The organism is Virgibacillus ainsalahensis (genome assembly GCF_055380755.1).
Window position 1 is genome coordinate 922,742 of the sequence record NZ_AP043943.1, and the last position, 57,671, is coordinate 980,412.

The window sequence follows — 57,671 nt, forward strand, 5'->3', positions numbered from 1 at the left end:
TCTCCAGTGTAAACAGATCTTCGGGAATGACAAAGAGACCAAGGATGACGAACAGACCGATCTGGGCAATCCAACTGAATCCTTCATTAAATCTGAGGATGGCATTTCGCTGTTTCAAACCGGTATTTCCGATTACTAGCGCCGATACATACACTGCTAGCAGTCCACTTGCATTTGCTAGGGAAGCACCGCTGTATGCTAGGAACGCGAAGGCAAAAGCAAGCAGTGGATACAGACCACTTGATTCAAGGTTAATGCGGTGTAGCGCCTTACTTGCCAGCCAGCCGATGAATAAGCCAACAAGAAGGCCACCACCCATTTGCCAGAAAAATTGCCCAATCAAGCCCCAGAACCCGGCATTTTCCCCGGTGACAAATGAAATAAGTGTAACTGTAAGAAATACCGCCATTGGGTCATTGGCTCCGGATTCCCCTTCAAGCGTAGCTTCGAGGCGCTTTGTAATATTTTTACCGGCAAGCATTGCAAAAACGGCCGCAGCATCGGTTGATCCCACAAGTGCCCCAATTAAAAAGGATTCCGCCCAACTTAAGCCGAAAATGAATTTGGCTGCAATCCCTAAAATGAAAGAGGTAATGACAACACCAAAAGTTGCGAGGGAAAGAGCGGGTACTTTAACAGGCCGGATAGTTCCCCAATTGGTTTTAATCCCACCGTCGAAAAGAATCACCACCAGTGCCATCATTCCGATCAACTGGGCAATTTCCGGGTTATTGAAATCAACGATACCTAGCATATCCCCGCCGACAATCATCCCGAGGGAAATGAAAAAGATGAGGGAGGGGGCATTTACCTTCGCAGTAAATTGAACGCCAAGTATAGCAACGATCAGGATAAGAGAAATGGCTAGTATGAATAAGTTTGAATCGAGTAGTTCAGGTAACATGGAAGGCCCTCCGGTTATATCGTATCTGTTTGATTACCAATACTATACCCGGCGTAGGGAATATCGACACTTGTTTAGGAAGTGTGAAGGAGTCGTGTGGGAGGGGTTAGGGCTGCTTGTCCGGGGTTCGGGACTGGTAGTCCTGCGCTCGTGGCAGCTGATTCGGCGCTTGTGCTGGTATGTCCTGCGCTAATAGCTAGCAGTCTTGCGATTAGAGCAGAAAATCCTGCGCTCGTGGCTAGAAGTCCTGCGTTCAAAGCAGAAGATCCTGCGCTCAAGGCCGGAAGTCCTGCGTTCAAAAGAGAAGGTTCAATGCTCGTGTCCGAAAGCCCGCATTCATGGCAGAAGGTTTCGTGTTTAAGGCCGGAAGTTTTGTGCACACGATAGATGGTCCTGCTCGTTTTTTATTTAAATTGTTCTTCTATATCACCCTGATCGTAATCTGTGCCAAAGAGCTTTTTCATCTGTTGATGTGCCTGTTGTTTTGTTGTGACATCAATATGCTGGATGATTTGATAGACTGCATAAATAATGACTGTCGCATCGTCGGTAAAACCGACAACTGGAATGAAATCAGGAATAAGGTCAACCGGAAGAATCAAATACCCAAGCGCGCCGGCAATAGTTAGTTTTGCAGATTTTGGCGTTTCCGGGTCTTTGAATGCATAAAATAATAATAAACTGTAGTAGGCTATCTTACTGCCGATTTTTTTTGCATATTTAAATAGTTTTTCCCTGTATTTTTTTTCGGTGAATTTCTTCTGTTTGCCTTCGATTGCTTTTTCCGGATTAATTGGTACCAACCCGGTTTCTTGTTGTTTATCTTCTGACATGATTATTCCACCTCGAGTAAGTTTAGGTTATTATCCACCCATTATAATGAAATAGATACGAAATATCCAGTATTCCAATGACGAAGTAACTCGTTACTTACAGCTTTTGCCGATTTGCAAGTAGGTATACTTTAAAATTGTTTGGGGAATTTAGCAAATGAGAGGGTGATGATGTTTGAGGATACTTTTGGTTATATTATGTGTGGTAACGCTTTGTTTTGGTATGAATTCACAAGTTACAGTCGCTGCAGACATTGAGGATGAGACAGGTGAAAGACATAATTGGAAGGAATCGAGTACGTCTTTCGAAACAATTCCTGTGGATACGCATGAATATACTTATTGGAAAAATTTCCTAAGAGTGACGCGAACCTGCGAGATTTCTCATAAAGTTAAAACGGTTGTATATTACTGTGACCTGCACGATCATACAAAATCACAGACACAAATGGAAGAAATTATACACAGCGGAAAGCACAACTAAAAGGCTGTTTGACATGGGGCTGATCCTTTATATCGGGTCAACCCTTTTTATGTTCCATTACGATAGCATTATTCCCAATATTTGCTGTATAATTAATCCATGGAATCTTAAATTTTGGCTCTTTTCGAAAATTTTGTTGTGTTCTTTAACCTTCGCAGATGATATAAACTGCGACTTAATTTAACAGTGACTTCCTCTCATCCTTTACAAAAGGAGTGCTAGTCCAGCGCTGCTTAAAAATACTCGCTTTCCACGGGGAACGCTTCAGCCTCCTCGCGGAAGACCACCGCTGCGGGGTCTTCAGACTGTTCCTTTTCCCGTTGGAGTCTCGCATTTTTTAAGCAGCTTAGAATAGCTTTCTTTTTCAGGGAGAAAATGTCCATGAAACATAGATTTCATGAGCCTTATCCTTTCTATAATCAGAACATTCCAAGCGTAGGCAGAATGCGTAGATTCCTGTGGGAATAGCACGAGTCTGAAGACCCCGGAAGAAGCGTTCTTTGCTTCTGAGGAGGCTGAAGCCGTGCCCACTAAAAAGCGAAGTATTCTGCCGAAGCGATTGTATAGCACTTGCTTCAAAAGGAATGGAAGAAAGCAAAACCACGATAAAGTTACGTCGCACTTTATCGTTATTGTGTCAAAAGCAACAATATTTTCGGTGGGAAGCGTAATCGCAGTCCCAAATCTTTTAGAAAATAGCCTGAATTTTTATGGAGACAATTGTTTGTTACGGAGGGCGACAGCATGAAAAAGGGGAGCGTAGGTATCGTAATTATCCTGAGCTTGTTTTTAAGCGGGTGTATGAACCAGGCCTCCGCAAAAGTTGTGGAAGATATGTATAATGCGGCATTGGTGGAAAATGAGGAATATATTCGCGGGATCTATGCGGAACATTATGAGGATATTGATGAAAATCTGGACGAGGTTATGGGGAAACTCACCACTCAGGTTCGCAGTATGCAGGGTGTGAAAAATATGAGTATCACAGAATTACGTCATCGACAATTACAACCTGAAGTAATTAAAAACCTGGATGAGAGATACGATAAAAACTGGTATCTGGTCGTTGCCAGACTGGATGATAACAGTGTGATGCTATGGATATTGCAGGCAGATGGTTATTATTTTATCGCAGATGGACAAAAACTTTCCAATGAAGAATATAATAATGAAATTCTGGATTGATATCGATTTTTTTATTTTTCCAAAGAAACATGAGATAATAGGAAAAGACTAATACAGACTGGAGGCAATTCTATGAAAGTAAAAATTAACCGCAATGCAGCAAAAGAATTGAAAAAGATGCTGGAAACCAAAGAAGCTGAAGAACAGATGATTCGCGTATTTGTCACGGTAGATCATGGTGATCATGCCCATTTTGATATAAAATTGGATACGCCGACCGAGAATGATGAAATAGTAAAAACAGATAAGGACATTGATATCCTAATGGAAAAGGATGTAAATTTCCTTGATGATATCTGGATTCAATATTATTATGTGGACAACCGAGGGTTCGAAATCAGTAACCTGAAAACCGGTGCCCATCATCATTAATTAGGAATCTTTATCCTTTCTTACGTTATAAAAAAGAGTAAAACCCTCGAATAATGGGTTTTACTCTTTTTTTATTTAAATCATATCTGCTTTTATTTGCTTGCCTGTAGGGTGGAGTCAATAAAAGATGTATCGACAAGTCCTTCTAAATCCGGTTGTTCTTTCAAGAATTCCAGATCATATGAAGAATTAGAAAACTCCTGAAGAATTTCTGCATCTACTTCGTACGTGAAGTTGATCCGCTCCCATGCATTATCGATGGCTGAGGCAGAAAGTTCTTGATCTGTAATTTCCTTGATTTTATCGATTGCAATGGTTTTTGCTTCTTCCGGATTATCCTGAATAAACTCGGTTGCTTTTTTATGCCCATCAACGATACTTTGGACCATATCCGGATTGTTTTCAGTCAAGTCCTGGGAGGTTACAAATACGGCTGCCGGCAATGTTTCACCATAGGCAACATCCGGTGTGTCTACAAGTACTTTTCCGCTTCCTTCTTCTTCAATAACAGACGCCCATGGCTCAGGAACAGTTGCTGCATCGATATTTCCAGATAGGAACATGCTGTGATAAGTAGCTGGTTTTCCGGTAACATGCTTCATTTCCCCGTTGATTCTATCAGACGTGATTCCATACTCTTCCTTCATCATCGTTTCGAATTGAACATCATGTGTGCAGCCGACATGTGGGGAGATAAACGTTTTGCCTGCCAAATCTTCCGGTGTTTCGATTCCGGCATCATTTCTTGCCATAATAACTGTCCCGCCTGTAGATCCTGCAGCAACAACATTAATTTTCGCACCACTTGTATAGTGATTCATGGCTGGACCTGGTCCGACGAGTCCGCCTTCAATTTCACCTGTTTCAATGGCAGTCATGAAGGTAGAGCCATCCGGAAAGTATTGATAATTGACTTTTGTTCCATCTGGCAGTGTTTCTGAATACATATCTTTTGCTTCTGCTACCATCCCAGCAACATGGTTAATGTTCGGGAAATACCCAATTGTAATTTCTTCTCCTTCACCACTTGCCTCTGTACCTGCCCCTTCTTCATTACCTCCACATGCAGCTAATAAGATACTGACAGTCGCAAAGGTAATGATCAATAAGAATTTCTTCATCTACGTTCCATCCTTTCTTTTATTTAGCTAAACCCCATCGTTTCATTACGTTTTTCTCTAATTTTGAAAATACAAGATGATCAACAACTGCACCGATGACACCGATAATGATGATGATTGCGATGACTTGATCCATACGTGCATAATCCTGCGCGTACTTTAATGAATAACCAAGCCCTGGTCCGTTACTGAGCAGTTCACCTGCCATCAATGCCCGCCAACTGAATGCCCATGCGAGACGGATGCCTGACATGAAGTAGGGTATACTTGCAGGTACTTCAACACGGTAAAATAATGGTAAACCATTCGTCCCCATCGTTCGCGCTGCACGAATGAGCTGTGGAGGAACATTATGGATGGCTGATCGGACATTTAACCCCATTACGAACGTACCACCCAATACAACAACGAAAATGACGGCAGTTTCACTGAATCCGAATAGCATAATTGCCAGTGGTACCCATACAATACTTGGAATACTCTGCATAGCAATTAAATACATCCCTGCTGTTTCATCAGCCTGTTTGGATTTGCCAAGAATGACACCTAAGATCGTTCCAAATATGATGGCGATTGATAAGCCAATGAACAGGTGTCTGAAGCTTGCTCCAAGTGCTGTGATGAAATCTCCGCTTGCAAAACCTTCAAATAATGCTGTTGCAACCTTCAATGGTGACGGGAAAATGATATCTTCAAAAATATTTAATGAAAAGATTAATTGCCATACCCCGATAACTGCCACTAAAAAGAGGATCCGTTTAACGACTATATTCAATTTCATTTGTCAGCTCTTCCTTTAACACTTTATTGATTTCATCTTCCAGTAGATTCATAATCTTTTTTTCATAGTCAATGACTGCCTGGCTTTCCCTTTTTCTTGGTCTGGGTGTATCAATTGTAAAATCGGCGATGATTCTGCCGGGACGTGTTCCCATTACCACAACACGATCCGATAATTTGATTGCTTCCTGAATACTGTGTGTTACAAAGAGAATCGTTTTTTGTGTTTCTTGCCAGATTTTTATTAACTCTTCATGAAGAATATTGCGCGTCTGTTCATCAAGCGCTCCGAAGGGTTCATCCATCAATAATACTTTTGGATCCATGGCAAGTGCACGTGCCAGTGCTACCCGTTGCTGCATCCCACCGGATAGTTCATAGATATAACTGTTTTTGAACCGGGTTAACTGAACCATTTTTAAAAAGTGATTCGCCCGATCGTTTGCTTCCTTTTTACGCATCCTGCCTTTTAATGGGAAGGTGATATTATCCCTGACATTGAGCCATGGGAACAATGAAGGCTGCTGGAAAACCATGCCGCGGTCAGGGCCGGCGTTCTTAATTTCTTTATCCTGCAGGGTGATGGTGCCTTCGGTGGAATTTTCAAGTCCGGCTACCATTGCAAGTAAGGTAGATTTCCCGCAGCCGGAAGGGCCGAGAATTGATACAAATTGATTTTCGGGAATGGTTAGGTCAATATCGGAAAAAACGTTAAACGTTGATTGCTGATTTTCTTTGGTAAAGCTTTTTCCCACTTGATTCATTTGCAGAAACAATAAGACACCTCCTTAATATTTTAATTCCTATAGGAAAAGTTAGTTTTAATATTGTATTATATTATAACGATTTGTTTCCTGATGGTCAACGATTTTTTCTGGCAGACTGAATACGCACATAATCCGAATTTCTTTTCTAATAAATTAACCTCTGATATAATGACATGAAAGTAGTACCTGGTACTAAAGGTGAGGATGATAGATATGGATAAACAGGATTTAATTGCGCCAAAGCAGTATAATATTGCGATGGAAATAGAAAAGCATGCGAAAGAATCTGGACGTACTGCGGTAATTTGGCAGGATGACCAGGGAAATCGTAAAGAAATTACATACAAAAGATTAGTAGAAAATGCGAATAAAATAGGAAATGTTTTTTTAGAGAATGGGCTGAAAAAAGGGGACAAACTGTTGGTAATGATCCCCCGGCTTATTGAAACGTATGAGGTATATATTGCCGCATTGAAAACCGGAATTATCCTTATTCCTAGTTCAGAAATGCTGCGAACAAAGGATCTCCAATATCGGATAACACATGGGGAAGTTCGTGGAATTGTCAGTTATTATGATTTTACCGATCAATTTAATGGAATTGAAGAATGGAACGAATTGAAAAAATTATCGGTTGGAGGTCAGGCAGAAGGATGGAATTCGCTTGACGATTTAAAGCAGACGGCATCTGATCAGTTGGACATTGCTGCGACAACAAGTGATGACCTCGCTTTTTTGCCATATACATCAGGAACAACCGGTAATCCGAAAGGCGTCATGCACACACATGGGTGGGGATATGCATATTTAAGGACTGCACCGGAAAATTGGCTCAGTATCAAAGAAGGAGATACTGTCTGGGCGACAGCTGCACCGGGCTGGCAGAAGTGGGTGTGGAGTCCGTTTCTTTCCGTTCTCGGTTCAGGTGCCACAGGATTTGTTTATCATGGGAAATTTGATCCGAATAAATATCTACAGTTGCTTGAAGCGAATGAAGTCAACGTTTTATGCTGCACTCCAACGGAATACCGACTGATGGCAAAGGTGGATAATCTACAAGACTATCAATTGAATGCGATGCATAGTGCTGTTTCAGCAGGGGAACCATTGAACAAAGAAGTAATTGACCGATTTAGGGAATGTTTTGATGTAACCGTTCGTGATGGATATGGCCAAACCGAAAACACACTATTGCTTGGGTTTTTAAAAGGGATGGAAGTAAAACCGGGATCGATGGGGAAACCGACACCTGGCAATAATGTGCAGCTAATTGATGAAGACGGAAAGCCTGTTGCTGCAGGAAAAGTTGGCGATATTGCTGTTCCGCTGGATACCCCGGCTTTATTCAATGCTTATTATAAAGATCCGGAACGAACGAAAAAATCACGACGTGGAAATTTCTATGTGACCGGTGACCAGGCCTCTATGGATGAAGATGGTTATTTTTGGTTTGAAGGCAGAAGTGATGACATCATTGTAAGTTCCGGTTATACGATCGGACCGTTTGAAGTGGAAGATGCATTGGTGAAACATCCCGCTGTAAAAGAATGTGCAGTGGTGGCAAGTCCGGATGAAGTCCGGGGGAATGTGGTAAAAGCATATGTGGTGCTGCAGAAGGGTGTCGAAACAGAATATTCGAACCTAATAAAAGAACTGCAAAACCATGCGAAAAAATCGACTGCACCATATAAATATCCAAGAAAAATTGAATTCACCGATGAACTGCCAAAAACCTCATCCGGAAAAATTCGTCGGATTGAATTGAGGCAGCGGGAGAGAACCATTGCGAAAGCTTAGGTGATATGTAATCAAAGATCGGTTCGCACTTGATGCCTTTTCTCCCGCTAGAGTCTACGTGCTGCACTCTATAAAAGCTATTTAACTAGTTCACTGAAACCAATAACCTTTTATGATAGCCAATTGTAAAAACTGCTGACTCTCTTGCGTACTACGTTTTGTACGAATTAGGTCAGCAGTTTTTACATTTGGAAACTATAGATTTCTAAAATCAATAAGCATGTTCAAAACATTACAGTTTTTGCCCGTAATATTTGTCCAGGGAGAATCCCCGGCCTAAAATTTCGGAGGCGTTAATAAACACGACAAACGAAGCAGGTTCTTCTTTTTGCAGCATTTTTTTCAGTTGTACGGCTTCTGGTTGTTCGGTCACACAAAGAATCATCGTCTTATCTTGATTCGAATAGCCCCCTACGGAACGGATTTTTGTTAAGCCGCGATCAATTTTGTCACGGATTAAGCCCTGTATTTTTTCTTCGTCTTCGGTAATGATTAATATCAGTTTAGAAGCAGAGGTTCTTAGTTGTACCATATCAATTACTTTACTGGAAACATAGATTGCCATTAACGCAAATAGCGTAAGCTCCAGACTGAATACAATGACGGAAGAAATAACAACCAGACCGTCGACCATCAGCTGGGAATAGCCGCTGGAAATACCTGTGAATTTTTTTACAACCTGAGCTATAGCCGCAGTGCCCCCTGTGGAGCCATTCCCTTTATACACAATACCAAGTCCAATACCGAGAATAATACCGCCATAAATTGCGCCAAGTAGTGGATTTGTAATCGTAAACGGTATGTCGGCACTGAGGTAAATGATAAATGGCACCCAAAAGGTACCAACTAATGTTTTCCAGCTGAAATCTTTGCCCATGGCAAGCCAGCCGATAATGAAAATTGGGATATTAATTGCAAATTGAACCATAGCAGGGCTGAATTGATACATCTCAAATAAAATGGTACTGATCCCTGAAATGCCACCTGCTGCAAGTCTTGATGGCAGTAAAAACATGTTATAGGATAGCCCGACAAGTGTCGCACCGAAAATAATATACATGTATTCCAATAAAGACGGGTTTATTTTTTGTTGTATTTTATTCATATAAGCGTAATTCCTTTCACAAATACTGGATTGCCTGTTTCATTCTAACACATATAATCAAGTTGCGTTTATCTAACGCGAGTTCATGAGTGTGATACCGGAAGTTCGAGATTTTGTCGAACGGTTGCAGATACGTTAAAATAGTAGTTACGAAATAAACAGGTAGTTTTCTAAGATTTTGGGACTGCGATTACGCTTCCCATCGAAAAGATTTGGGACTGCGATTATGCTTTCCACCGAAACATTTGTTGCTTTTGGAAAGAGTCATTAAAAATGGTTGGGTAAGTGTAAAGCTTTGTTACTACTAAGATTTTGTTCAAACGTAAAGTTTTCATGAGGAGGAATAGTTATGATCAAGAATTTACAGGATACAGTGACACTCAACAATGGTGTCAAAATCCCCGGTTTTGGACTTGGAGTATTTAAAGTTGAGGATGGAGACGTTGTAATTCATGCTGTGAAATCAGCAATCAACCATGGCTACAGAAGTATTGATACAGCTCAATTCTATGATAATGAAAAAGGAGTTGGGCAGGCAATCAGGGAAAGTGGTGTATCAAGAGAAGAACTGTTTATCACCTCTAAAGTCTGGAATGATGATCAGGGGTATGAAAGCACGCTCCAGTCATTTGAGGCAAGTCTAAAAAAATTGGGTACAGACTATCTGGACCTTTACTTAATTCATTGGCCGGTTACAGGAATGTACAAAGATACTTGGAAAGCCATGGAAAAACTGTATCATGACGGAAAAGTGCGGGCAATTGGTTTGAGTAATTTCCATATCCAGCATTTGGAAGACCTTTTACCACATTGTGAGGTGAAGCCTGCAATCAATCAGGTGGAATATCATCCACATCTAACACAAGAGGAACTGCATGCGTATTGCAGAAGAGAAAAGATTCAGCTTGAAGCATGGTCACCACTGAAAAGAGGCGGACTATTTGAAGAACCGGTTTTGAATGAAATCGCCCAAAACCATGGAAAATCAGTGGCACAAATCATTTTGCGCTGGGATTTGCAAGCTGGGGTAATTACAATTCCTAAATCCATCAATGAACACCGTATCATTGAAAATGCGGCTATCTTTGATTTTGAATTAACAGCTGAGGAAATGACAAGAATCAATAAGCTAAATTGTAATGATCGTAGTGGAAGCAATCCGGATAAATTTGAAGTGGAATAGGGGAGAGAGCGATTTGAAAATAATTGATACACATTGTGATGCATTATTAAAGCTGCAGCTCGAAAAAAGAGGGGATTATTATGGTAGAAAACCGCTAAATTATCTGGATTCCGAAATGTTGGACACGAATCTGCAACGGTTAAAAGCAGGAGGTGTGAGCGTGCAGTTTTTTGCCATTTTCATTCATCCTGATGTGCCGTCTGATGAAAAATGGCAGCATGCGTTAGAACAGGTTGATCTTTTCTACACGGAAGTCCTTGGGAAAAACTCTGAAATGAAACACATAAAAAAATGGAATGACATCGATTCGCTTAAAGACGGAGAAATTGGTGCGGTACTCACCTTGGAGGGGGCTGACGCTATTGGTAATGATCTCGTTAAATTGCGCCATCTTTATCGTTTAGGTGTATTATCGCTTGGAATGACCTGGAATAATGCCAACCTTTGTGCAGATGGGGCAGAAGAGCCGCGTGGCGGGGGACTGACCTTACTTGGAAAAGAAGTGGTGAAATTGAATAACGAATTTCGCGTGTTCACAGACGTCTCCCATTCCACGGTGAAAGGATTCTGGGATATGATTGAACTAGCGGATTATCCAATCGCCAGCCATTCTAATGCCCGTACAATCTGTGATCATCCACGTAACCTCTATGATGATCAGGTAGAGGCGATGTTTGCTAAAAATGGACTTATTCATGTTGTTTTTAATCCACCATTCATTAAAGCGGATAGCGAGAAAGCAAGTATTCCTGATCTTATCAAGCATCTTGATCACCTGTGTGCGCTTGGCGGTGTGAAACATATTGGCTTTGGTTCTGACTTTGACGGTATCAGCAAGTTCGTTGATAACCTGGAAAATGCATCGAACTATCAAAATCTGGTGAATGAACTGCTTAAGTCTTATTCGGAAGAACAGGTTCGCGGTTTTGCATACCAAAACTTTCTCGATCTTAGACCGAGGTAGTAGCACAAAAAACTGCTGGCTTAACATGTACGCAATGTTATCCAGCAGTTTTCAAATGTTAAGGTCTGTTACAGATTTTCTTCTGATGATAGTTTCGTTTCATTTCCAGCTTCTGCCTCACAGATGTACTCTCACAGCTTGTTAATAGGATGTTGTAGTAACTTTTTCTAAATACATGCCACCTGAAAACCAGTTCAGTTACCATCATTTAGTGTTCATCCCCTTTATAAATTTTTGAGAGATTACTGTTAATTATAATACACAAGCTGTTCCTTATCAAGAACGTTATTTCGACATTATGTAAAGATGTACATGGAGGATAAAATATTATATTTACAGGGGAAATACGTGTGAACTGCCAGGCTGTGTAAAGCAGGGGAGTGTAAATTGTTAACCCTCTTACTTCCGATTCTTTGTAAGCGTGGGAAGTAGGAGGGCTTTTTTGTAACGCGGTGATAGTGAAATAATTATCAGTTTGGGGCTCTACAACTGCTGATTGTGGATATTGCGAAGTTTTTTCTCGTGTTGTACATTTTTGCTTGATAGAAAGTCAACGGTTTCCTGTGTTTCGGTTAATTCCACCCGAAGACTGTCAAACTTTGTTTCAAGTCTGTCGAATCTTTCGTCAACTTGATCGAAGCGCTCATCCATTCGATTTTCAAGTTGCTCCGACATACTATCCATTCGATTTTCAAGTTGTTCTTTCATATTATCCATCCGATTTTCAAGCTGTTCTTTCACATTATCCATCTGACTTTCAAGCTGATTTTTCATTTCATCCATCTTCTTGTCGATATCGCCGGAATAGGTTTTTAAAGCATTCAAAATTTCTTTTACTCCTGATTCTTCCATCTGTGTCACCTCCCTATTATATATCGCCATTATAATCTATATCGCATTTTTTGAAAAGCCTTCCTAGGCAGTTAAGAAAGGGTTTTTTAGCATTTTCTTTAAGTCAGCTGCTTCTTTCAAGCTATTTTTTTATAATAGAAACGAAATATATGTTATAGAAAAAACAGGTGATCTACGTTATCACCTGTTATCCATCGATTCCTATACCATTATCTATATCTATTTGGTAACCCCCAGGTTGGAAGAGGCCACTGATAATCTACAACGAATAAAGCCATATCTTCCATGGGGACTTCTCATTTTCAAAGGTTTCCTCATGTGTCAGCCCTAGTTCTTCATCATTCTCAATCGGTACTGCGGAAAGGATATAATCTCCTCCCAGATCAGCTAAAGCCTGTGTATTGATATCAAGCTCTTCAATTCGTTCATTGCGGTCTTTGGTGAGCAGGTAGTCTTTACCATGTTCTGCGACATACATGTACAACCTACCGCCCCATGTATCAAAGTAGTTTTCTAGCCCCGAATTTTTGTCAAGCTCGCCTGCGATAACTTCCCTGAATCTCTCTTTGTATTCGAGTGGGAAGCTGTTGTTGTACGTATCAAGTGTGTAAAAACCGTTGAATTGTGCGATGGTCGGATGCATGCCGATACTGACAACACGATAGTCGGATTGTTCCTCGCCTATGTACTCCTCGATATCGTCAAATAAATCCTCCGAATAAAATTCAGCGAATGTTGGTGTGTCTACCGAACTGTACTTCACTTCTTCCGTTAATCCAAACAAAAGAATCGATTGCAGAACAACAGCAACAACAACCAGCACACGTCCTAATTTTAAATGTTTCCATAATATCGCTAGTGCCAGGGCAAAACAGATATACCAGATGGCTGGATCAAGAAAATGAATTCGTGCAAAGTTGAAGGTGTTTGCGACCATCAGATTATCCTTAACAATGCGCCAGCCTTCCCAGTACCAGAAGGCATACCAGAAGGAAAGAGATAAATTAATCAGGAACAGTGAGAGCAGCAATCTTGGTTTTACTTTGCTGTAGACAGCTACAAGCAAAGCAATCAGAACTACCGGAATAATGATATACGCCTGATGTGCTTCATCATGGGTATGCCCATACAGGAAATTTTCCCATGCAAGCTCGTAGCTCCGTTCGAATGTATTATGACCAAGATTCAAATCTTCCCGATGTGACGTAAATCCACTATCGAAAAACATCGATGTAATCAGCAAATAATTTTTCACCACATAGATACTCGTCATCGCTGCAATTGCAGTAAAAAAAAGCCAGTTGGAATGCTTGAAACGTATCCAGTCAATCAGCCAGAAAACTCCCATTAATCCAAGGAAAAAGACGAAGCTTAATACGAAATTGGAAAGGAAAGGAATCAGCAGCAGGATGACCCAGATATACTTCGGCGTCTGCCATCCATATTTCCGAATCGTTAAAAATAAATACAGTGCCAGTGGTATCCCGGCAATTGACAATGCTCCCGACGGCCAGTATGGCAGCATTGCAAATCCCAAGGATGCACCAACCGTAATCCAGCTGGACTGTCTTTCCTTGAATACAAATCTTCTCAGCAGTAAATATATCCCGAAAAATGCCACAAACCGCATGATTGTCTGGCTGATTGCATAGGCGGTCATCGGTTCGAAAAGCACATACATCCAAACTACCGCATCAAACGGGGAAGGGAGGGTGCTGCGCGGCAGACCGTTGATGGCATTTGGGAGCGTTGTGTCTGTCAGTGTGAAAATCTGTCCGCTTTCCGCGAGCAATTTATACCAGACGATATTTGAATCGAGATTATCATGGATACGGATATGTGTATCCTCACCTAATATGTAGTACGGCATGAGGTAGCAGGTGAGGATAAGCAGTGCAACCCAGACCAATTTATTTTTTGTAAAAGCTTTTAATGCTTTCGATCCCATGAGTCACATCCTCTTCCTTTATTCCATAATAAAGTGGCAGCCGCAAAACCCGAGCACTTTCAATCGTTGTGAAATTATCCATTCCGATAAATTTCCCGAACTTTTTCCCTGCATCAGCAGAATGCAATGGAACGTAATGTGTGACGGCCATAATGTTATTTTCCTTCAAATGTCTGATAAGTTCCGAACGCTCCGCATTGTCACGTGTTTTTATATAAAACATATGTGCATTATGCTCACAATCTTCCGGGATAGAGGGGCCTGCAAGTTTGCCGGTTTCAAACAACGGCTTGAGTCCTTTTTGGTACTGCTCCCATGTATGCAGGCGGTTTGCATTTATCTGATGGGCATGTTCCAGTTGGACAGACAGATACGCCGCGTTCAATTCGCTTAATAAATAGGATGATCCTACATCGCGCCACGTGTATTTATCCACCATACCTTTTATAAATTGTGAACGGTCAGTTCCTTTTTCCTGCAGGATTTCTGCACGTTCAATTAGGGAAGAATCATTGATAATCAGTGCACCACCTTCACCGCATGTATAATTTTTCGTCTCATGAAAACTGAATGTTCCCATGTGACCGATGGTTCCAAGGCTATTACCTTTATAGTTGCTCATCAACCCCTGGGCAGCATCTTCAATCACCCATAATCCGTTCGATTGAGCGATTTCCATAATGCGTTCCATTTCACAGGAAACGCCGGCATAATGGACGACGATAATCGCTTTGGTCCGCTGTGTAATAGCCTCTGCAATTCGCTTTGGGTCCACATTCATTGTGTCAGGATCAATATCAACAAATCGGATCGATGCGCCCCTGAGCGCAAATGCATTAGCTGTTGAGACAAAGGTATAGGATGGCATAATGACTTCATCCCCCTCGCCAACCTCTGTCAACAATGCCGTCATTTCAAGTGCAGCAGTGCAGGAGGGGGTAAGGATCGCTTTTTTACAGTCCAGATTATCCTCAAACCAGGCTGTACATTGTTTCCCGAACGGTCCATTACCGGAAAGTTTATGCTGAGCAAGCGCTTCTTTCATTGCTTCTGTTTCTGTTCCGATTGTGCATGGTTTGTTGAATGGAATCAATTGTAATCACCTCATTATAATAATTCCCAGTATGATTAGAGAGAACCCGATAATTTTCTGTGTGCTGACAGGTTCCCCGAAAAGTACGGCTGAAAGAATAAATACAAGTACGAACGACAGACTCATAAATGGATAGGCATAGCTGATATCAAATTTTGACATTGCTGCCATCCAGCTGAGGGCCGCTAAAAATGCCGCAAAGAAGCCGGACAGAATCCACGGGTTCAATAACAGCTGTATCAGGAATACAAACTTTTCTCCCCACGCTTCAGGCAATCCCCCTTGACGATCCATTGTCCATTTGATGATTAGCTGGCCATACACCGTAAAGAATATGGTGCTGAAAATATATGCATACCCCATTGATTACCCTCCAACCGGAAGTGAACCATTTAATTTATGATACACATCAATCGCTCCATTCAAGCGAAAGCCAAGTGAAATAAAGACATTCAACGATGCCGGGTTGGACGGGGAAATGGAAGTTTTTAGGGTGTCATATCCGGTAATGTCAAATTGTTCCTGCACACAGGCACTGGTGAATGCTTTTGCCAGTCCCTGACCACGATAATCATGATGCATGCCGAGCAGGAGAATTTTATCATCATCGTAAGCGAAAAACCCCGCCGTTCTCCCTTTATAATGCAGAGCGAGGATCAGATTTTTATCTATCAAATCATTGACCCAGTTTCGGTAGCGCCTATTAGCCATATAGTCGGGTATATTGAAGTCACGGTGAAATCGTCCGCCACCGAAAGCTTCTTCTGCGATGTTGAGAATTTCGTCCCGGTCGTAATCACGGGAGAAAGTGATTCCTTCCTGATCGATCATCTCGAGTTTTTCTTTGTTGCAAACCGGCTCAATTAAGGTATCTACATAATAAAATCCGAATTTATTTAAGTTTTCCGTGTTATCAAAAGGATCGACTTTTAATGTAAAATGACCTTCTGTTTCATTCGATTCCTTCAGTGCTTCTTCCGTATAAGAAGTCAACTGGTATGTCTCCACATGAAAGTTTCGTTTATCCCATGGGGTTGGTTCCAAATAGTTATTCATTATATCAGCTCCGTTCATCTGTTTCGTTTATCTCGTCAGTTGTTTCCCGGATAAGATAGAGAGGTCTTCCTTTTGTTTCGTTGAAAATTTTTCCGATGTACAGGCCGAGGACACCAAAATTGAAAAAAATCAAGCCGCCAATAAAGAAAATCGATACCATGACGCTCGTCCATCCTGCAACTCTTTCATCAAGGAAGAAATATCGTCCGAATAAATAAACCGCATAAAGAAACGAGGCGAGTGCCACAAGAAATCCAAATTGAATCGATAGCCGAAGTGGTTTATTCGATTGGGAAATAATCGCGTCTGTCGCCAATGTAATCAATTTTGCAATATTATAGGAAGATTTTCCTTCCTTTCGTGCATTATGTTCCACAGGAATACTGGCAGTTCTGTAGCCCATCCACTGGATAAATAGTGGGAAAAAGCGGTTCTGCTCGCGCATCCTTCTAAACCCCAGCACTACTTTTTTGGCGTTGATGCTGAAATTGGCCACCGAATGATCAGAGGTATGGCCACTGAAATAATCGTATACCTTATAAAAGGCTTGAGAAGTTTTTCTCTTAAACCAGTTGTCCTGACGCTCCACTCGCTTGCCAAAGACAACTTCATATCCTTCCATTGCTTTCTCATATAATTTGGCGATTTCCTCTGGGCGATCCTGCAGGTCACAATCCATGACGACAATCCAGTCGCCATTCGTATGGTCAAGTCCTGCCGTTATTGCATGGTGCTGACCGAAATTACGGGCAAAATCAATACCTTTAATTTGTTCGTCCTGCTGGCTTAAATTTCTAATGGTCTCCCAGGCGTTGTCCGGGCTTGCGTCGTTTACTAAGATGATTTCATATTGGGCTGGTATGTTGATGATTGTATCTTTAATACGGCTGCAAAGCTCAATGAGACAGGTTTCGCAGCCATAGACAGGGACGACAACAGAAATCAGCGGTTTGGCTCGAGTTTCCATTGATTCACGTACCACTCTACTGTTTTTTGTAATCCAGCATCTAAGTTTTCCGACGGTTTCCAGCCCAATTCTTTTCTTAGCTTGCTATCATCTACTGCATATCTTCTGTCATGTCCTTTACGGTCTTCGGTGAATGTAATTAAATCATTGAAACTGTTGATCTCTGAACGTGATTTGATTTCAGGTACCAATTTATCGAGAATATCACAGATTGTTCCTGCAATATCAATATTTGTTTTTTCATTGCCGCCACCGATATTATAGGACTCAAGCGGCTTTCCTTGATGATAGATTGCATCAAGTGCAATGCAGTGATCAAAGACATAGAGCCAGTCACGGATATTTTTTCCATCTCCGTAAATTGGAATGAGCTCACCTTCCAGTGCTTTGGCAATGATTGTGGGTATCAGCTTTTCCTCATGCTGTCTCGGGCCGTAATTGTTTGAGCTTGATGAAATGATGATATTCATTCCATAGGTGTACCCAAAGCTTTTGACAAGAAAATTTGCACCAGCCTTGGAGGCGCTGTAAGGATTACGCGGGTCGTAGGGCGTGTTTTCCGAAAATTTCCCCTTTGAGCCAAGGGACCCGTATACTTCATCCGTTGAAATATGATGAAATCGTCTTGTTTCCAGCATGCCTTTCTTTTCCCAATCGTTTCTTGCAGCCTGGAGAAGATTCAATGTGCCTACAACATTCGATTGAACGAATGCTTTTGAGTCTTCAATCGATCTGTCCACATGAGATTCTGCAGCAAAATGAACGACTCCGGAAATGTCATGGTCTGCAAAAATCATCTGAACCAGCTCTTCATCTGCAATATCCCCTTGAAGGAATTTATAGTTCGGTAGATGCTCCACTTCGCTTAAGTTATCCGGTGACCCCGCATAGGTAAGCTTGTCGACATTAAGCACCTGTGTGTTGGGGTACTTTTCCATAAAATAATGAATGAAATTGGAGCCGATAAATCCGGCTCCTCCTGTGATAAGCATTGTTGGGTGCTGTTTATTCATTTTCCACCAGTCCTAACATTGGGTGATGATCAATGGAGTCCCAGTATTGCTGTGTATGCTTACGCTCGGCAATTTCCATCAGATACTGGCCATAATCATTTTTCTCCATAGATTTTCCTTTTTCAAACAGTGCTTCTTTCGTGATATAACCAAGATAAAAGGCGATTTCTTCCAGACAGGCGAGCTTGAATCCCTGTCGCTGCTGGGTAATTTTTACAAATTCAGCTGTGTCGAATAAAGCTTCATGTGTACCTGCGTCCATCCAGGCAAAGCCTCTTCCCAACAGTTCAACATCCAATTGATTTCGTTTCAGGTATTGTTTATTTAAATCGGTAATTTCCAATTCACCACGAGCAGATGGTTTTAGTTTTTTCGCTATTTGAACGGCATGATGATCATAAATATACAGTCCGGTTACAGCAAAGTCCGATTTTGGATCTTCCGGTTTCTCCTCAATAGAGATGACTTTTTGGTGGTGGTCGAATTGCACAACACCAAATCTGCGCGGATCTTTCACACGACAGCCGAAAACCGTTGCATGTTTATTGTTTTTAATCGCATTTCTAAGCAATGTTGTAAAGCCTTGCCCGTAAAAAATATTATCTGCAAGAATAAGTGTTACATTGTCTTGACCAATGAAATCCTCTGAAATCGTCAGTGCTTCCGGAATACCTTTAGGTTCAGGCTGTTCACGATATTTGAGAGTAATCCCAAGTTCAGAACCATCACCAAGAAGTTCCTCGAAACGCACGGTGTCCTGTGGTGTGCTGATGATCATAATTTCTTTGATTCCGCCGAGCATTAGAACGGACAACGGATAATAAATCATCGGCTTATCATAAACTGCCAACAAATGCTTATTCATACTGTCCGTACTAGGAGACAACCTCGTGCCACTGCCCCCGGCTAATATAATTCCTTTCACAATAGATCACCCCTTCTTGAGCGGTTTGCCCCACCCAAATTTCGTCGTTCCAGTTCATGTGTTTAGAATATAGTATATCTTATATACTATTACCTTTTTTATGTGGAATGTAATCTTACATTTGTGTTTCAAATTCATTTCAAAAGAAAAACGAAAAGAGGGAGAAAAGTCATGTCTGCCGGAGCATCGTTGCATAATAAGATTGGTTTATTTCCGAAGCTTAATTCTATTTATATAGGAAGAAAGTTTCACACTTTTTCATTTGCCAAAAACCCGAGCCATCCCAGCCCGGGTTTTCATTCACTTCTATTATTTCTGATCATCCACGCTTTTGGCAGCAAGCTGCATGATTGTCATATCGTCCATCGGAGGATTATGCAATCCGGCACGAACATCGCGGTAATAGCGCTGCAGCGGATTTTGTCTGGATAGACTTCTTGCGCCTGCTACTCGCATTGCCAAATCAACGACTTCCACGGCTTTGTTTACGACGGATAACTTGACTGCACCGAGTTCCGGCTTCAATTGGTTTCGTATTTCTGAATCAGCTGCGTCCCATTTTCTTGCAACCGAATAGAGGAAATGCTCACTCTCCATTAAAAGCAGTTCCATTTCCCCGAGCTTTTGTTTTACATTCGGAAGGTCGGAGATGGTACCTTCAATGCTGTTTGGTGAATAACTACTGGCAAAATCGACCGCATATTTTTGAGCAGCACGGGCGATGCCCAAATAACATGCAGGAATGTGCAAGAGCCAGCCGGCTGCAGGTTTATTACCAGGAGTAAGATATTCTACCAGATCATCTGCTGCTACATGTACATCCTCCAAAACCAGATCATGGCTGCTGGTCCCGCGCATGGCAATAGAATCCCATGTCTCATCAATTCGGACACCATTTCTTTCCCGTTTAATAAGGAAGTTTCCAACTTTATCACTGCCATCAATGGATGCGCTGACGACAAAATAATCCAGAATTGGGGCGAGGGTTGTAAAGGTCTTTCTTCCATTGATAACCCAACCATCTTCCACTTCACGGGCCACTGTCTCCGGCCTTCCGCCGCGTGTAGGGCTTCCCGTTGCCGGTTCGGATGCTGCATTATTCAACAATGCGCCCCTGGCAATGACATCACGGGCAAACGCTTCGTATTTTTCCTTTGTCCAAACCTGATTTTCACCCAAAAATTTGGTTAGTCCCATATGCCAGCCAATTCCAAGGGCTGTTGACCCATCCATTTTCGCGATGATTTCCTGGGATTTGAGCATTTCGTATAACGAGATACCAGTCCCTCCATACGCTTTCGGTACAGTTAAAGCCGGATACCCAATTTCCTTTAATTCTTTAAAATTTTCAAATGGGAATGCGTTGCTTTCATCATTTTCTTTCGCTCGCTCAGAAAATCGGGCTGCGGTTGCTTCCAGTGCTTTTAATCGATCCCCAACATCGTTAATTTCTGTTAATCTCATAATCAATTTCCTCCTATAGTATTACAATAAAAACAGTTGGATTAATGAGTGAATTATTTCACTTTCCATCAAAAAGTTCAAGAATTACAGATGTTTAACAAAGAAAATAATTGGGAATATCCATTTTCTTATATAACTGTAAAACCTTGTAAAATAAGGGTAGATGACCTTCGACTTACAAAAAACGACATTTAGTAGAAAAAAATGCCTATAAATATATTAAAAAAATATTGATTTTTCAATAACTTTCACCTATAATCCATAATATATTAAGCTGTATATTACAATATCACTTTTTAGATAGAAATTAGTGATTAGATGGGAAAATAATAGGATGCAATTTTGAGGTTTGCTATATCCACCTTGAAATTTAAAAGTAATTAGAAAGAACCGGTAATGATTTCGTAATGGCGAGAGGTACTGGAAAGAATTAATAATCTCGCAACTATATATTTTTACATAAAATGTCGGAAAATTCATCCGATAATTAATATTGAATGAAAATAGAGGTAGAGGAAAAGTTCGGTAAAAATCTAATTCTATCATTTTTCATGTATGGCATTTATCACTGTATACAATGATCTTCTGGCAACGGTGATTCCGGAGAGGAAAAAAGCTCTCTGGAAAGAAAGAAAAACGTTTCTTTAGGGGGATTATCTTGAACGAAAAATTATTGGAAGTTAATAATCTTAAAACATCATTCCGTATTGGGGATAATCATTATGCTGCAGTGGACGATGTGACACTGACACTTAATAAAAATGAAGTGCTCGGGATTGTAGGTGAGTCAGGATCAGGGAAAAGTGCGCTCGCTTTTTCCATTATGGGACTGCATAACCGGGCAAAAATTGAAGGAAATATTATGTTTAAGGATGAGGACATTGCACATACATCACCTTCCAAGCTAAACAAGCTTCGTGGTGATGATATGGCAATGATTTTCCAGGATCCGCTTACGGCATTAAATCCACTTATGGAGGTAGGCGACCAGATTGCGGAAACACTGGTTCTGCATCGATCGGAAATGTCACAGAAACAGCGTAAGGAGAGAGTCATCGAATTATTGAATATGGTTGAGATCCCACGTCCGGAACATGTGTATCAACAGTTCCCCCATGAATTATCTGGTGGGATGAGGCAACGAGTTATTATTGCGATTGCGATTGCCAACAAGCCAGAACTGCTGCTGGCAGATGAACCGACGACGGCGCTTGATGTTACGATTCAGGCACAGATACTCGATCTAATTAGACAGTTAAAAGACGATATGAATGCAGGCATTATTCTGATCACACATGATTTAGGTGTTGTGGCGGAAATGGCAGACCGGGTTGCTGTTATGTATGCCGGGCAGATTGTTGAAATTACGGATGTACACACCTTGTTCGATAATCCTTTACATCCATACACAAGATCATTATTAAAATCGGTACCGGCAGAAGGTCAGGATAAACTGCATGTGATACAGGGGATTGTACCTCCACTAAAAAGCCTGCCACGAGAAGGTTGTAGATTTGCTGCAAGAATTCCATGGATAGACGATTCCATGCACGAAGAAAATCCTGTTTTGCATGAGGTAAGCCCGGGACATTTCGTACGCTGTACTTGTTATGAACATTTTTACTTCCCAGCTGAGAACAAGGAGGCTAACCCACATGGGATTTCTTGATGTTAAAGATTTAAAAGTCTATTTTCCAATTAAAGGTGGAATATTGAATCGGACATTAGGTCATATCAAAGCGGTGGATGGTGTTTCATTTACCATAGAAGAAGGAAAAACCTATGGCCTTGTCGGCGAATCCGGTTCTGGTAAAACAACTACCGGAAGAGCAATTATTGGGTTGGAAAATATTACCTCAGGGCAGGTTACCTTAGAAGGAACAGATATAACGGACAAAAAAAGCAAGACACTTGATATAAGAAAAGATATTCAGATGATCTTTCAGGATCCATACTCCTCCTTGAATCCAAGAAAACGTGTGCTGGATATTGTAGCAGAGCCGATTCGGAATTTTGAAAAGCTATCCAGGCAACAGGAAAAGAAGCGGGTACAGGAATTGCTGGAAATGGTTGGACTCAGTCGTGAAAGCGCTTTAAAATATCCGCATGAATTTTCCGGTGGTCAAAGACAGCGTATTGGGGTTGCCCGGGCGATTGCTTTAAAACCAAAGCTGATAATTGCCGATGAGCCTGTTTCAGCACTTGATGTTTCCGTACAGGCCCAGGTGCTAAATTTCATGCAGGATATCCAAAAAGAATTGAATTTGACTTACCTTTTCATCAGTCATGACCTTGGTATCGTAAAACATATGTGTGATGACATTGCCATTATGTATAAAGGTCGATATGTTGAGCAGGGAACGAATATAGATATTTTTAATAATCCACAGCATATTTATACAAAACGCCTGATTGCGGCGATACCGGATGTTAATCCCGGTAATCGTACGGCACAATTTGAATACCGTCGGGAAGTTAAGAAGGAATATGAGCATTCCTATGACGATTATTTTGATAAAGAGGGCTTGGCTTACGGTTTGCAACCCATATCTGATACACATCTCGTAGCTTTGCCGCAGAAAGGTTGATAAATAGATGTGGAAATTCATAGTAAGACGGCTTTTAATAACCATGCCGCAAATTCTTATACTAAGTGTTCTCGTTTTTTTGATGGCACAAATGATGCCGGGGGATGCACTGACCGGTCTGGTAGATCCGAATGTGGATCGGGCTACAATTGAAGAACAGCGAGAAAGATTGGGGTTGAATGATCCATGGCATATTAAATATGCAGATTGGATAAGTGGCGCTGTTCAGGGGGATTTAGGGCAGTCATTCCGTTTTAAAATGCCGGTTACTGAATTAATTGGAGAGCGGATTATAAACTCATTTTGGCTGTCACTCCTAACATTAGTATTTACATATCTAATCGCATTACCACTTGGTATTTTAAGCGGACGCTACAATGATTCCTTGCTTGACCAGACAATTACAGGCTACACGTATTTAGGATTCGCTACACCGCTATTTATCTTCGCTCTATTGATGGTTTGGATTTTTGGATTTGGTTTGGGATGGTTTCCGACGAGTGGAAGTGTCGCCCCTGGACTCACGCCTGGGTCTTTCGATTATATTTTGAGCAAATTTTATCATTTACTACTGCCTGCACTCTCTTTGGCGCTGATAACAACAGTAAACACAGTACAATATTTACGTAGTGAAATTATTGACACGAAACAGAAAGATTTCATCATTACGGCAAGAGCAAAAGGAGCTTCTGAAACAAGGGTCTATAACAGACATATTTTCAGAAACTCGTTATTGCCGATCGCAGCATTTTTTGGTTGGGAGATAACGACACTAATTGGTGGCACGGTTTTTGTGGAACAGATTTTTGGTTATCCGGGAATGGGTCTTCTTTTCTTGGAGTCCATAACATTGCGTGATTACAGTGTTGTAACTTCTGTTGTGTTGTTGTTTGGAATTGCCTCTATTTTAGGAGCTTTACTTTCAGACATCATCTTAAGTCTCGTGGACCCGCGTATACGTATTAAATAAGTACTAAAGCAGACTCTGGGGTGGTTAAAAAATGAAATCAAATAATGTAGATATGGAGATGGAAGCAAAGGATTCATCAAAGAGTCCATCTGGTTTACGAATACTCTGGCGTGAACTTGTCAGAGACAAGCTGGCATTGATATCACTCATATTTTTAATTGTAATTTCAGCTTTTGTATATGGTATAGCTTTTATTCTTGATCAGGAAGAGATTGTAACGGTTGATTTGTTTGCAATACACGAGCCGCCGTCTGAAGAATTCTGGCTTGGTACAGATTATGGTGGCCGTGATATTTTTGGCCAGCTCATTATTGGTACAAGGAATTCTCTTACAATTGGAATTTTGGTTACATTGATGAGTGGGACTATCGGAGTTGTTTACGGACTTGTTTCCGGGTTTTATGGTGGTCATGTAGATAATGTATTGATGCGTATTCTTGATTTCTTCATGATTTTACCAATGCTGATGATTGTCATTGTATTTGTATCGATTGTACCGAGTTATAATACGTTGACATTCTCATTAATTATGACGGCATTTCTGTGGATGGGGATCGCCCGGCTGATCCGGTCGAAAGCATTACAGGAAAAAGAACTGGACTATGCGCAAGCCTCTAAAACACTGGGCTCATCTAATTTTAAAATTATGTTTACGCAAGTGTTGCCTAATATAACATCTTTAATCATTGTAACAATGACATTGAATCTGGCTGCAAATATTGGCCTGGAATCCGGGCTGTCATTCCTCGGCTTTGGTTTTCCTGAAAGTACACCTAGTCTTGGGACACTATTAAGTTATGCTACAAATCCACAAACGCTTGAATTCAGATGGTGGATCTGGCTGCCTGCAGCGATACTAATTCTAGTACTGATGCTTGCTGTAAGAAATGTCGGGGAAGCCTTGAAACGGGCAACCGACGCAAGACAAAGAAGAGGCTAATTTAAGTGAGGTAAACGCCTGGAGTTGAGATAAGTCATTTTCGTTACCTGCATCAATATGAAACTTCGTATTGATGTTGAGTATATATTGTCAGTCCGCTTAAAGCGTGTGATTGACGAAAAAGAAGTAAAAAGGGGAGGTTACAAGGATGAGAAAGACAGGTTTAAGTAAATGGCTATTGGCGCTCATGCTTCTACTGTTGCTGGTACTGGCAGCATGTAGCGATGGAGGGGACAGTGAAGAGGCTGAAGGTTCTTCTAATTCTGAAACAGAAGAAGGAACAGAGGAAGCAGAAGACTCTGAAGGAACAGCTTCAGAAGGTGGAACTTATTCCATTGAAGATTTCAGTCCTGCTACAACAGGGGAAGGAGAGGCAATCGAAGGTGGTAATCTTAACTTCGGATTAGTTTCTGATAGTGTATTTGCAGGTACATTGAACTGGAACTTCTATGAAGATGAGTTTGATAAAGAGATTATTCAATGGTTTGATGAACCTATGCTGTATACGGATAAAAACCATGCCTATACACAGGAGGGTCCTGCACAATTTGAAGTGAGTGACGATAACAAAACATTCACGTTTACAATCAGGGACAGTGTAAACTGGCACGATGGGGAACCAGTTAAGGCAGAAGACTGGGCTTATGCATTTGAAGTAATCGGCAGCCCAGATTATACAGGTATACGTTATGATTCATCGTTTATGAATATTGAAGGCATGGAAGCCTATCATAATGGAGATGCTGACACAATTTCAGGTATAGAAGTTGTGGATGAAAAAACATTGGAAATCACTTTCATAGAAGCGAATCCATCCCTGGTTGCAGGTGGAATATGGCCATATGCCATGCCGAAACATATCTTTGAAGATATTTCGATAGCGGAAATGGCTGAATCGGATGCTGTACGTAAAAATCCGATTGGTATGGGAGCATTTAAAGTGGATAGCATTGTTCCCGGTGAGTCTGTGTCAATGACTGCCAACGAAGACTACTGGCAAGGTGAGCCTAATATTGACAGTCTTAACGTCCAGGTCGTCAGTCCACAAACCGTTGTTCAGGCATTGGAGACAGGTGAAATTGATTTCGTTCACAGTTTTCCTACGGATCAATTTGCGGATGTTGAAGAAAGCTTAACAAATGTTGAATTTTTAGGGCAAATTGATATGGCATACACGTATATCGGGTTTAAATTAGGAAAATGGAACGCAGATGAAGGACAAGTGGAAATGGATCCGGAAGCGAAAATGGCAGATGTGGAATTGCGCCGTGCGATGTGGCATGCGGTAGATAATGATGCAGTTGGTGAACAGTTCTATAACGGACTTCGTTGGGCTGGTACTACTTTGATTCCACCATCCCACCCTGATTTCCATAATGAAACCGTTGAAGCTCCGACTTATGATCCAGAACAGGCGAAGCAGCTTCTTGAAGACGCTGGTTATGTAGATACGAATGATGATGGTTTCCGTGAAGATCCTGATGGAGAAGAATTAGTGATTAATTTTGCCTCCATGGCAGGTGGCGACATTGCAGAACCACTTGCAAATTATTACATCCAGGCATGGGAACAAGTTGGATTAAAAGTAGAGCTTGTAGATGGTCGCTTGCTTGAATTCAACTCTTTTTATGACAGAGTTGAAGCAGATGACCCTGCAATAGATATCTATCAAGGTGCTTGGGGTGTAGCTAGTGATGTTGATCCATCCGGTCTATACGGACGTGAAGCACAGTTCAACTACTCGCGTTATGCAAGTGAAGAAAATGACGAATTGTTGGCTGAAGGCGCATCTGAAGCATCTTTAGACACAGAGCATCGTCAGGAAGTATACAGCGAATGGCAGGAATTAATGGTTGAGGAAATTCCTGTATTCCCTACCTTGTACCGATCTGAATTAGTAGCGACTAACAATCGTATACAAAATTATTCCATTGCTTATGAATGGTGGGCTCCGCATGAAATAGCGGTAACTCAGGAAGAGCCGGAAACAGTTCAATGATAACACAGGAGAAAGAAGACTCGCTAATACGGGTCTTTTTTCGTTGTCCAGAAAATTTTAAAAAGTCATCAGTGAATTTTCTCAAACATGGCACATTGTATTTAGGTATTTTATAACTTATACTTATTCTGATTTTTTAGTAAGATTATAGTAAATAAATTGGAGGAGGAAGTTGATGACGCAAAAAATTGCGGTTGCAGTGATTCATGGTGCGGGTACACCTGATGAAAACTTTGCGGACGAAATGATTACACAAGTTTCCAATTCCTTTGCAGATAAACTTAACATTAAAAATGCGGAAGCAGAATTAATATTTGAACCTGTTTTTTGGTCATCTGTATTTGAACCGGACCAAATTGAATTATGGAACAGATTACAAACCGGCACAGATTTAAATTTCCATAGGCTACGTCGATTTGTGATTGAATTTCTGGCTGATGCGGTTGCCTACCAGCCAACTGCAATGGGGAAACAAAATTATGACAAGATTCATGCTATATTGGCCGAAGCAATTAACCGATTAAAGGATAGAGCAGGCCCTCGAGCCCCACTTTGTGTGATTAGCCATAGTCTTGGGTCTATTGTTGCAAGCAATTATTTCTATGATTTGCAGTTTAAAAGGAAAAACATAGGCAGAAAGACGATGCAATCTACCAGTGATTCTCCAATTGAACAGTGTCAGACATTAACACTCTTCTATACGATGGGGAGTCCAATGGCTTTGTGGTCATTGAGATATATTGACTTTGGTTCTCCAATTACTGTACCATCTCCTGTTATTCCCAAATTTTATCCGAATCTTAAAGGGGAATGGCTGAATTTTTATAATAAAAATGACATACTTGCTTTTCCGCTTAAAGGGATAAATGAGGCCTATGATAAGGTTGTTACGACAGATGTAGCGGTAAATGCCGGTGGGTTTCTGACAAGCTGGAACCCATTATCCCATTCGCATTATGATGATGAGAAAGATGTGATTAATCCGATTACAGATGGGTTACTGTTAGAGTAAAATGTTTATGGGAGAACATATACCTCGTTTTTGGTGTTGAAGTCGTAAGACTTCAACACCAAAAATGAGGCCAGCAAGCGGAGCGCGATAGTAGTTGAAAAGCATTTTGAATGAAAAAAAGGACCTTCTTTTATATAGTTAAGTCTTCGACAACAACAACTATAGAAAGAGGTCCTCAAATGAAAGATATCATATCTACGCTAACAATGAAAGAATTAGAACAAATTACATACCGTGCTTTACAGGAAAGTTTTTCTCAGCTGATGGCAAAAACCCTTAAGGAATTAGATGAGGCGATTGCTTTAGGAAGAGATAAGCAAAGATTTTATTTAAAGGATAAAAGAACATTAAAGTTCGAATCTGTTTTTGGTCAGGTGGAACTGAAAAGAAATTACTATAAGGATAAAAAAACTGGAAAGTACGTCTATTTACTGGACCAATATTTGGCTTTTGATGGTACGAAGGGTATGAGTCCAGTGGTGCAGGATTTAGCTATTGAACTAGCTGTGACAGGTGTTTCCTATCGACAGGCTGGTAAAGCCATGGAGAAGCTTTTGGGCTACCCTGTAATCAGTCATGAAGGTATACGCCAACAGCTTTTGAATACGGAGGTAGTTCCGGAAGAATCAGTACCACTTGAAAATGATGTTGTATTTGTGGAGGTTGACGGGCTTTACACAAAAAGTCAGGAGAAAAACAAAAAAGGTAGGGAAATCAAGATTGCCAGTGTGCACCAGGGCTGGGAAATGAATGGCAAGCGAGCAAAGCTAGTTGAAAAGCGCCATTTCATTCATGAAGGGAAACTCCCGTTTTGGGAGGAATTTGAACAGTATTTAATGACGACTTTCGAGTATGATCCAACCAAGCACCATCTCGTTATTAACGGTGATGGAGCGAAGTGGATTACAGCCTGCCGGGATTATTTCCAGCACAACGCAACTTTTGTCATTGATCGTTTTCATGTTGCCCGGGATGTGCAGCGTTTATTTCGGGATCATTCCAGGTATCGTTCCATCCGAAAGAAGCTAGCAAAATATGACTGGGAAGGTTTCATGGTGGAGTTAAATAGCGCTGTGGGGACGCTTGATAATGAAAAGAAAGAAGAGCGATTGGAAGCGTTAATAGCGCAGCTTTCCCAATATCCGGAAGCACTGGGAGATTACCGTGAAAAATTAAAAGGAAAAGGCATAGACACAACAGGATTCCGTCCAATGGGAAGTGCAGAAGGTACAATGAGTTTTTTCGCTAGACGGCTTAAAAATGGGCGTAGTTGGAGTAATAAAGGACTTGATAAATTCATTGATATCATGGTCGCTTTGAAAGATAAACTGGAGATTAAGACGCTACATGGAATACTTGATCAGACGCAGGAATTAACACAGGAAAACAAAGAAGAAAAGCCACCTAAACACTTTGTAGAGAAGCTGAAGGATAGCGCTGCAGAAGCAACTCGGAACAACTTGGGTTATTTAAAACAGGCTCTTGGAAAACCAGTTACAGCTGCTTTAAAAGGGTTGCGAGGAATTTAAAAAAGTAAAAAAGTGTTAACGGACGGAGAGATATAAAACTGAAATCGCTACCAAAATTGGAGCTAAAACCATATAAAATAAGGGACTTTAAAAATCTCCCACAAATACTTGACTCGATCTGGGTTACTGCGAACATGGAGATTCATAAATAAATAAGATATAATGATGAAAGAATGATGTTAAAGGGAGGATACATGAGATGAATGAGGTGGATCAGTTAAAGAAATTGGTCGGGGAAACGGCAGTGGAAGATATAGAGAATGGAATGACGATTGGGCTTGGGTCAGGGTCTACGGTGTACTGGATGGTTAAGAAACTGGGAGAGCAGGTGAAGCAGGGGCTGGATATCACTGGAGTGCCTACGTCAACCACCACAGCAAAATGGGCAGAGGAATTTGGTGTGCCACTAACGGACTTCTCAAAGGTTCAGGAGCTGGATTTAACAATCGATGGAGCGGATGAGGTGGATGAAAACCTGCATCTTATTAAGGGTGGAGGTGGCGCCCTGTTTCGGGAAAAAATCGTTGCAGCTGCTGCGAATAAGCTTATTATCATTGTGGACGAGTCCAAAATGGTCCAACAACTAGGCAAGTTCCATCTGCCGGTTGAAGTGCTGCCATTTGGCTGGGAAGTGACCACCGGAAACATTGCCAAACTAGGATGCGAACCACAATTAAGACAAAAAAATGGAGAAATTTATATAACAGATAATGGTAATTATATTCTGGACTGCCCTTTTGAAAAAATTCCTGATCCTGAAACATTACATAAGGAATTGAAATCCATCGTTGGGGTGGTAGAAACAGGCTTGTTTATCGAAATGACGGATAAGGTTATTGTTGGTAAAGGGGAAAAGGTAGAAATCATTTCTAAAATGTAGCGTGGATTACATTGTAAAAAATTGGTGTGTATTTTCAAGGAGTCTCACATTTTTTAAGCAGCTTCGAATAGCTTTCTGTTTAAGGGAGAAAACCTTCATGAAACATAGATCCCATGAACTTTTTCTTTCTATAATCAGAATACCACTGTCAGCGAAGTATTCTGCCGAAATGATTGTGATAGCACTCGGGTTCAAAAGGAATGGAAGGAAGCAAAACCACGATAAAGTTATGTCGCAGTTTATCGTTTTTTGTGTCAAAAGCACTGAAGTTTTTAAAGGAAGGGAAAATTACCCTTACTATATTTTCAATAGCAGGGAAAATGTCTGGAGGAGAGCCATTGCCCTATGAACTTTTTGGAATTATTCCCTGGGAAATGAAGCTGGATGGCGGGCGTGAAAACGTCTTGGAGGCATTTCTAAATCGTAGCAGCAATCAGACGAAATGAAGAGAAGGAATATATATCCCAATGACAGGGGAAGCTAATGCAAGATTTACATCACTGTCGAATCTGTTACTGCCTTTGATAATATGGTTTAAAGGAAGCGAAACAAGGTCTTGCCAACAATTAAGTGGGAAGACCTTTCTCATTCCCAACACTTGAAAGATGTTATTCTTTTGTACAGATTGCTTTTCATTTTTTCTTTTTGGGGGTATATTTTAAAAGAGGTGCTACGAAATAGGAGTGATTTCTTGGTATTTGTTATATTTATTTTAGCAGCTGCACTTACTGTGTACACGGCAATGAAATTATCGGAGTCTGCCGATGTCATTAGTGAAAAGACCGCAATGGGTGGAATGATTGTCGGTACGATTCTTTTAGCTGGTGCAACGTCATTGCCTGAGGTTACGACAAGTTTCTCAGCTGTAATTATCGGAAATGTAGATATTGCAATTGGAAATATGCTTGGATCCAATTTGTTTAATCTGTTGATTCTTGCTGGTTTCGATTTGTTTTTTAGAAGAAAACAGTTATATCATCTGGTGAGTAGAAGCCATCTATATTCCGCGATTTTAGGGCTATTCTTAATGCTGATGGTCACCCTTTCACTGGTTCTTAAAATTGATTATACGATTATTGGAATTGGTGTGGATTCCTTATCGGTGTTAGTTGTTTACATAATTGGAATGGTGATAATCAGTAAATTACCATCACCGCCTGAAGAAACAGAAGGGGACAGGGAACCGGTAGAGCCTGGGAAAAAGAAAAACATTACGGTTAAAAAAGCAACGATTGTTTTTATCATTGCTGCTATTGTAATAATGGTAGCAGGTTCTATACTTTCCATTACAGGTGATAAAATTGCTGTTATAACAGGGATGGGTTCTAGTTTTGTCGGTAGTTTCCTGATCGCAGCAACAACTTCATTGCCGGAAGCTGTCTCGGTTTATGCCGCACTTCGCTTGCGAAACATAAATCTTGCAGTCGGCTCGATTCTTGGAAGTAATATGTTCAATATGGTGATTTTGGCAATTTCTGATGCAGTGTATCAGGGTGGTTCGATTTTAGTTGATGTGTCACCATCTAATTTATATACAGCGATTGGTATTTCGGCGCTTTCCATTGTGCTTATCTGGGCACTGATGCGGAACCGTTCCATGTCACTGTGGTCATACAGTATACCATCAATTATCACGGTCATCGGTTATTTTGCCGTTTCATATTTGATTTTTATAAACTAATAAAAAGATATTTAGGGGAGTGTTGGGAAAAATGAAATATTTTGCTGTGTTTTCACCAATGAAGGATGAAGAAAAAAGCAAACAGTATCGTCCGCAGCATCTGGAGTATCTGGATGAGAAGGGGAAGGAAGGACATGTATTTGCAAAAGGCCGCTTCACTGACGGTGCAGGCGGATTGGTTATCTATAAGGCTGACAGCTATGAGGAAGTGGAAGAAATCGTGAAGCAGGATCCATACGTTGTAAGTGGTGCCAGAGGATATGAAATACACGAATGGGAAATGAGAACAGAGTAGAAACACCCCTTTTTTAATTTATTAACCAAAGTTCGAGAGTGACAGGCGAGCGTTGATGTTGTATAATGATTTATTGAAAACTGCAGAGGTTCTTAGCTTTAACCCTCTTAAAAAAACTAAGACAGATGATGCGATTATATTGCCATGTGCCTTAGGGGTACATGGCTTTTTGCTGTATTTGGAAAAAAACTGGCTATCAGTGTGACAAGGCCTGGAAATCTGCCAGGTTTAAAAAAGGGAGGTTATGCAGATGAACGAACAGGATCTTTCCAATCTGACTTTATTGGGAAATCAAGGTACGACCTATGATTTTGACTATAATCCGAAATTGCTGGAGACATTCGATAATAAACATACGAATCGGAATTACTTCGTTAAATTTAACTGCCCGGAATTCACGACGCTTTGTCCGATAACCGGTCAGCCTGATTTCGCAACCGTATATTTAAGCTATGTTCCGGATGTAAAGATGGTGGAGAGCAAGTCGTTAAAACTCTACTTGTTCAGCTTCCGCAATCATGGCGGCTTTCATGAGGATAGTATGAATATTATCATGAATGACCTGATTGAATTAATGGCTCCTCGCTATATTGAGGTGTGGGGGAAATTCACCCCTCGTGGCGGGATTTCAATTGATCCTTATTGTAATTACGGAAAACCTGGAACAGAATTTGAAAAAATGGCAAATCATCGTATGATGAACCATGATATGTATCCGGAAAATATAGATAATCGTTAAAGAGTCAAAAGAGGGCAGGCGAGGATTTTTCTCTGTACAGGAGAGGATCAGTTAGATGTTTATTTACTTAAATGCCTTATTTGTTGGATTACTAGTTGTATCCAATATTTTAGGTGTAAAATTATTCAATGTTGGCGAATTTATGTTGCCTGCAGCGGTAATTGTGTACGTCGTAACGTTTATAATTACAGATGTAATCGGTGAAGTTTATGGAAAAGATGCCGCACGAAAAACGGTGCAGGCGGGTTTTTTCACACAGGTTATTGTCATGATTTTTATTTTCATAGCAATTCAATTGCCTGCAGCACCAGCTTTTGGCTTTCAGGCAGAATTTGAAACAATTCTTGGAGGAAGCTTCCGTGTTATGTTGGCGAGTCTCTTGTCCTATTTGGCCAGTCAGCATTTGGATGTCAGCATTTTTCATCGCTTAAAAGCAAAACATGGAAAGAAAAAGTTGTGGTTACGTAATAATCTATCTACTATGACAGCACAGCTTGTGGATACAACGATATTCATTACGGTTGCATTCTGGGGAATCGTGCCTGTCAATGCTTTATTGGGCATGATAGTGACGCAATATGTATTTAAGGTCGTTGTCGCACTTGTTGATACACCAATTGTTTATTTGTTGGTGAGAATGGCCGGGAAGTCGAAAAGCATACAGATGGAAGCAGCAGAATTACGTCCTTCTTCATGAGGGGCGTATTTTCATTTGGCAGTTAAGAAAGGAAAAAACTTTCTTACTGCATAAGTTCAGGCTAAGGTTTTATCGTCATAAAAGCTTGGGCATTTAGCCAAGTTTAAAAAAAGTTCCTGACAGATTTATAGGTAAATAGTATAAATTTATGATTGAAAGCTTCAAACATATTGACAACGCTTACAGAATGATGTTAAATTATATGATACAAGTTAATGACGTGGTGGAGATATGGAGACCCATACAACAATAGAACTTCCCTTAGGGAAAGTATGTCTATTGGAGTATGGGTCTTTTTTGCGTGCTGCCAAAATCTACCGTTTTATCGTTGAATGGGTGACAAGCGAGTACGATCTACCATCTCAGCTTGTAATATCACTAGATTAATAATCTTAGAGGGAGTGATTGGATGCCTGAATTTTTAGCTGAATTGATTGGTACGATGATTTTGATTATTTTTGGCGGAGGCGTTGTTGCAGGAGTTGTTTTAAAAAAGTCAAAAGCGGAAGGGACAGGATGGGTGCTTATAACACTTGCATGGGGGCTGGGGGTGGCCATGGGTGTATATGCAGTTGGTAATTTCACAGGTGCACATATTAATCCTGCTGTGACGTTAGGGTTTGCCGTCGCCGGAGATCTTCCATGGACTAAAGTACCTATGTATATATCCGCTCAGGTTATTGGAGCTTTCATTGGCGGGACTATTGTCTTCCTGAATTATTTACCCCATTGGAGGGAAACAGAGGATAAAGAGGCGATCAGGGACGTGTTTTCAACAACGCCAGCCATTCGTAGTCCATTATCCAATCTGGTCAGTGAAATGATCGGCACCTTTGTTCTATTGATGGGTCTCATGTTTATTGGTGCTAATGAATTTACAGAGGGGTTAAATCCATTAATTGTTGGTGCTTTAATTGTTGGAATAGGGATGTCGTTAGGAGGAGCTACTGGTTATGCAATCAATCCAGCTCGTGACCTTGGACCGAGAATCGCGCATGCGCTGCTGCCAATCCCCGGAAAAGGAAGCTCTGATTGGAGTTATGCCTGGGTCCCTATAGTGGGTCCTTTACTAGGAGGCGCTTATGGAGCGGTATTTTATCAAGCGATGTTTTTAGGTGAATTTTCAGTGGTATTCTGGATATTAAGCGTAATAGTTGCTATCATCTTGCTAGGAGCAGCTGCCACGGAATTAAAAAAGGAAGAGACAAAAGTCAACGAAATCGAACGAAAATTGATGTAAGGAGATGTTCGCATGAGTGAAAAATATATATTATCAATTGATCAGGGTACAACAAGTTCACGGGCTATTCTTTTTAACCATGACGGTGAAATCGTAGAAACGGCGCAAAAAGAATTTGAACAATTTTTCCCGAAACCAGGCTGGGTGGAACATGATGCAAATGAAATCTGGACATCCGTTTTGGCCTGCATAGCGGATGTTATTCGAAAATCAGATATTGAACCAGATCAAATTGAGGGGATAGGGATAACGAATCAACGCGAAACAACTGTTGTCTGGGATAAGCATACGGGAAGACCGATTCACAAAGCGGTCGTCTGGCAATCCCGGCAAACTGAAGATATCTGTAGAGAACTAACAGAGCAAGGGTATCTGGACATGGTCAAGGAAAAAACCGGATTGCTGATAGATCCGTACTTCTCTGGTACAAAGGTAAAATGGATTCTTGATCATGTAGATGGTGCGAAGGAAAAAGCTGAAAACGGAGACCTGTTATTCGGTACGATGGATACATGGCTTGTATACAAACTTTCTGGTGGAAAAACGCATATAACAGACTATTCCAATGCTTCCAGGACATTGATGTTTAATATTTATGACTTGAAGTGGGATGATGAATTACTGGAGATGCTGGATGTCCCGAAAAGCATGCTGCCAGAAGTCAAACAATCCTCTGAAGTTTATGCGAAGACAGTGAATTATCATTTCTTTGGCCATGAGGTGCCAATCGCAGGGATTGCCGGCGATCAGCAAGCCGCATTATTCGGTCAGGCGTGTTTTGAAAAAGGAATGGCAAAAAACACCTATGGCACAGGAGGATTCATGCTCATGAATACAGGAGAAGAAGGAGTAGAATCTGAGCATGGCCTACTTACCACACTGGCTTGGGGGGTAGACGGAAAAGTGGAATATGCACTGGAAGGAAGCATATTTGTATCTGGATCGGCGATTCAATGGCTTCGTGACGGATTGAAAATCATTGATGATTCCAAACAGAGTGAAGCTTACGCCACGAGTGTCGATTCAACAGATGGCGTCTATATGGTACCGGCATTTGTCGGGCTTGGAACACCTTACTGGGACAGTGAGGCACGCGGATCCTTTTTTGGTATTACACGGGGCACAACGCGCGAACATATTGTACGTGCAACATTGGAGTCACTGGCTTACCAGTCAAAGGATGTTCTTGACGCGATGGTGGAAGACTCGGGAATTGATTTAAAAGCATTGCGAGTGGATGGTGGAGCAGTTAAAAATGAATTTCTGATGCAATTCCAAAGTGACATGGTAGGAGTACCTGTGGAGAGACCGGGTATACAAGAAACAACAGCATTGGGCTCCGCCTATTTAGCAGGATTGGCTGTTGGCTTTTGGAAAGATAAAGATGAAATTGCCAAACAATGGAAGAATGAGAAGACGTTTAACCACAATATGGAAGAAGAACAGCGTAATGAACTGTATGCCGGCTGGAAAAAAGCAGTAGAGGCTGCGAGAGTATTTAAATAATAATACAGATAAAGCCAGACGTGAAACCGTCTGGCTTTATCTGTTCGCCATCCGAATTGAGAAACAATCCGTCATAAATGTTTTAAAGAATCTAAAAATAATTCTACACATGTTGCAAATAATATGATAGAATAATAAAATTATTAGAATTTTAATAGTATACTCCACTATTAAAAAATAAAGTGACATAGTGAGACCGGATTTCCATACGTTAAACAATCCTTTTAAATTTCTAATAAAAATAAATTCATTGAACTCTATGAAAATTAGTCTTATAATAATTCGAAAGAAAGGTGGTAATCTTGATGGAAAAGGATTTACGTATAAAAAGTCATGTATTTGATGGTGTAATGAGATCGCCAAACCGTGCGATGCTACGTGCAGTTGGCTTAACAGATGATGATTTTAAAAAACCAATGATTGGTGTTGCCAGTACATGGAGCGAGGTCACTCCTTGTAATATACATATTGACGATTTGGCAATCAATGCAAAAGAAGGAGTGACAAAGGCTGGAGGAGCTCCGTTAATTTTTAATACAATTACGGTTTCTGATGGAATTTCCATGGGAACGCAAGGGATGCGCTATTCTCTCCCAAGCCGTGACGTCATTGCAGATTCAATCGAGACGGTAGTAGGTGCGGAGAATTTGGATGCTTTTGTAACGATTGGTGCATGTGATAAAAACATTCCGGGCTGTATGATTGCAATTGCAAATGCGGACGTACCAGCTGTTTTTGTCTATGGTGGGACAATTGCCCCGGGTAAGCATAGAGGTAAAGATATTGATCTTGTATCGGTATTTGAAGGGGTAGGAAAACATAATAATGGCGATATCGATGATCAGGAATTAAAGAATATCGAATGCAGCGCATGCCCTGGTGCTGGTGCATGTGGCGGGATGTATACTGCAAACACAATGGCTTCTGCTGTAGAAGCAATGGGGATGAGTCTGCCGGGCAGTGCTTCAAACCCAGCTGAATCTAAAGAAAAGGCAGCAGATGTTGGACAAGCAGGACAAGCGGTTTACAATTTGCTGGAAAAAGGCATTTATCCAAAAGATATCATGACCAAAGAGGCATTTGAAAATGCGATTACTGTTGTTATGGCACTTGGTGGTTCAACAAATGCTATCTTGCATTTGCTTGCAATGGCTCATGCAGCGGAAGTAGATTTAACTATTGAAGATTTCAACCGCATGCAGGAAAAAGTCCCACATCTTGCGGACTTGAAACCGAGCGGTAAATATGTCATGCAGGACCTCCATCGTGTAGGTGGTGTTCAAGCAGTTATGAAACTACTTTATGAAAATGGTTACTTGCATGGAGATTGTCTGACTGTTACGGGTAAAACCGTTGCCGAGAATCTTGCGGATGCTCCAGCACTTGAAGAGGGTCAGGATGTCATTATGCCATTTGACAATCCAAAACGAGCAGACGGTCCGTTAATTGTGCTAAAAGGAAACTTATCACCAACCGGAGCAGTAGCCAAAGTTTCTGGTGTAGAAGTAAAACGACATACAGGTCCTGCGCGTGTATTTGACACGGAGAGGGAAGCAACAGAAGCTGTTATGGATAATAAAATAAACGAGGGGGATGTACTGGTCATTCGTCACGTAGGTCCAAAAGGCGGACCAGGCATGCCGGAAATGCTGTCCATTTCCTCCATCCTGGTCGGAAAAGGCCTTGGTGAAAAAGTTGCTTTATTAACGGACGGCAGATTTTCCGGTGGTACTCATGGACTTGTAGTTGGGCATATTACACCAGAAGCACAAGATGGTGGCCCAATCGCGTTTCTTAAAGAAGGGGATGTCGTAACGATAGACTCCGAGAAAAAGGAAATTTCCATGGAGGTTTCCGATGAGGAACTGAAAAGTCGTCGTGATGATTGGGTAGCACCGCCATTATACAGAAAAGGTGTATTAGGAAAATATGCACATAATGTTTCCTCTGCAGCTCAGGGTGCTGTAACGGATTTTCTGAATAAAGAATAATAACTAAAAAAACTCCAGTCAAACTGGAGTTTTTTTATGATATAGCAAGTATATATTTTTCGTATAAGCTTGTACCGGAGTGATGAAGCCTTTCTTAGTATTTTTAGCGAATTCTGAATTTGTAACATACTTGTAACAAAAATCACGTTGCAAGGCTGTCGAGGGTGTAAACGCATTCATTTTTTTCAATTCATTAAAAGTACTGAAAAACTTTTAAAAAGCTGTTGACCGTTTGCTAAAAACGTTATATGATTATCGACAATATCAATTATTTAAATATTTCAATACGCAAGAAAAATAGTACTGATTTATTAAGTTGAATTTTCGAAATCTTGTATAAAACTTAAGAAAGATTAACTCGACGACGAGAAAAAAAGAACATGAACCTTGTATTTACAGAGATCTGGGGTTGCTGGAAGCCCAGAAATACAAATTGTTCTGACATCATCTCTGAGTGCCAGGTTGAACAGATTGAGGTCTAATTATTCCTGGCCGGGTGCAAGTGCACCTGTTATCAAAATCGGCTGTTAGCAGCCGGTGAGATAGTATTCGTGAGAGTACTGTAAACCTGGGTGGTACCGTGAAAAGAAAGCTCTTTTCTCCCCAATAATTCTGATATTATGCAGATTTATAGGGAGGGAAGGGCTTTTTCTATAAATTTGACTATTAAAGGAGGTATGTAGTAGTGAAAGCTGAAGTAAATCGAGAAGTGGAACCTGTGAACAAAATTATGACTGGTGCGGATCTGCTCATTCAAACTTTGGTGGAAGCGGAAGTAGATACGGTGTTTGGTTATCCAGGTGGTGCTGTTTTACCAATTTATGATGCATTGTATCGAAATGAGACGCCGTTCAAACATATACTGACTCGCCATGAACAAGGGTCTATTCATGCAGCTGAAGGCTATGCACGGGTAACAGGGAAACCTGGGGTAGTTATAGCAACATCAGGGCCAGGTGCGACAAACTTAGTTACCGGAATTACAGACGCCATGATGGATTCACTGCCATTGGTTATTTTCACCGGGCAAGTAGCGAAAAATGTCATCGGAACAGACGCCTTTCAGGAATCGGATGTAATGGCAATCACTACACCGATTACGAAATACAATTATCAGGTAAGCGACGTAAAGGAACTGCCAAGAGTCGTAAATGAAGCATTTCATATTGCTTCAACCGGACGTCCGGGACCAGTTGTTATCGACATACCTAAAAATATATCTCAAGAATTATCCGGTACACCATTTGACAAAAATTTCCATTTACCGGGATATCAGCCGACAATAAAACCTAATCCATTGCAAGTTGTTAAGTTGACAGAGGCATTGAGCAGGGCAAAAAAACCGCTAATACTGGCGGGTGCGGGAGTCGTTTTCTCGAAAGCGTCTGAAGAATTAAAACAATTGGCTGAAAAGTATCAGATTCCGGTTACAAACACCCTGCACGGTTTAGGAAGTTTTCCAGCATCCAACCCGCTGTTTTTGGGAATGGCCGGGATGCACGGGACATACACAGCAAATACAGCCATTTATGAAAGTGATCTATTAATCAATATCGGCGCCAGGTTTGATGACCGTTTGACAGGTAATATCGAGCATTTTGCACCACACGCTAAAGTTGCCCATATTGATATCGACCCGGCGGAAATCGGGAAGAATATTCCAACCGATATTCCTGTTGTAGGAGATGCTAAAAAGGCGATAACAGCATTATTGGATAGATCAATTGAAAACACGGATTACGAAGAATGGATGGAGAAACTGCAAGCAAATAAAAAAGATTATCCATTGTGGTATGAACGCTCCGATGAGTTAATGTCGCCCCAATGGTTGATCGAGCAAGTGTATGAACTTTCAAAAGGTGAAGCAATTGTTACCACAGATGTCGGGCAGCACCAGATGTGGGCAGCACAATTCTATCACTTTAATAAACCAAATCGCTGGGTTACCTCAGGCGGTCTTGGAACAATGGGATTTGGTTTTCCGGCAGCAGTTGGTGCTCAGCTCGGCTGTCCTGATGATCTGGTTGTTTCGATTGTTGGTGATGGAGGATTTCAGATGACGGCCCAGGAACTTTCTGTCATTCAAGAACGAAACCTTCCTGTTAAAGTCATTATCGTAAACAATGAAGCACTCGGGATGGTAAGACAATGGCAGGAAGACTTTTACGAGGAACGCTACTCTGAATCACTTTTATCGGTAAATCCCGACTTTGTAAAACTTGCAGAAAGTTATAATATTCGAGGGATGAGAATCGATAACGAAGCTGATGCAGTTGATGCGCTAAAAGAAGTATTTGCATACGACGGACCGGTTGTCGTGGATTGCCGGGTTGTTCAAAAAACAAGCGTTTATCCAATGATTGCTCCCGGTAAAGGGTTGCATGAAATGATAGGGGTGACAAGATGAAGCGAATCATAACGGCAACTGTTCAGGATCGCGGTGGTGTTTTGAACCGGATTACCGGGATGCTCCATAAACGTCAGTTCAATATAGCCAGTATCTCCGTTGGAAGTTCAGAAACAGAAGGTGTATCCAAGATGACATTTGTCGTTGAGGTAACGGACAGACAGAAGCTGGAACAATTAACAAAACAGCTAAATAAGCAAATTGATGTAATTAAGGTGTCAGATATTACTGACAAGGCAATGGTCGCAAGGGAACTGGCTTTGATTAAGGTAGGCGGCAGCGGCCAATTGCGATCCGAAATTCAAGGAATCATCACACCATTTCGTGCGACCATTATTGATGTCAGCCGGGATAGTCTCACCGTTCAGGTAACAGGTAAACCGGCAAAGGTGGAAGCTTTAATCACATTACTGAAGCCATACGGCATCAAGGAACTGACAAAAACTGGTGTCACGGCATTTCTGAGAGGCCAGCAGCCGCAGCAGGTGACAGAACTTAATTCATTTTCAATCTAAATCTAATAAAACACACAAAAACAGGAGGAATTTACAATGTCAAAAGTACTTTATGAAAAAGATATTCAAAAAGAGGTATTACAAGGAAAGAAAATCGCTATCGTAGGATATGGATCACAGGGACACGCACATGCATTGAATCTTCGTGAAAGCGGCTATGATGTTGTTGTTGGATTAAGACCTGGGAAGTCACAACAAAAAGCGGAAGAAGATGGGTTTAACGTAGAATCTGTTGCAGACGCCGTTAAACAGGCGGATGTCGTGATGGTCTTATTACCGGATGAACATCAAACTGCAGTTTATGAAGAAAGTATCAAACCGAACCTAAAAGCAGGAAACGCAATCGCTTTTGCACATGGGTTTAATATTCATTTCAGTCAGATTGTGCCACCGTCTGATGTCGATGTATTTCTTGTAGCACCAAAAGGGCCTGGACATCTGGTACGCAGAACGTATGAAGAAGGAGCTGGAGTCCCTGCACTATACGGTGTGGAACAGGACGTTAGTGGTAACGCGAAGGAAATTGCACTTGCATATGCACAAGGTATTGGAGCAGCACGTGCTGGAGTTCTTGCAACAAGCTTCCAGGAGGAAACAGAAACTGATTTATTCGGGGAACAGGCAGTACTTTGTGGTGGTCTTACCAGCCTTGTAAAAGCAGGATTCGAAACATTAACGGAAGCAGGATATCAGCCGGAAGTTGCTTATTTTGAATGTTTACATGAAGTGAAATTGATTGTTGATCTGATGTATGAAGGCGGACTGGAGAATATGCGCTATTCCATTTCAGATACTGCACAATGGGGTGACTTTGTATCAGGACCGCGTATTGTGAATGAGGACACGAAAGCACGTATGAAAGATGTTCTTACAGACGTGCAAACAGGTAAATTTGCAAAGGACTGGATTGTTGAGAATCAGGCAAATCGCCCGCAGTTTAATGCAATCAATGCCAGAGAAAACCAACATCCGATCGAAAAAGTTGGAAGGGAGTTACGTGAATTAATGCCTTTTGTCAAACAGCCATTACAAACTAAGCAAAAGGATGTGAAGGAACATGTCAAAAATTAAGATTTTTGATACAACACTTAGGGACGGCGAACAGTCACCTGGAGTCAATTTGAATCAGGCGGAGAAAGTAGAGATTGCCAAACAGCTTGAACGTTTTGGTGTTGACCGGATGGAAGCGGGATTTCCCGCTTCCTCCGAAGGTGATTTTAATGCAGTTAAAACAATTGCAGATACGATTAAAAACACTTCTGTAACAGGGTTGGCAAGAACGGTTAAATCGGATATTGACACTGCCTGGGAGGCATTGAAAGGTGCGGATGAACCGCGCATACACTTATTTTTGGCAACTTCACCCATTCATATGACATATAAATTGAAGCAATCACCCGAACAGGTGATGGAAACAGCCATAGAAATGGTTTCCTATGCTAAAAAGAAATTCCCACAGGTACAATGGTCCGCAGAAGATGCAACTAGATCAGATTGGGATTATTTGGTGCAAATTATTGAGAAGGTGATTGATGCAGGTGCAACGGTTATTAATATACCAGACACCACGGGGTATACAACACCGGAAGAATATGGAAGGTTGTTCCGGCATATTCGCCAAAACGTTCCGAATATTGATCAGGTAGATCTATCCTGTCATTGTCATAATGATTTAGGAATGGCTGTAGCCAATTCGATTGCTGCAGTAGAAAATGGAGCTACCCAGGTGGAAGGAACGATAAATGGGATTGGTGAACGGGCTGGTAACGCCGCGCTGGAAGAAATCGCCGTGGCATTGAAAATACGTTCCGATTACTATCCGTATCAAGCTAATCTTAAATTGAATGAAATCAAACGTACGAGTGATCTTATCGCAAAATTGACTGGTATGTATATTCAGGCAAATAAAGCCATTGTTGGTAGAAATGCTTTTGCTCACGAAGCTGGAATTCATCAGGATGGTGTATTAAAAAATGCATCCACTTATGAAATTATCACACCGGAAATGGTCGGGCTGAATTCGAACACGTTATTCCTGGGAAAACATTCTGGGCGGCATGCATTCAAGGATAAAGTAAATGAGATGGGTGTCGAATTAACAGACGATGAATTGAAAGAAGCATTCAACCAATTTAAGCAGCTGACTGACCATAAAAGGGAAGTGACAGATGATGATATCTACACAATTTTGATGGAAATTAAAACAGATACATCTGCTGTGAACAAATATGAAATGAAAATGTTCCAGGTTCAATATGGAACAGCTAATGTACCAACAGCGACGGTTGTCCTTACTACGCCGGAAGGTAAAACGGTGGAAACAGCACGGACCGGACAGGGAAGTGTGGAAGCTTTATATAAGACGATGGATGAGCTTATTGAAGAAGAGCTGAAACTGGTTGACTACCAGCTGAACTCAGTAGGCGGTGGAAAGGACGCACTTGCCGAATCCCACGTACAACTTGTTGTCAATGGGGAAGTTGTCAATGGAAGAGGTTCTGCTCAGGACGTCATCGAAGCCTCAGCCAACGCATTTCTAAATGCGGTGAACCGCTATATTATCCATCAGAATTCTGTTACGAAAGAAGAAGTCGTAAAATAATAAGTTGAATGAGGAGAAGCGCTTATGGATAAACAAATTATTCTACTTCCGGGTGATGGTGTAGGCAAAGAAATTATGGAATCGGCAACGTATGTATTAAATACGATAGCCAGTGAGTATGGCCATAACTTCGGGTATCATGAACATGCCATCGGTGGCGATGCGATTGATAATTATGGCTCGCCGCTACCGGAAGAGACTATCAAAGCATGCCAGCAAGCAGATGCCGTATTACTAGGTGCAGTTGGAGGGCCGAAATGGGATACTAATCCACCTCATCTGAGACCGGAAAAGGGATTGCTTGGCATCCGGAAAACGCTTGGATTATTTGCCAACCTTAGACCGGTTAAGGGTTTTGCTCCATTGCTCCATGCTTCCCCTTTGAAAGAAGAGGTCATTAATGGCAGTGATATCCTGATTATTCGTGAATTGACAAGCGGACTTTATTTCGGACAGCCAAGTGAGCGTCGTGAAAATGGAAATGTTGTCGTCGATACACTTTATTATGAGCGTGAAGAAATGGAACGGATTATTGATAAAGCATTTCAAAGTGCAAAAATCAGAAATAAATTTCTGACATCTGTCGATAAAGCGAATGTTCTCGAATCCAGTCGAATGTGGCGTGAAATTGTTGATGAAAAAGCAAAAGATTATCCGGATGTTACAGTAGAGCATTTACTTGTGGACGCGGCCGCTATGAAACTCATTACCAATCCTGACCATTTTGATACAATTGTAACTGAAAATTTATTTGGTGACATTTTAAGTGACGAAGCTTCGGTATTAACAGGATCCCTTGGGATGCTTCCAACTGCCAGTATTCGATCAGATAGTGTAGGCTTGTATGAACCGGTTCATGGTTCTGCACCGGATATTGCCGGAGAAGGGATTGCTAATCCGTTAGGCATGATTCTGTCTGTCGCATTAATGCTGAGACATTCTTTTCAGCTGGAAGAGGAAGCCAATGAAATCGAAAGAGCTGTTAATGAATGTTTGGAACAGGGATATTATACTGCAGATTTGCATATTAATGATGGCAAGCAGGTGGGAACTAAAGAAATTACAGAAGTTGTAGTGAAAAATATTACTACAAAAGCTTTTCAATAGAATTTGAAGCAGTCTAAATTGATGGAGGTGTGATGAATGGGAAAACCCGAAACCATTATTGAGAAAATTTGGAAGAAACATGTGGTTCATCAAGAAGAAGGAAAACCGGATCTATTATATATTGATCAGCATTTAATACATGAAGTAACATCTCCACAGGCTTTTGAAGGGTTACGCCTGAATAACCGTAAAGTCCGCCGTCCAGATTTGACATATGCAACAATGGATCATAATGTTCCCACAAAAAACAGGGATGTTATAGAGGACCAGATTTCCAAAAAGCAAATGGAAACATTGCGGGAAAATTGTGAAGAATATGGAATCAAACTTGCTGATATGTTTCACCCTGACCAGGGGATTGTTCATGTTATTGGACCACAGCTTGGATTGACCCAGCCGGGAAAAACAATTGTCTGTGGGGACAGTCATACTTCGACCCACGGAGCATTTGGGGCTTTGGCTTTTGGGATCGGTACAAGTGAAGTAGAGCATGTCCTGGCAACGCAAACTATCTCGCAGGAGCGTCCGAAAACATTAAATGTCCAAGTAGAAGGCGAATTGGGACCTGGTGTCACAGCAAAGGATCTAATCCTTGCCATTATTTCCAAATTTGGTGTGAAATTCGGTACCGGATATGTTATGGAATATACAGGCGAAGCGATTCGCAACTTGTCTATGGAAGGACGCATGACGATTTGTAATATGTCGATTGAGGGTGGTGCAAGAGCGGGATTGATAAGCCCTGATCAAAAGACCGTTGATTATTTGGAAGGCAGAGAGTATGTACCAAGTGGAGAAGCATTCAAAGAAACAGCTGAAACTTGGCTTTCTCTTGCAACAGACGAAGGTGCGGTTTATGATAAAACTGTCACCATTAATGCGGAAGAAATTGAGCCGCAAGTATCGTGGGGGACAAATCCTGGAATGTGTCTGCCGGTAAGTGCTTCTACTCCTGTTTTGAGTGAAGTAGATCATAAGGAAGATGTAGAGCGAGCACTCGAATATATGGGGCTGGAAGAGAATCAGCCGATTACTTCGATTGAAATCGATCATGTCTTCATCGGTTCCTGTACGAATTCCCGTTTCAGCGACCTGCAAAAAGCAGCGGGCATTATCGAGGGAAAAAAGGTTAAAGATGGGATAAGGGCAATTGTTGTGCCGGGCTCATTTAGTGTAAAACTGCAAGCAGAAAAAGCAGGAATCGATACAATCTTTAAAGATGCAGGTTTTGAATGGCGTGAATCCGGATGTAGCATGTGTTTGGCAATGAATGATGATGTCGTTCCACCGGAAGGCAGATGTGCATCCACATCCAACCGTAACTTTGAAGGAAGACAGGGTAATGGTGCGCGAACTCACCTTGTCAGTCCGGAAATGGCAGCAGCAGCGGCTGTCGAAGGGCATTTCGTGGACGTCCGTAAATTTGCCGGAGTAATGAACTAGGAGGTGCAAGTCAGATGGAAGCAATAGAGCAGCATAAAGGGTTGGTTTATCCATTAGACCGCTCAAATGTCGATACCGATCAGATTATCCCAAAACAATTTTTAAAACGAATTGAACGGACCGGCTTTGGCCAATTTTTGTTTTATAATTGGCGCTTTGACAATGACGGGAATAAAAGGGATGATTTTGAATTAGATAAGCCGAAATATAACGGTGCATCCATTCTTCTAGGGGGAGAAAACTTTGGCTGCGGTTCTTCCAGGGAACATGCACCTTGGGCATTATTGGATTATGGCTTTAAAGTGATTATCGCTCCAAGTTTCGCGGATATTTTTTACAATAATGCATTAAAAAATGGAATTATTCCAATCAAAATGGATGAGGAACAGTTAAACATCTGGATGGAAAGCGCAGAGCAAGGCTCCCTTGTTTTAGAGGTTGATTTAAAAGGCCAGACCATTACAGATGAAACGCAACAGGAAGTTCATTTTGACATCCCGGAATACCACAAAGAGAAACTTCTTAACGGCTGGGATGAAATTGCCCTGACACTACTACAGGAAGACAAAATTGCTGCATACGAAAAATTAACAGCAAAATAATGAGGAGAGTGACCTAATTGGGGATTGCTTAACAGGTGAACAGGTATATACAGCGTGGCAGCGTTTAAAGCCTATTGTTCACCAAACACCTTTACTGACATCAGTAACGACAGACGAATTAGTTGGGAAAAATGTCTATTGTAAAATGGAAAACCAACAAAAAACAGGAGCATTTAAGTTTAGAGGTGCAAGTAATAAACTAATGCAATTATCGAAGGAACAATTGAAAAAGGGAGTTATCACTGCTTCAGCAGGAAATCATGCCCAGGGGGTTGCCCACGCGGCAGCGAAATTGGGTGTCAAAGCTACCATCTTTATGGGTGAAAAAACTCCACTCGCAAAAGTAAATGCAACAAGAAACTATGGTGCTGACGTCGTTCTCACTGGTGAAAGTTTTCAGGAAGCATATGAAGCCTCCCTGGAAAGAAAAATGAAAACCGGAGCGGAGTATATCCATCCATTTGACGACCATGATGTGATGGCAGGCCAAGGTACAATGGCACTGGAAATGCTCAGACAGGAAGATCGAATGGATACAATTCTCGTACCGATTGGTGGTGGTGGACTGATCAGCGGGATAGCAGTTGCAGCCAAATATGCCAACACCAATATAAAGGTTATTGGCGTTCAGGCAAGCGGTGCTGCTGCAATACATGATAGCTATCATAATGGCCGTGTGAAAAATCTGAAGTCTGTTTCTACAATTGCTGAGGGGATTGCAGTAAAACAACCAGGGAAACATACACTGCCAATTATACGAGATTATGTTGATGACATAGTTACCGTCACAGATGAAGAAATATCTGCTGCCATCGTCTATATGCTTGAACGTAATAAGACATTGATGGAAGGTGCTGGTGCAGCAGCATTGGCGGCATTATTTGCACATAATAATAAAATTAAATCAAGGCATTGTGGCGTCATCGTTAGCGGAGGAAACCTGGATATTGGAACACTGTCAACTATTCAAGGGCTAGCCGAAACGGTGCATCATAGTGCTTGAAAAGCATTAGAAAAAAGCTGAAGTTCATATGAACTTCAGCTTTTTTCTAATAAGTAAATAAAGTATATAAATTTAGTAGTATATATTTTGGTTACAATATAAGTCACGTCCAGTTCCAGCGTCTACCCCGCCTGAGGTCTTAAGTAAGAACTCCCTCATGAGCTAGGACGCGCATGTTGAGTTCTTACTTAAAGCTATGCCTTAGGGTGACCAAGGCGCCTCAATCTTTTGTTCGCAGTTAAGAAAGCATAAAACTTCCTTACTGCATACGTGCGGGCTTTGGTTTTATCGCCATAAAAGTTTGGCGAAAAGCCAAGTTTTCTAATCAATATTTTTCAAGTCACATCGGATGTTACAGCTTATAACCATTCCGGCTTTTAAACCGCTTCAAGATAACGGAACTCTCCACCCTTGTTATTCCATCAACCGCATAGAGTTCATTATTGATAAATACTTCCAGCATCTGAAAATCCTCAACTAACACATGCATATGCAGGGTACTTGGACCGGTCATTTGATAGATACTGGCAACATTCGGATTATCAGCCAGGTTTTGTGCGACTTGCTGCAATTGCTTTGGCTCCACATCCACTTCAAAGAAGGCAGATACTTTTTTTCCGGCCTTTTCCGAGTTGATAACAACTGTAAACTTCTCAATAATTCCACTTTCTTTCAAACTTTGAATGCGATCTTTCACAGCAACACGGGACAAGCCGACTTTCTCCGCTAATTCAACATAGGATATACGGCCATCGTCCGCTAAGATGTCCAATAATTTCTTATCTATTTGATCGTATTTCATCTTATTGACTCCTCGAACAGTTTATTTCCTTATTATAGCACAAAAAGAAAGTAATTATAACAAAATACATTTAAAATGAAAGTAATATATCTTAAATACTTTATAATTGTATTGACAAAATCCTGTTTCTTTTGTAATATATTATACAATTCTAAAAAATAATAATTAGCGAAGGAGCGGGGGATATGATGGAGTCCTTAAAAAATCAATCTTATCCGTATGCAGTCACTCGTCATTCAGCCTACGCAAGTAAAGGTATGGTTGCCACGTCCCAGCCACTTGCAGCACAGGCTGGGCTGGAGATACTGAAAAAAGGAGGAAATGCAATTGATGCCGCCATTGCAACAGCAGCATGTCTGACTGTTGTGGAACCAACTTCCAATGGGATTGGAGGCGATGCGTTCGCGCTTGTGTGGACAAAAGGCAAACTGCACGGTTTAAATGGAAGTGGCAGGTCTCCGAAAAATATCTCGATTGAAAAAGTGAAGGAAGCTGGCCATGAAGAGCTTCCGGTACATGGCTGGACACCTGTAACGGTTCCTGGTGCTCCTGGAGCTTGGGTGGAACTTTCCGAAGCATTTGGGAAACTGCCATTGACAGAGGTGTTGGAGCCAGCGATAACCTATGCAAAAGAGGGGTATCCAATTACACGTACATTAGGTGCATTCTGGAACAAAGCGTATGAGAGCTTTCATAATAATTTGACCGATGATGTCTTTAAAAACTGGTTTCAAACATTTGCTCCAAAAGGCCGTGCGCCGAAAGTGGGGGAGATTTGGTCCTCACCAGATCATGCAAAGACATTGCAGGAGATTGCTGATACAAAGGCACAATCCTTTTATCACGGAGAATTAGCTGATAAAATTGCTGCTTTTTCAAAAGAATATGATGGCTATTTAACAAAAGAAGATCTAATGACACATCAGTCGGAGTGGGTGAAACCAATCAACGTGGATTATCGCGGGTACAAGGTGTGGGAAATCCCACCGAATGGACAGGGGATTGTTGCTTTACAGGCCCTTAATATCTTAAAAGGCTTTACATTTGAAGAAAAAGAAGCGTTAGATACATACCATAAACAAATTGAAGCTATTAAACTGGCATTTTCTGATGCACAGGAACACGTAACGGAAGAAAGTGAGATGCGATATACAACGGATGATCTGTTAAAGGAAACCTATGCCAAGCAGCGAAGAGCACTGATTACCGATGTTGCTGGACAGCCGGAAGCGGGTGAACCAACCGCAAGTGGGACGGTTTATTTGGCAGCTGCAGATAATGAAGGAAATATGGTTTCCTTCATCCAGAGCAATTATATGGGATTTGGATCTGGTTTGGTCGTTCCGGGTACAGGAATAGCTTTACAGAATCGTGGGCATAATTTTTCCATGGACCCAAGCCATATGAACGCATTGGCTGGTGGGAAAAAAACTTATCATACGATAATCCCTGGATTTTTGACGAAGGGAGACCAGCCAGTTGGACCATTTGGTGTCATGGGGGGATTTATGCAGCCACAGGGACATGTGCAGGTGGTGATGAATACAATCGATTTCAGGCTAAACCCACAGTCAGCATTGGACGCACCGCGTTGGCAGTGGATGAAGGATAAAACCGTGGAAGTAGAGCATCGTTTCGCTCATCATCTTGCCAAGGGACTCTCGGAAAAAGGGCACGATATACGGATTCAACTGGAACCGAACAATTTCGGCCGTGGCCAAATTATCTGGCGTGACCCAAAAACAGGTGTACTCGTCGGAGGAACCGAGTCCAGGACAGATGGTACGATTGCAACATGGTAATTTTCCTAAAAGGGTTTAAAAGGATAAGTGATTTATGAAAACACAATGGAATATTTTTATTGCTTTTTTTCGTGTTGGTATGCTTGGATTTGGTGGTGGGCCAGCATCAATTCCGCTTATTCATAAGGAAGTTGTGGATAAATATAAATGGATGGACGCGGAAGAATTCGGCGACCTGATTGCACTCTCAAATACCTTGCCCGGTCCGATTGCAACGAAACTCGCTGGATATATCGGCTATCGTGTGTCAGGAGTATGGGGGCTGTTATGGGCGGTATTCGCAACCATTATCCCTACCATCGTTTTAATGATTGTATTATTAACGTCTCTTTCTTCGATTAAAGATTTTGATTGGGTGCAAGGAATGACGGCAGCCGTTGTGCCAGTAGTCGGGATGATGCTGGCAATGTTAACCTGGCAATTCATAAATAAAGCTGGAAAAGGTTTGGGCTGGATGCAGGCAATTATTCTGGGAATTGTCATTTTTACGCTTCTTCAACTTTTTAATGTCCATCCGGGAATTATTATTGCCGTATTACTGATAATTGCTTTGCTGATTAGAGATAAGCCAATGCGCACTTTCGGAGATAAAGAGGGTGATTCCCGATGATTTATTGGCAGATATTCCTGGCATTTTTCATTCCGGGAATTCTCGGCTATGGTGGAGGGCCCGCGTCCATCCCGCTGGTAGAAAATGAAGTGGTAAAGCGTTATGAATGGATGACGGTACAAGAATTCAGTGAAGTGCTGGCATTTGGAAACTCACTGCCGGGACCAATTGCCACGAAAATGGCCGGATATATCGGCTATGAAGTAGGTGGAGTACTCGGAGCGGTCGTTGGCGTATTTGCAACAGTTGCACCTTCTCTCATTATTATGATTCTATTACTCAGTGTGCTGATGAAGTATAAGCATTCACCAAAAGTAAGAAGACTGACGGCGTTTGTCCAGCCGGTCATCGCTATTTTGCTTGGTTTGATGGCATGGCGTTTTTTCATAGATTCATATGATGGAATCGGTTTTTGGCAGACAGCTACGCTGACGATTGTAAGCTTCTTCCTCATCGAACGCCTGAAAATTCATCCGGCATTTGTAATTGTTGGCGCATTTGTGTATGGCGGCCTCGTTCTGTAAACTTATCTAAAAACAGCGATGACCTCTTTTATAAAGGAGGCATCGCTGTTTTGTTAGCAGTAATGATTATGACTGCGAATAGAGCTATCTCACCAATCCCAGTTTCTTCAACCCATTAAAAATTCCGGAATCACTAACAGAAGTTGTTGTATGTTTAGCAAATTCGAAAAGGTCCGGATGGGCATTCTCCATGGCAAAACCTTCACCAACTGCTTGAAGCATTTCCTTATCATTCATTCCGTCACCGAAAGCAATGGCCTGCTCTTTTGGTATATTTAGTCGCTTCAAAACGGTTGTTACCGCTTCGCCCTTGTTTACATTTTTCCGAATGATATCCTGTGCTGCCTGAATACCATCCACATTTACCACAGAAAGGCGGATATTTAGGTCAATTTCATAAAGGGCCGCTTGTGAAGGTTCTACATTAAGTAAGGTAATACCGATAATCTCGTCCATCACATCATTCCTAAACAGTTCATTTTTCTTTAGTTGAAAAATTTCATTGAATCTTTTAACGAAGGGATGGTCAAGAGAGGTGAAATAATTTTTTCCGTTTGTATATAAAACCATTTCATGATTATTCTCCCTGGCGATTTCCAAAAATTGCTCAACGTTTTCTTTCGACATTGGTTCATCTACAATCGTCTCATCCTGGTATAGGGCATATGCCCCATTATATCCAATATAGGAATCGACTCCCAAATCTTTAGACAGATCTTCTATTTCATGAAGCGGCCTGCCTGTTGCAATAAATACTTCAATACCTTGTTCTTTCAATTGATCAATTGCATCCTTTGTTGAATTTGTATACGTATGGTCCGGTTTTAGAATCGTCCCGTCAATATCCAGAAATACTGCTTTATATGTCATGTTGTTCTCCTTTGTTCAAATAATAATAATATCCATCGTCTATTCTAGCATAAAGCAATGAAACTAAGGAATCATTAACATGGAGTTTTACAGGACGCTTATTCTGAAACGTTCTCTTCCAATAGTTTGATTGCTTCTCTACGGGTACGCACACCAAGTTTTTTATATAAGGAAGTGATATAATTTTTTACTGTACCAATGGACAGGTATAATTCGGTGGCAATTTCTTCGTTTGTTAATCGATTCATAATAAAAAAAGCAAGCTCTTTTTCACGTTTGGATAGAGGGAAATTCTGGCTATCCCATTTGTAATCCATGGTGTATCCAGACTCTTGACTGCTGTTAAATAGTTTTGCAATGGATTCACCTGCAAATGTAGGCATTGGGATTTTATTTTGTGTTACATCCCAAATCGCCTGTATAATCTGTTCGGTTTCCCAGTCTTTTAATAAGTATCCGTTCGCGCCATTGGCAATTGCTCTGATGACATCCTCTCCGCTTGTGTGGGAGGATGTCATGAGAATCATAATATCAGGATATTCTTGCTTAATTTGTTTGGTGGTCTCAATGCCATTCATGATTGGCATATGTACATCCATCAACATAATATGCGGCTGTTTTTTTGCTAATGTTAATGCTTCACGTCCATTGTTTGCTGTACCGATTACTTGAAAGCCTTCCTGCAGGTCCAGGATTGTTCGTAAACCATCCACCATTAAAGGTTGGTCATCGATTATAGCGATTGTAAGTTTCTCCATCTGTTTACGTCCTTTCTCCCGAGATATATTCCTGACAGTTACGAAAATATAAATTATTCCTCCTTGCATCATTTTGAGAATAAGCATATTAAATGTTAATAAATTCAGATATTTATAATAGGTATATTCTATCATATAAAATTATGAACAGTAAGACAGATTCATGTATTGACATCCCTTTTCATCCGTTTACATGGAGGGGTTTTTGTCGAATATTGTCTCGTGACTTTTGTTGTGACCTTTATGACCTTGTAGTTCTTTTGGATTATCGTATATACTGAATTGGAAAATAGAAACAGCTCGTTTATTTTTCTGGGGAGAGGCTGTATAGGGGAAAGTTCTCATAAAATGAAAAGAGAGGAGTAACATGGAAACAATGGCAAATGATGACGAATGGGTGAAGCTGGTGCTTGAAGCAAGGCGTATTGGACTTACCATCGAAGAAATTCGCCAGTTCCTGTCAGAGGCAGCTGAAGGAAGAGAAAAAGAAATAGTTAAATAAATATAGGTAAATAGGGTAATCAACTGTAAAAGAATTGCGAACAGGTTCCATTTGTTTAAGCAATTCTTTTATTTTTTTAGCAGTTAAGAAACCAGCATGGTGGCTAAGAGCATGTCGCCACCATCTATAATGAAAACAGCTGATGTAACCAAAAGGCTGTTCTCTCAAAGATATGGGACTGCGATTACTCGCCCCACCGAAAAGACTTGTCGCTTTTGACTCAAAAGATATAAAAGACCGCACACGACTCAAAGTGTACGGCCTTTATATTTATAATGCCTGATCATCCACAGATTCAAGCCATTCTTCAATTGTATCGACAACAGATTCAACGGTTCCTTCTTTGAATGGAGAGGTGAGTTTTGCAGATTCCACCAGCCCCAGGAAAGATTTTGACCCACCAAGTTTACACAGGTTCAGGTAATCCCTCCAGGCTTCTTCATAATTTTCACGGGATCTCTTCCAGAATTGGAAGGCGCATATCTGTGCAAGCGTATAGTCAATATAATAGAATGGATCTTCATAGATATGTCCCTGACGTTGCCAGAATCCGCCTTCTTCCAAATAGGAGATTCCGTCATAATCGCGATGCGGCAAGTAGATTTCCTCCAATTTTTTCCACGCCTCTTTACGTTCATCCGGTGTCCATTCCGGATTCTCATAAACTAGGTGCTGGAATTCATCGACACAGACACCATATGGGATGAACTGCAAGCCATCAGCCAAATGTGCATATTTATATTTATCTGTTTCTTCCTTGAAAAATAATTCCATCCACGGCCAGGTGAAAAATTCCATGCTCATTGAATGAATTTCCGCAGCCTCGCTTGTCGGAATCAGATATTCCGGAATCCCTATATTTCTGCTGGAATAAAACTGGAAGGCATGTCCTGCTTCATGTGTCAGTACATCAATATCTGCTGACGTTCCATTAAAGTTTGAGAAAATAAATGGAGATTGGTAATCTTCAATGAATGTGCAATATCCGCCAGCTTCTTTTCCTTTCTTCGCTTCAAGATCCATCAAGTTGCGATCAAGCATAAAATGGAAAAATTCATTCGTTTCCTCAGATAATTCCTCGTACATTTTCCTGCCGTTTTCGATAATCCATTCTGGTGACCCTTTGGGCTGTGCGTTACCGCTTTTAAATTTAAAATTCTCATCATAGAATTTTAAAGTGTCCACACCAATTCGGTCTGCCTGTTTTTCATATAGTTTCGTTACAAGCGGAACAATCATGTTACGCACCTGTTTACGGAAATCGGTAACCATAGCTGCATCGTAATCAATCCGCTCCATTCGGATATAGCCGAGCTCTGTGAAGTTTTTATATCCGAGTGTTGTTGCTATTTGATGGCGGATTTTTACCAATTGATCGTAAATATCATCAAATTTGGCTGCATGGTTTGCAAAAAATCCTGCGCTTGCCTCAACAGCTTGCTTCCGGGTAGTACGGTCCTTATTTTGGGTGAACGGGGAGAGTTGTGCAAGGGTATAGGTTTCTCCCTGAAATTCCACTTCTGCCGATGCCACCAATTTGGAATATTCGGATGTGAGCTTGTTTTCTTGTTGTAACAGTTCGATCACTTCATGTGAAAATGACTTGATACTAAAATCCGCAATATGGAAGAGCTGGGAGCCCCAGCTTGCTTCAAGCTCTTTGCGATATGGCGATTTAACCAATGCTTTATAAAATTGGGTATTTAATGCTGTCAATTCAGGTTCTAATTCATCAAAATAATCACGTTCTTTTTGATAGAACGCATCATTTGTATCAATGGAGGCACGAATATAAACCAGATTCCCCATCGTGTTCAACCGATTACGAAAGGCGTTCATTCCTTCCATCGCTTTTGACGCTTCCTTGACCGACCCGGCAGCTGTGAATCGATCGAGCAATACGGCGAATTTCTCCTGCTCACTCTCCAGGTCAGGTCGTTCATATGTATAATTTTCAAATGTTTGCATAATTAATTCCTCCTCCAACATGTATTTCGACATTTCATGTAAAAATCCTTTCTCCTATCTTACAGGTGATTCGAGTTAGCGATATGGAATTTGTCTGATTGCCATCCTGTATTCTATAATGGACAGAAGGAAAAAACGTACAGAAATGGGGATGACATGAAACCAAAGTTTGAATTAACGAAGGAACAGAAGGATGATATGACAGGTGCAATCAAAGGTTATTTTGAAAAAGAGCGGGACGAGATGATTGGGGATTTGGCGGCAGTTTTGCTGCTGGAGTTTTTCATGGAAGAACTTGCTCCAATGTTCTATAATTTAGGTGTGGAAGACAGTCATCGTTTCATGGCTGAAAAACTTGATGACCTATTTGAAATCCAAAAATAAATAAACCAATATGAAGGAGATGCAGTATGGGAGTTGATGGCAGATACCGGAAAAATATCCATCCCGGTTTGGAAGTGCATATCGTGTTGAAAAAGGATCAGCGAACAGGGAAAACAACAAAGGGTATCGTAAAAGATATTCTGACAAACTCGAGTTTCCATCCACATGGTATAAAAGTAAGGATGGAAGATAGGCAGGTGGGAAGAGTACATCATTCATAAATCGAATAATCTGAGGTATGGAAAAAGTCACGGTTTAATTGACTTTATTTGGATTCGATTTTATACTATAGAAAGCGTTATATTATTTTACGAGGTGAATGATCATGATACAATCGGTGTTTACAATTGGGGTAATTTTAACTGCAGTACTAGTAGTTCTCGGTTTATTCCTTTCTAAAACGCTTGCCAAAGAGTCTAGGGTAGGGTACTATCCATGTGTCTTTTCCGCATTTGTCGGCATATTATTGATTCTGACAGGTTCCATAATGGATAAGGTGGATATTATGGGAGCAGGCCTTGGTGGCTGGGGAATTGCATTTATGTTTGCAGCAGCGATAGGCTTTGTTATTACTTCCATTTTCGATGCTTATGCAAATGCAGAAGCTTAAGTGATGTGAAAAGAGCGAGGGAATCGCTCTTTTTTTATTTGGTTGTTTCATTAAAAAATCCGCAGAAATGGTTTCTGCGGATTTTAATTCATTTCAAATACGTATTCCCATCACGCTGTTCTATTTTTCCTTCTTTCATCAGTTTACCGAGTGCGCGTTTGAAAGCGGCTTTACTGATAAGAAATGTACCCCGGATATCTTCGGGATCACTTTTGTCACTAAATGGAATCTGTCCGCCACTTTCTTTGAGTCGTGCTAAAATAGCTTCGGCATCTTCACCCA

Annotated in this window: 56 protein-coding genes and 1 riboswitch (2 of these 57 running past the window's edge); of the genes, 36 read left to right on the forward strand and 20 right to left on the reverse strand. The window is 41.1% G+C overall.

What is annotated here, in order from left to right; all coding sequences use genetic code 11:
• Both ACZ427_RS04260 and ACZ427_RS04265 read right to left on the reverse strand, forming a co-directional pair.
• Positions 1 to 904 carry the 5' portion of a potassium/proton antiporter gene (locus ACZ427_RS04260; RefSeq protein ID WP_461177900.1) on the reverse strand. The gene continues 569 nt to the left of window position 1, outside the view, so the window shows 904 of its 1,473 coding nt (coding positions 1–904); it begins with the start codon at positions 902 to 904; its stop codon lies off the left edge, out of view.
• Positions 905 to 1,308: 404 nt separating this feature from the next.
• Entirely contained in the window at positions 1,309 to 1,737 is a 429-nt protein-coding gene (locus ACZ427_RS04265) for a YkvA family protein (protein WP_461177899.1), read from the reverse strand.
• Between the two features lie 1,228 nt (positions 1,738 to 2,965).
• Here ACZ427_RS04265 and ACZ427_RS04270 point away from each other — a divergent pair.
• Complete coding sequence (locus ACZ427_RS04270) at positions 2,966 to 3,406, forward strand: hypothetical protein (protein WP_461177898.1); 441 nt, start codon at positions 2,966 to 2,968, stop codon at positions 3,404 to 3,406.
• Positions 3,407 to 3,478: 72 nt separating this feature from the next.
• A complete protein-coding gene (locus ACZ427_RS04275; RefSeq protein ID WP_461177897.1) occupies positions 3,479 to 3,778 on the forward strand; it encodes an iron-sulfur cluster assembly accessory protein in 300 nt (99 codons plus the stop codon).
• Between the two features lie 92 nt (positions 3,779 to 3,870).
• Here ACZ427_RS04275 and ACZ427_RS04280 read toward each other — a convergent pair whose 3' ends face one another.
• Genes ACZ427_RS04280 through ACZ427_RS04290 form a run of 3 tightly spaced genes read right to left on the reverse strand, consistent with a single transcriptional unit; the run spans position 3,871 to position 6,455 of the window.
• The gene (locus ACZ427_RS04280; protein ID WP_461177896.1) at positions 3,871 to 4,899 is read right to left on the reverse strand and encodes an ABC transporter substrate-binding protein; all 1,029 of its coding nucleotides are present in this window, start codon (positions 4,897 to 4,899) and stop codon (positions 3,871 to 3,873) included.
• A gap of 19 nt (positions 4,900 to 4,918) precedes the next feature.
• Positions 4,919 to 5,680: an ABC transporter permease gene (locus ACZ427_RS04285; RefSeq protein WP_461177895.1), complete on the reverse strand. Its 762-nt coding sequence runs from the start codon at positions 5,678 to 5,680 to the stop codon at positions 4,919 to 4,921.
• Positions 5,658 to 6,455, reverse strand: coding sequence for an ABC transporter ATP-binding protein (locus ACZ427_RS04290; protein ID WP_461177894.1), 798 nt, complete (start codon positions 6,453 to 6,455; stop codon positions 5,658 to 5,660). The genes ACZ427_RS04285 and ACZ427_RS04290 overlap by 23 nt, the downstream gene beginning before the upstream one ends.
• A gap of 204 nt (positions 6,456 to 6,659) precedes the next feature.
• On the opposite strand from ACZ427_RS04290, the gene mbcS reads away from it, so the two are divergent.
• Complete coding sequence (gene mbcS / locus ACZ427_RS04295; protein ID WP_461177893.1) at positions 6,660 to 8,243, forward strand: acyl-CoA synthetase MbcS; 1,584 nt, start codon at positions 6,660 to 6,662, stop codon at positions 8,241 to 8,243.
• Between the two features lie 232 nt (positions 8,244 to 8,475).
• On the opposite strand, the gene ACZ427_RS04300 is transcribed toward mbcS, so the two are convergent.
• A complete protein-coding gene (locus tag ACZ427_RS04300) occupies positions 8,476 to 9,348 on the reverse strand; it encodes a YitT family protein (protein WP_461177892.1) in 873 nt (290 codons plus the stop codon).
• A 349-nt stretch (positions 9,349 to 9,697) separates the two neighbouring features.
• Here ACZ427_RS04300 and ACZ427_RS04305 point away from each other — a divergent pair, with 349 nt between their 5' ends.
• Both ACZ427_RS04305 and ACZ427_RS04310 read left to right on the forward strand, forming a co-directional pair.
• A complete protein-coding gene (locus ACZ427_RS04305) occupies positions 9,698 to 10,531 on the forward strand; it encodes an aldo/keto reductase (protein ID WP_461177891.1) in 834 nt (277 codons plus the stop codon).
• A gap of 13 nt (positions 10,532 to 10,544) precedes the next feature.
• Positions 10,545 to 11,495, forward strand: a complete 951-nt coding sequence (locus ACZ427_RS04310; RefSeq protein ID WP_461177890.1) for a dipeptidase — start codon at positions 10,545 to 10,547, stop codon at positions 11,493 to 11,495.
• Positions 11,496 to 11,978: 483 nt separating this feature from the next.
• Here the strand turns inward: ACZ427_RS04310 and ACZ427_RS04315 are convergent, their stop codons facing one another.
• The 9 genes from ACZ427_RS04315 to ACZ427_RS04355 all read right to left on the reverse strand — a co-directional run bounded on the left by ACZ427_RS04315 (position 11,979) and on the right by ACZ427_RS04355 (position 20,813).
• Positions 11,979 to 12,347, reverse strand: coding sequence for a hypothetical protein (locus ACZ427_RS04315; RefSeq protein ID WP_461177889.1), 369 nt, complete (start codon positions 12,345 to 12,347; stop codon positions 11,979 to 11,981).
• Positions 12,348 to 12,606: 259 nt separating this feature from the next.
• Positions 12,607 to 14,295, reverse strand: a complete 1,689-nt coding sequence (locus ACZ427_RS04320) for a DUF6044 family protein (protein WP_461177888.1) — start codon at positions 14,293 to 14,295, stop codon at positions 12,607 to 12,609.
• Positions 14,258 to 15,388 carry a dTDP-4-amino-4,6-dideoxygalactose transaminase gene (gene rffA / locus ACZ427_RS04325; RefSeq protein WP_461177887.1) on the reverse strand — a complete coding sequence of 377 codons (1,131 nt, stop codon included), beginning with the start codon at positions 15,386 to 15,388 and terminating at the stop codon, positions 14,258 to 14,260. Before rffA ends, ACZ427_RS04320 begins: the two co-directional genes overlap by 38 nt.
• A 6-nt stretch (positions 15,389 to 15,394) precedes the next feature.
• Positions 15,395 to 15,751: an EamA family transporter gene (locus tag ACZ427_RS04330; protein ID WP_461177886.1), complete on the reverse strand. Its 357-nt coding sequence runs from the start codon at positions 15,749 to 15,751 to the stop codon at positions 15,395 to 15,397.
• Positions 15,752 to 15,754: 3 nt separating this feature from the next.
• Positions 15,755 to 16,444, reverse strand: a complete 690-nt coding sequence (locus ACZ427_RS04335) for a GNAT family N-acetyltransferase (RefSeq protein WP_461177885.1) — start codon at positions 16,442 to 16,444, stop codon at positions 15,755 to 15,757.
• 4 nt (positions 16,445 to 16,448) lie between these two features.
• Complete coding sequence (locus ACZ427_RS04340; protein WP_461177884.1) at positions 16,449 to 17,411, reverse strand: glycosyltransferase family 2 protein; 963 nt, start codon at positions 17,409 to 17,411, stop codon at positions 16,449 to 16,451.
• Positions 17,387 to 18,424: a dTDP-glucose 4,6-dehydratase gene (rfbB, locus tag ACZ427_RS04345; protein ID WP_461177883.1), complete on the reverse strand. Its 1,038-nt coding sequence runs from the start codon at positions 18,422 to 18,424 to the stop codon at positions 17,387 to 17,389. The genes ACZ427_RS04340 and rfbB overlap by 25 nt, the downstream gene beginning before the upstream one ends.
• On the reverse strand, positions 18,417 to 19,349 hold the full coding sequence (gene rfbA / locus ACZ427_RS04350; RefSeq protein WP_461177882.1) for a glucose-1-phosphate thymidylyltransferase RfbA: 933 nt from the start codon (positions 19,347 to 19,349) through the stop codon (positions 18,417 to 18,419). The genes rfbB and rfbA overlap by 8 nt, the downstream gene beginning before the upstream one ends.
• A gap of 309 nt (positions 19,350 to 19,658) precedes the next feature.
• Complete coding sequence (locus tag ACZ427_RS04355) at positions 19,659 to 20,813, reverse strand: acyl-CoA dehydrogenase family protein (RefSeq protein WP_461177881.1); 1,155 nt, start codon at positions 20,811 to 20,813, stop codon at positions 19,659 to 19,661.
• 658 nt (positions 20,814 to 21,471) lie between these two features.
• Between ACZ427_RS04355 and ACZ427_RS04360 the strand changes: the two genes are divergently transcribed.
• The 24 genes from ACZ427_RS04360 to ilvA all read left to right on the forward strand — a co-directional run bounded on the left by ACZ427_RS04360 (position 21,472) and on the right by ilvA (position 48,559).
• Complete coding sequence (locus ACZ427_RS04360; protein WP_461177880.1) at positions 21,472 to 22,482, forward strand: ABC transporter ATP-binding protein; 1,011 nt, start codon at positions 21,472 to 21,474, stop codon at positions 22,480 to 22,482.
• The gene (locus ACZ427_RS04365; protein ID WP_461177879.1) at positions 22,469 to 23,401 is read left to right on the forward strand and encodes an ABC transporter ATP-binding protein; all 933 of its coding nucleotides are present in this window, start codon (positions 22,469 to 22,471) and stop codon (positions 23,399 to 23,401) included. Before ACZ427_RS04360 ends, ACZ427_RS04365 begins: the two co-directional genes overlap by 14 nt.
• A gap of 7 nt (positions 23,402 to 23,408) precedes the next feature.
• A complete protein-coding gene (gene opp4B, locus ACZ427_RS04370; RefSeq protein WP_461177878.1) occupies positions 23,409 to 24,371 on the forward strand; it encodes an oligopeptide ABC transporter permease in 963 nt (320 codons plus the stop codon).
• 31 nt (positions 24,372 to 24,402) lie between these two features.
• A complete protein-coding gene (locus ACZ427_RS04375; protein ID WP_461177877.1) occupies positions 24,403 to 25,311 on the forward strand; it encodes an ABC transporter permease in 909 nt (302 codons plus the stop codon).
• 148 nt (positions 25,312 to 25,459) lie between these two features.
• A complete protein-coding gene (opp4A, locus tag ACZ427_RS04380; RefSeq protein WP_461177876.1) occupies positions 25,460 to 27,310 on the forward strand; it encodes an oligopeptide ABC transporter substrate-binding protein in 1,851 nt (616 codons plus the stop codon).
• A gap of 175 nt (positions 27,311 to 27,485) precedes the next feature.
• Positions 27,486 to 28,322, forward strand: a complete 837-nt coding sequence (locus tag ACZ427_RS04385) for a chemotaxis protein (protein ID WP_461177875.1) — start codon at positions 27,486 to 27,488, stop codon at positions 28,320 to 28,322.
• A gap of 179 nt (positions 28,323 to 28,501) precedes the next feature.
• Entirely contained in the window at positions 28,502 to 29,851 is a 1,350-nt protein-coding gene (locus ACZ427_RS04390; protein ID WP_461180035.1) for an ISLre2 family transposase, read from the forward strand.
• Between the two features lie 199 nt (positions 29,852 to 30,050).
• On the forward strand, positions 30,051 to 30,731 hold the full coding sequence (gene rpiA, locus ACZ427_RS04395) for a ribose-5-phosphate isomerase RpiA (protein ID WP_461179925.1): 681 nt from the start codon (positions 30,051 to 30,053) through the stop codon (positions 30,729 to 30,731).
• Between the two features lie 251 nt (positions 30,732 to 30,982).
• Positions 30,983 to 31,177 (forward strand): hypothetical protein, encoded by a 195-nt coding sequence (locus tag ACZ427_RS04400; protein WP_464883533.1) that lies wholly within the window; start codon positions 30,983 to 30,985, stop codon positions 31,175 to 31,177.
• A gap of 245 nt (positions 31,178 to 31,422) precedes the next feature.
• Positions 31,423 to 32,412 carry a sodium:calcium antiporter gene (locus tag ACZ427_RS04405; protein WP_461179923.1) on the forward strand — a complete coding sequence of 330 codons (990 nt, stop codon included), beginning with the start codon at positions 31,423 to 31,425 and terminating at the stop codon, positions 32,410 to 32,412.
• Between the two features lie 31 nt (positions 32,413 to 32,443).
• Positions 32,444 to 32,707: a YciI family protein gene (locus ACZ427_RS04410; protein WP_461179922.1), complete on the forward strand. Its 264-nt coding sequence runs from the start codon at positions 32,444 to 32,446 to the stop codon at positions 32,705 to 32,707.
• 79 nt (positions 32,708 to 32,786) lie between these two features.
• Positions 32,787 to 32,833, forward strand: a riboswitch (PreQ1 riboswitch).
• Positions 32,834 to 32,951: 118 nt separating this feature from the next.
• Positions 32,952 to 33,446 (forward strand): preQ(1) synthase, encoded by a 495-nt coding sequence (gene queF, locus ACZ427_RS04415; RefSeq protein WP_461179921.1) that lies wholly within the window; start codon positions 32,952 to 32,954, stop codon positions 33,444 to 33,446.
• A 55-nt stretch (positions 33,447 to 33,501) separates the two neighbouring features.
• On the forward strand, positions 33,502 to 34,143 hold the full coding sequence (locus tag ACZ427_RS04420; RefSeq protein ID WP_461179920.1) for a queuosine precursor transporter: 642 nt from the start codon (positions 33,502 to 33,504) through the stop codon (positions 34,141 to 34,143).
• Positions 34,144 to 34,552: 409 nt separating this feature from the next.
• A complete protein-coding gene (locus tag ACZ427_RS04425; RefSeq protein ID WP_461179919.1) occupies positions 34,553 to 35,383 on the forward strand; it encodes an MIP/aquaporin family protein in 831 nt (276 codons plus the stop codon).
• 12 nt (positions 35,384 to 35,395) lie between these two features.
• Positions 35,396 to 36,889, forward strand: a complete 1,494-nt coding sequence (gene glpK / locus ACZ427_RS04430; RefSeq protein WP_461179918.1) for a glycerol kinase GlpK — start codon at positions 35,396 to 35,398, stop codon at positions 36,887 to 36,889.
• Positions 36,890 to 37,194: 305 nt separating this feature from the next.
• Entirely contained in the window at positions 37,195 to 38,880 is a 1,686-nt protein-coding gene (gene ilvD / locus ACZ427_RS04435; protein WP_461179917.1) for a dihydroxy-acid dehydratase, read from the forward strand.
• A gap of 730 nt (positions 38,881 to 39,610) precedes the next feature.
• Positions 39,611 to 41,287 carry a biosynthetic-type acetolactate synthase large subunit gene (gene ilvB / locus ACZ427_RS04440; protein ID WP_464883571.1) on the forward strand — a complete coding sequence of 559 codons (1,677 nt, stop codon included), beginning with the start codon at positions 39,611 to 39,613 and terminating at the stop codon, positions 41,285 to 41,287.
• Positions 41,284 to 41,802 carry an acetolactate synthase small subunit gene (ilvN, locus tag ACZ427_RS04445; RefSeq protein ID WP_461179915.1) on the forward strand — a complete coding sequence of 173 codons (519 nt, stop codon included), beginning with the start codon at positions 41,284 to 41,286 and terminating at the stop codon, positions 41,800 to 41,802. Before ilvB ends, ilvN begins: the two co-directional genes overlap by 4 nt.
• A gap of 36 nt (positions 41,803 to 41,838) precedes the next feature.
• Positions 41,839 to 42,873, forward strand: coding sequence for a ketol-acid reductoisomerase (gene ilvC / locus ACZ427_RS04450; RefSeq protein WP_461179914.1), 1,035 nt, complete (start codon positions 41,839 to 41,841; stop codon positions 42,871 to 42,873).
• A complete protein-coding gene (locus tag ACZ427_RS04455) occupies positions 42,860 to 44,404 on the forward strand; it encodes a 2-isopropylmalate synthase (RefSeq protein WP_461179913.1) in 1,545 nt (514 codons plus the stop codon). Before ilvC ends, ACZ427_RS04455 begins: the two co-directional genes overlap by 14 nt.
• Positions 44,405 to 44,428: 24 nt before the next feature.
• Positions 44,429 to 45,511, forward strand: coding sequence for a 3-isopropylmalate dehydrogenase (gene leuB, locus ACZ427_RS04460; protein WP_461179912.1), 1,083 nt, complete (start codon positions 44,429 to 44,431; stop codon positions 45,509 to 45,511).
• Between the two features lie 36 nt (positions 45,512 to 45,547).
• Entirely contained in the window at positions 45,548 to 46,954 is a 1,407-nt protein-coding gene (leuC, locus tag ACZ427_RS04465; RefSeq protein ID WP_461179911.1) for a 3-isopropylmalate dehydratase large subunit, read from the forward strand.
• Positions 46,955 to 46,968: 14 nt separating this feature from the next.
• Positions 46,969 to 47,556, forward strand: a complete 588-nt coding sequence (gene leuD, locus ACZ427_RS04470) for a 3-isopropylmalate dehydratase small subunit (protein ID WP_461179910.1) — start codon at positions 46,969 to 46,971, stop codon at positions 47,554 to 47,556.
• A 16-nt stretch (positions 47,557 to 47,572) separates the two neighbouring features.
• Positions 47,573 to 48,559, forward strand: a complete 987-nt coding sequence (ilvA, locus tag ACZ427_RS04475; protein ID WP_461179929.1) for a threonine ammonia-lyase — start codon at positions 47,573 to 47,575, stop codon at positions 48,557 to 48,559.
• Between the two features lie 352 nt (positions 48,560 to 48,911).
• Here the strand turns inward: ilvA and ACZ427_RS04480 are convergent, their stop codons facing one another.
• Positions 48,912 to 49,361 (reverse strand): Lrp/AsnC family transcriptional regulator, encoded by a 450-nt coding sequence (locus tag ACZ427_RS04480; protein WP_461179909.1) that lies wholly within the window; start codon positions 49,359 to 49,361, stop codon positions 48,912 to 48,914.
• A 188-nt stretch (positions 49,362 to 49,549) separates the two neighbouring features.
• Here ACZ427_RS04480 and ACZ427_RS04485 point away from each other — a divergent pair, with 188 nt between their 5' ends.
• Genes ACZ427_RS04485 through ACZ427_RS04495 form a run of 3 tightly spaced genes read left to right on the forward strand, consistent with a single transcriptional unit; the run spans position 49,550 to position 52,297 of the window.
• A complete protein-coding gene (locus ACZ427_RS04485; RefSeq protein WP_461179928.1) occupies positions 49,550 to 51,163 on the forward strand; it encodes a gamma-glutamyltransferase family protein in 1,614 nt (537 codons plus the stop codon).
• A 34-nt stretch (positions 51,164 to 51,197) separates the two neighbouring features.
• Positions 51,198 to 51,773 carry a chromate transporter gene (locus ACZ427_RS04490; RefSeq protein WP_461179908.1) on the forward strand — a complete coding sequence of 192 codons (576 nt, stop codon included), beginning with the start codon at positions 51,198 to 51,200 and terminating at the stop codon, positions 51,771 to 51,773.
• Positions 51,770 to 52,297 carry a chromate transporter gene (locus tag ACZ427_RS04495; protein WP_461179907.1) on the forward strand — a complete coding sequence of 176 codons (528 nt, stop codon included), beginning with the start codon at positions 51,770 to 51,772 and terminating at the stop codon, positions 52,295 to 52,297. Before ACZ427_RS04490 ends, ACZ427_RS04495 begins: the two co-directional genes overlap by 4 nt.
• Positions 52,298 to 52,381: 84 nt before the next feature.
• Here the strand turns inward: ACZ427_RS04495 and ACZ427_RS04500 are convergent, their stop codons facing one another.
• A complete protein-coding gene (locus ACZ427_RS04500; protein WP_461179906.1) occupies positions 52,382 to 53,167 on the reverse strand; it encodes an HAD family hydrolase in 786 nt (261 codons plus the stop codon).
• A 98-nt stretch (positions 53,168 to 53,265) separates the two neighbouring features.
• Entirely contained in the window at positions 53,266 to 53,925 is a 660-nt protein-coding gene (locus ACZ427_RS04505; protein ID WP_461179905.1) for a response regulator, read from the reverse strand.
• A 367-nt stretch (positions 53,926 to 54,292) separates the two neighbouring features.
• Between ACZ427_RS04505 and ACZ427_RS04510 the strand changes: the two genes are divergently transcribed.
• Entirely contained in the window at positions 54,293 to 54,427 is a 135-nt protein-coding gene (locus ACZ427_RS04510) for an anti-repressor SinI family protein (protein ID WP_461179904.1), read from the forward strand.
• 270 nt (positions 54,428 to 54,697) lie between these two features.
• On the opposite strand, the gene ACZ427_RS04515 is transcribed toward ACZ427_RS04510, so the two are convergent.
• Positions 54,698 to 56,395, reverse strand: coding sequence for a M3 family oligoendopeptidase (locus ACZ427_RS04515; protein WP_461179903.1), 1,698 nt, complete (start codon positions 56,393 to 56,395; stop codon positions 54,698 to 54,700).
• Positions 56,396 to 56,485: 90 nt separating this feature from the next.
• On the opposite strand from ACZ427_RS04515, the gene ACZ427_RS04520 reads away from it, so the two are divergent.
• From ACZ427_RS04520 to ACZ427_RS04530, 3 genes are all read left to right on the forward strand, one after another.
• Entirely contained in the window at positions 56,486 to 56,779 is a 294-nt protein-coding gene (locus ACZ427_RS04520) for a DUF2164 domain-containing protein (protein ID WP_464883534.1), read from the forward strand.
• A 26-nt stretch (positions 56,780 to 56,805) separates the two neighbouring features.
• Positions 56,806 to 57,000 carry a YwbE family protein gene (locus tag ACZ427_RS04525; protein WP_461179901.1) on the forward strand — a complete coding sequence of 65 codons (195 nt, stop codon included), beginning with the start codon at positions 56,806 to 56,808 and terminating at the stop codon, positions 56,998 to 57,000.
• Between the two features lie 98 nt (positions 57,001 to 57,098).
• A complete protein-coding gene (locus ACZ427_RS04530; RefSeq protein WP_461179900.1) occupies positions 57,099 to 57,389 on the forward strand; it encodes a hypothetical protein in 291 nt (96 codons plus the stop codon).
• Positions 57,390 to 57,477: 88 nt separating this feature from the next.
• Here the strand turns inward: ACZ427_RS04530 and ACZ427_RS04535 are convergent, their stop codons facing one another.
• Positions 57,478 to 57,671, reverse strand: partial view of a CvfB family protein gene (locus ACZ427_RS04535; protein ID WP_461179899.1) — the 3' portion only. It continues 661 nt past the right edge of the window; 194 of the gene's 855 nt are visible here — the last part of the coding sequence; the start codon falls outside the window, past its right edge; its stop codon occupies positions 57,478 to 57,480.

Bases quoted from the DNA above. Each gene is read 5' to 3' on its own strand.
- ACZ427_RS04265 (WP_461177899.1), bottom strand. From the start codon at position 1,737: ATGTCAGAAGATAAACAACAAGAAACCGGGTTGGTACCAATTAATCCG.
- ACZ427_RS04270 (WP_461177898.1), top strand. From the start codon at position 2,966: ATGAAAAAGGGGAGCGTAGGTATCGTAATTATCCTGAGCTTGTTTTTA.
- ACZ427_RS04275 (WP_461177897.1), top strand. From the start codon at position 3,479: ATGAAAGTAAAAATTAACCGCAATGCAGCAAAAGAATTGAAAAAGATG.
- ACZ427_RS04280 (WP_461177896.1), bottom strand. From the start codon at position 4,899: ATGAAGAAATTCTTATTGATCATTACCTTTGCGACTGTCAGTATCTTA.
- ACZ427_RS04285 (WP_461177895.1), bottom strand. From the start codon at position 5,680: ATGAAATTGAATATAGTCGTTAAACGGATCCTCTTTTTAGTGGCAGTT.
- mbcS (WP_461177893.1), top strand. From the start codon at position 6,660: ATGGATAAACAGGATTTAATTGCGCCAAAGCAGTATAATATTGCGATG.
- ACZ427_RS04300 (WP_461177892.1), bottom strand. From the start codon at position 9,348: ATGAATAAAATACAACAAAAAATAAACCCGTCTTTATTGGAATACATG.
- ACZ427_RS04305 (WP_461177891.1), top strand. From the start codon at position 9,698: ATGATCAAGAATTTACAGGATACAGTGACACTCAACAATGGTGTCAAA.
- ACZ427_RS04315 (WP_461177889.1), bottom strand. From the start codon at position 12,347: ATGGAAGAATCAGGAGTAAAAGAAATTTTGAATGCTTTAAAAACCTAT.
- ACZ427_RS04320 (WP_461177888.1), bottom strand. From the start codon at position 14,295: ATGGGATCGAAAGCATTAAAAGCTTTTACAAAAAATAAATTGGTCTGG.
- ACZ427_RS04330 (WP_461177886.1), bottom strand. From the start codon at position 15,751: ATGGGGTATGCATATATTTTCAGCACCATATTCTTTACGGTGTATGGC.
- ACZ427_RS04335 (WP_461177885.1), bottom strand. From the start codon at position 16,444: ATGAATAACTATTTGGAACCAACCCCATGGGATAAACGAAACTTTCAT.
- ACZ427_RS04340 (WP_461177884.1), bottom strand. From the start codon at position 17,411: ATGGAAACTCGAGCCAAACCGCTGATTTCTGTTGTCGTCCCTGTCTAT.
- rfbB (WP_461177883.1), bottom strand. From the start codon at position 18,424: ATGAATAAACAGCACCCAACAATGCTTATCACAGGAGGAGCCGGATTT.
- ACZ427_RS04355 (WP_461177881.1), bottom strand. From the start codon at position 20,813: ATGAGATTAACAGAAATTAACGATGTTGGGGATCGATTAAAAGCACTG.
- ACZ427_RS04365 (WP_461177879.1), top strand. From the start codon at position 22,469: ATGGGATTTCTTGATGTTAAAGATTTAAAAGTCTATTTTCCAATTAAA.
- opp4B (WP_461177878.1), top strand. From the start codon at position 23,409: ATGTGGAAATTCATAGTAAGACGGCTTTTAATAACCATGCCGCAAATT.
- ACZ427_RS04375 (WP_461177877.1), top strand. From the start codon at position 24,403: ATGAAATCAAATAATGTAGATATGGAGATGGAAGCAAAGGATTCATCA.
- opp4A (WP_461177876.1), top strand. From the start codon at position 25,460: ATGAGAAAGACAGGTTTAAGTAAATGGCTATTGGCGCTCATGCTTCTA.
- ACZ427_RS04385 (WP_461177875.1), top strand. From the start codon at position 27,486: ATGACGCAAAAAATTGCGGTTGCAGTGATTCATGGTGCGGGTACACCT.
- ACZ427_RS04390 (WP_461180035.1), top strand. From the start codon at position 28,502: ATGAAAGATATCATATCTACGCTAACAATGAAAGAATTAGAACAAATT.
- rpiA (WP_461179925.1), top strand. From the start codon at position 30,051: ATGAATGAGGTGGATCAGTTAAAGAAATTGGTCGGGGAAACGGCAGTG.
- ACZ427_RS04410 (WP_461179922.1), top strand. From the start codon at position 32,444: ATGAAATATTTTGCTGTGTTTTCACCAATGAAGGATGAAGAAAAAAGC.
- queF (WP_461179921.1), top strand. From the start codon at position 32,952: ATGCAGATGAACGAACAGGATCTTTCCAATCTGACTTTATTGGGAAAT.
- ACZ427_RS04420 (WP_461179920.1), top strand. From the start codon at position 33,502: ATGTTTATTTACTTAAATGCCTTATTTGTTGGATTACTAGTTGTATCC.
- ACZ427_RS04425 (WP_461179919.1), top strand. From the start codon at position 34,553: ATGCCTGAATTTTTAGCTGAATTGATTGGTACGATGATTTTGATTATT.
- glpK (WP_461179918.1), top strand. From the start codon at position 35,396: ATGAGTGAAAAATATATATTATCAATTGATCAGGGTACAACAAGTTCA.
- ilvD (WP_461179917.1), top strand. From the start codon at position 37,195: ATGGAAAAGGATTTACGTATAAAAAGTCATGTATTTGATGGTGTAATG.
- ilvB (WP_464883571.1), top strand. From the start codon at position 39,611: ATGACTGGTGCGGATCTGCTCATTCAAACTTTGGTGGAAGCGGAAGTA.
- ilvN (WP_461179915.1), top strand. From the start codon at position 41,284: ATGAAGCGAATCATAACGGCAACTGTTCAGGATCGCGGTGGTGTTTTG.
- ilvC (WP_461179914.1), top strand. From the start codon at position 41,839: ATGTCAAAAGTACTTTATGAAAAAGATATTCAAAAAGAGGTATTACAA.
- ACZ427_RS04455 (WP_461179913.1), top strand. From the start codon at position 42,860: ATGTCAAAAATTAAGATTTTTGATACAACACTTAGGGACGGCGAACAG.
- leuB (WP_461179912.1), top strand. From the start codon at position 44,429: ATGGATAAACAAATTATTCTACTTCCGGGTGATGGTGTAGGCAAAGAA.
- leuC (WP_461179911.1), top strand. From the start codon at position 45,548: ATGGGAAAACCCGAAACCATTATTGAGAAAATTTGGAAGAAACATGTG.
- leuD (WP_461179910.1), top strand. From the start codon at position 46,969: ATGGAAGCAATAGAGCAGCATAAAGGGTTGGTTTATCCATTAGACCGC.
- ACZ427_RS04480 (WP_461179909.1), bottom strand. From the start codon at position 49,361: ATGAAATACGATCAAATAGATAAGAAATTATTGGACATCTTAGCGGAC.
- ACZ427_RS04485 (WP_461179928.1), top strand. From the start codon at position 49,550: ATGGAGTCCTTAAAAAATCAATCTTATCCGTATGCAGTCACTCGTCAT.
- ACZ427_RS04490 (WP_461179908.1), top strand. From the start codon at position 51,198: ATGAAAACACAATGGAATATTTTTATTGCTTTTTTTCGTGTTGGTATG.
- ACZ427_RS04495 (WP_461179907.1), top strand. From the start codon at position 51,770: ATGATTTATTGGCAGATATTCCTGGCATTTTTCATTCCGGGAATTCTC.
- ACZ427_RS04500 (WP_461179906.1), bottom strand. From the start codon at position 53,167: ATGACATATAAAGCAGTATTTCTGGATATTGACGGGACGATTCTAAAA.
- ACZ427_RS04505 (WP_461179905.1), bottom strand. From the start codon at position 53,925: ATGGAGAAACTTACAATCGCTATAATCGATGACCAACCTTTAATGGTG.
- ACZ427_RS04510 (WP_461179904.1), top strand. From the start codon at position 54,293: ATGGAAACAATGGCAAATGATGACGAATGGGTGAAGCTGGTGCTTGAA.
- ACZ427_RS04515 (WP_461179903.1), bottom strand. From the start codon at position 56,395: ATGCAAACATTTGAAAATTATACATATGAACGACCTGACCTGGAGAGT.
- ACZ427_RS04525 (WP_461179901.1), top strand. From the start codon at position 56,806: ATGGGAGTTGATGGCAGATACCGGAAAAATATCCATCCCGGTTTGGAA.
- ACZ427_RS04530 (WP_461179900.1), top strand. From the start codon at position 57,099: ATGATCATGATACAATCGGTGTTTACAATTGGGGTAATTTTAACTGCA.